Annotated in this window: 44 protein-coding genes and 1 tRNA gene (1 of these 45 cut by a window edge); 20 read left to right on the top strand and 25 right to left on the bottom strand. The window is 61.3% G+C overall.

Features of this window, described 5'->3' with window-relative positions; all coding sequences use genetic code 11:
* A partial coding sequence (locus GGD57_RS29025) for a hypothetical protein (RefSeq protein WP_210304036.1) occupies positions 1–216 on the top strand: 216 nt, incomplete at its 5' end.
* A gap of 232 nt (positions 217–448) precedes the next feature.
* A complete protein-coding gene (locus GGD57_RS25690) occupies positions 449–2389 on the top strand; it encodes a M23 family metallopeptidase (RefSeq protein WP_184473015.1) in 1941 nt (646 codons plus the stop codon).
* Between the two features lie 89 nt (positions 2390–2478).
* Here the strand turns inward: GGD57_RS25690 and clpB are convergent, their stop codons facing one another.
* The 6 genes from clpB to GGD57_RS25660 all read right to left on the bottom strand — a co-directional run bounded on the left by clpB (position 2479) and on the right by GGD57_RS25660 (position 12002).
* Complete coding sequence (clpB, locus tag GGD57_RS25685) at positions 2479–5079, bottom strand: ATP-dependent chaperone ClpB (RefSeq protein ID WP_184473014.1); 2601 nt, start codon at positions 5077–5079, stop codon at positions 2479–2481.
* A gap of 250 nt (positions 5080–5329) precedes the next feature.
* Positions 5330–6064, bottom strand: a complete 735-nt coding sequence (locus GGD57_RS25680) for a DUF4167 domain-containing protein (protein WP_184473013.1) — start codon at positions 6062–6064, stop codon at positions 5330–5332.
* Positions 6065–6405: 341 nt separating this feature from the next.
* Positions 6406–7266 carry a peptide chain release factor N(5)-glutamine methyltransferase gene (gene prmC, locus GGD57_RS25675; RefSeq protein ID WP_184473012.1) on the bottom strand — a complete coding sequence of 287 codons (861 nt, stop codon included), beginning with the start codon at positions 7264–7266 and terminating at the stop codon, positions 6406–6408.
* Positions 7263–8342, bottom strand: coding sequence for a peptide chain release factor 1 (gene prfA / locus GGD57_RS25670; RefSeq protein WP_184473011.1), 1080 nt, complete (start codon positions 8340–8342; stop codon positions 7263–7265). Before prfA ends, prmC begins: the two co-directional genes overlap by 4 nt.
* A gap of 28 nt (positions 8343–8370) precedes the next feature.
* On the bottom strand, positions 8371–10638 hold the full coding sequence (ptsP, locus tag GGD57_RS25665; RefSeq protein ID WP_184473010.1) for a phosphoenolpyruvate--protein phosphotransferase: 2268 nt from the start codon (positions 10636–10638) through the stop codon (positions 8371–8373).
* 89 nt (positions 10639–10727) lie between these two features.
* Positions 10728–12002, bottom strand: coding sequence for an aspartate kinase (locus GGD57_RS25660; protein ID WP_085738518.1), 1275 nt, complete (start codon positions 12000–12002; stop codon positions 10728–10730).
* 296 nt (positions 12003–12298) lie between these two features.
* Here GGD57_RS25660 and ubiG point away from each other — a divergent pair, with 296 nt between their 5' ends.
* A complete protein-coding gene (ubiG, locus tag GGD57_RS25655; RefSeq protein WP_184473009.1) occupies positions 12299–13045 on the top strand; it encodes a bifunctional 2-polyprenyl-6-hydroxyphenol methylase/3-demethylubiquinol 3-O-methyltransferase UbiG in 747 nt (248 codons plus the stop codon).
* A gap of 21 nt (positions 13046–13066) precedes the next feature.
* Here the strand turns inward: ubiG and GGD57_RS25650 are convergent, their stop codons facing one another.
* Genes GGD57_RS25650 through GGD57_RS25630 form a run of 5 tightly spaced genes read right to left on the bottom strand, consistent with a single transcriptional unit; the run spans position 13067 to position 16005 of the window.
* Positions 13067–13645 (bottom strand): DUF3291 domain-containing protein, encoded by a 579-nt coding sequence (locus tag GGD57_RS25650; RefSeq protein ID WP_184473008.1) that lies wholly within the window; start codon positions 13643–13645, stop codon positions 13067–13069.
* 1 nt (position 13646) lies between these two features.
* The gene (locus tag GGD57_RS25645) at positions 13647–14075 is read right to left on the bottom strand and encodes a DUF1178 family protein (protein ID WP_097610161.1); all 429 of its coding nucleotides are present in this window, start codon (positions 14073–14075) and stop codon (positions 13647–13649) included.
* Complete coding sequence (locus GGD57_RS25640; protein ID WP_184473007.1) at positions 14072–14929, bottom strand: carbon-nitrogen hydrolase family protein; 858 nt, start codon at positions 14927–14929, stop codon at positions 14072–14074. The genes GGD57_RS25645 and GGD57_RS25640 overlap by 4 nt, the downstream gene beginning before the upstream one ends.
* A gap of 10 nt (positions 14930–14939) precedes the next feature.
* Positions 14940–15197 carry a glutaredoxin 3 gene (gene grxC, locus GGD57_RS25635; protein ID WP_097610163.1) on the bottom strand — a complete coding sequence of 86 codons (258 nt, stop codon included), beginning with the start codon at positions 15195–15197 and terminating at the stop codon, positions 14940–14942.
* A gap of 31 nt (positions 15198–15228) precedes the next feature.
* On the bottom strand, positions 15229–16005 hold the full coding sequence (locus GGD57_RS25630) for a ComF family protein (RefSeq protein ID WP_184473006.1): 777 nt from the start codon (positions 16003–16005) through the stop codon (positions 15229–15231).
* 77 nt (positions 16006–16082) lie between these two features.
* Between GGD57_RS25630 and GGD57_RS25625 the strand changes: the two genes are divergently transcribed.
* The gene (locus GGD57_RS25625) at positions 16083–16964 is read left to right on the top strand and encodes a methyltransferase domain-containing protein (protein WP_184473005.1); all 882 of its coding nucleotides are present in this window, start codon (positions 16083–16085) and stop codon (positions 16962–16964) included.
* Between the two features lie 15 nt (positions 16965–16979).
* On the opposite strand, the gene GGD57_RS25620 is transcribed toward GGD57_RS25625, so the two are convergent.
* From GGD57_RS25620 to GGD57_RS25595, 6 genes are all read right to left on the bottom strand, one after another.
* Positions 16980–17147, bottom strand: a complete 168-nt coding sequence (locus tag GGD57_RS25620; RefSeq protein ID WP_085738526.1) for a Flp family type IVb pilin — start codon at positions 17145–17147, stop codon at positions 16980–16982.
* 173 nt (positions 17148–17320) lie between these two features.
* Positions 17321–17638 carry a hypothetical protein gene (locus GGD57_RS25615; RefSeq protein ID WP_184473004.1) on the bottom strand — a complete coding sequence of 106 codons (318 nt, stop codon included), beginning with the start codon at positions 17636–17638 and terminating at the stop codon, positions 17321–17323.
* A gap of 230 nt (positions 17639–17868) precedes the next feature.
* Complete coding sequence (mutT, locus tag GGD57_RS25610) at positions 17869–18282, bottom strand: 8-oxo-dGTP diphosphatase MutT (protein ID WP_348645999.1); 414 nt, start codon at positions 18280–18282, stop codon at positions 17869–17871.
* Between the two features lie 11 nt (positions 18283–18293).
* Positions 18294–19100 (bottom strand): GNAT family N-acetyltransferase, encoded by an 807-nt coding sequence (locus GGD57_RS25605; RefSeq protein WP_184473002.1) that lies wholly within the window; start codon positions 19098–19100, stop codon positions 18294–18296.
* Positions 19081–20322, bottom strand: a complete 1242-nt coding sequence (argJ, locus tag GGD57_RS25600) for a bifunctional glutamate N-acetyltransferase/amino-acid acetyltransferase ArgJ (protein ID WP_184473001.1) — start codon at positions 20320–20322, stop codon at positions 19081–19083. Before argJ ends, GGD57_RS25605 begins: the two co-directional genes overlap by 20 nt.
* A gap of 115 nt (positions 20323–20437) precedes the next feature.
* Complete coding sequence (locus tag GGD57_RS25595; protein WP_097610169.1) at positions 20438–21319, bottom strand: peptidylprolyl isomerase; 882 nt, start codon at positions 21317–21319, stop codon at positions 20438–20440.
* A gap of 246 nt (positions 21320–21565) precedes the next feature.
* Here GGD57_RS25595 and secA point away from each other — a divergent pair, with 246 nt between their 5' ends.
* The 3 genes from secA (at position 21566) to GGD57_RS25580 (ending at position 27156) form a co-directional block, all read left to right on the top strand.
* Positions 21566–24283, top strand: a complete 2718-nt coding sequence (gene secA, locus GGD57_RS25590) for a preprotein translocase subunit SecA (RefSeq protein ID WP_184473000.1) — start codon at positions 21566–21568, stop codon at positions 24281–24283.
* A 179-nt stretch (positions 24284–24462) separates the two neighbouring features.
* Positions 24463–25878, top strand: coding sequence for an oligosaccharide flippase family protein (locus GGD57_RS25585; RefSeq protein ID WP_184472999.1), 1416 nt, complete (start codon positions 24463–24465; stop codon positions 25876–25878).
* Entirely contained in the window at positions 25879–27156 is a 1278-nt protein-coding gene (locus tag GGD57_RS25580; RefSeq protein WP_184472998.1) for a GNAT family N-acetyltransferase, read from the top strand.
* Positions 27157–27218: 62 nt separating this feature from the next.
* On the opposite strand, the gene GGD57_RS25575 is transcribed toward GGD57_RS25580, so the two are convergent.
* The gene (locus GGD57_RS25575) at positions 27219–28850 is read right to left on the bottom strand and encodes an AMP-binding protein (RefSeq protein ID WP_184472997.1); all 1632 of its coding nucleotides are present in this window, start codon (positions 28848–28850) and stop codon (positions 27219–27221) included.
* 228 nt (positions 28851–29078) lie between these two features.
* On the opposite strand from GGD57_RS25575, the gene GGD57_RS25570 reads away from it, so the two are divergent.
* On the top strand, positions 29079–30059 hold the full coding sequence (locus GGD57_RS25570; protein ID WP_184472996.1) for an aldo/keto reductase: 981 nt from the start codon (positions 29079–29081) through the stop codon (positions 30057–30059).
* Between the two features lie 60 nt (positions 30060–30119).
* Here the strand turns inward: GGD57_RS25570 and GGD57_RS25565 are convergent, their stop codons facing one another.
* Positions 30120–30698, bottom strand: a complete 579-nt coding sequence (locus GGD57_RS25565; protein ID WP_184472995.1) for a TetR/AcrR family transcriptional regulator — start codon at positions 30696–30698, stop codon at positions 30120–30122.
* Positions 30699–30826: 128 nt separating this feature from the next.
* On the opposite strand from GGD57_RS25565, the gene GGD57_RS25560 reads away from it, so the two are divergent.
* Together GGD57_RS25560 and GGD57_RS25555 are read left to right on the top strand one after the other, a co-directional pair.
* Complete coding sequence (locus GGD57_RS25560) at positions 30827–32122, top strand: MFS transporter (protein ID WP_184472994.1); 1296 nt, start codon at positions 30827–30829, stop codon at positions 32120–32122.
* A gap of 121 nt (positions 32123–32243) precedes the next feature.
* Positions 32244–32328, top strand: a tRNA-Leu gene (locus GGD57_RS25555).
* Between the two features lie 172 nt (positions 32329–32500).
* Here the strand turns inward: GGD57_RS25555 and GGD57_RS25550 are convergent.
* The gene (locus tag GGD57_RS25550) at positions 32501–32788 is read right to left on the bottom strand and encodes a hypothetical protein (protein ID WP_085738536.1); all 288 of its coding nucleotides are present in this window, start codon (positions 32786–32788) and stop codon (positions 32501–32503) included.
* 782 nt (positions 32789–33570) lie between these two features.
* Between GGD57_RS25550 and GGD57_RS25540 the strand changes: the two genes are divergently transcribed.
* Entirely contained in the window at positions 33571–36525 is a 2955-nt protein-coding gene (locus GGD57_RS25540; RefSeq protein ID WP_184472993.1) for an SIR2 family protein, read from the top strand.
* Positions 36526–36634: 109 nt separating this feature from the next.
* On the opposite strand, the gene GGD57_RS25535 is transcribed toward GGD57_RS25540, so the two are convergent.
* Positions 36635–36919, bottom strand: coding sequence for a hypothetical protein (locus tag GGD57_RS25535; protein WP_085738537.1), 285 nt, complete (start codon positions 36917–36919; stop codon positions 36635–36637).
* Positions 36920–37132: 213 nt separating this feature from the next.
* Between GGD57_RS25535 and GGD57_RS25530 the strand changes: the two genes are divergently transcribed.
* Entirely contained in the window at positions 37133–38881 is a 1749-nt protein-coding gene (locus GGD57_RS25530) for a cation:proton antiporter (protein ID WP_184472992.1), read from the top strand.
* 55 nt (positions 38882–38936) lie between these two features.
* Here GGD57_RS25530 and GGD57_RS25525 read toward each other — a convergent pair whose 3' ends face one another.
* Positions 38937–39263, bottom strand: a complete 327-nt coding sequence (locus tag GGD57_RS25525) for a hypothetical protein (RefSeq protein ID WP_246713738.1) — start codon at positions 39261–39263, stop codon at positions 38937–38939.
* A 215-nt stretch (positions 39264–39478) separates the two neighbouring features.
* On the opposite strand from GGD57_RS25525, the gene GGD57_RS25520 reads away from it, so the two are divergent.
* Both GGD57_RS25520 and GGD57_RS25515 read left to right on the top strand, forming a co-directional pair.
* Entirely contained in the window at positions 39479–40069 is a 591-nt protein-coding gene (locus tag GGD57_RS25520) for a YqaA family protein (protein WP_184472991.1), read from the top strand.
* A 23-nt stretch (positions 40070–40092) separates the two neighbouring features.
* Positions 40093–40608, top strand: a complete 516-nt coding sequence (locus tag GGD57_RS25515; RefSeq protein WP_184472990.1) for a disulfide bond formation protein B — start codon at positions 40093–40095, stop codon at positions 40606–40608.
* 57 nt (positions 40609–40665) lie between these two features.
* Here GGD57_RS25515 and GGD57_RS25510 read toward each other — a convergent pair whose 3' ends face one another.
* Positions 40666–41223: an HNH endonuclease gene (locus tag GGD57_RS25510; RefSeq protein ID WP_097537242.1), complete on the bottom strand. Its 558-nt coding sequence runs from the start codon at positions 41221–41223 to the stop codon at positions 40666–40668.
* A 111-nt stretch (positions 41224–41334) separates the two neighbouring features.
* A complete protein-coding gene (locus GGD57_RS25505) occupies positions 41335–42027 on the bottom strand; it encodes a DNA-3-methyladenine glycosylase family protein (protein WP_184472989.1) in 693 nt (230 codons plus the stop codon).
* Between GGD57_RS25505 and gluQRS the strand changes: the two genes are divergently transcribed.
* On the top strand, positions 42026–42907 hold the full coding sequence (gluQRS, locus tag GGD57_RS25500) for a tRNA glutamyl-Q(34) synthetase GluQRS (protein WP_184472988.1): 882 nt from the start codon (positions 42026–42028) through the stop codon (positions 42905–42907). The two genes, GGD57_RS25505 and gluQRS, sit on opposite strands and share 2 nt — an antisense overlap.
* Here gluQRS and GGD57_RS25495 read toward each other — a convergent pair.
* Complete coding sequence (locus GGD57_RS25495) at positions 42872–43795, bottom strand: YihY/virulence factor BrkB family protein (RefSeq protein WP_184472987.1); 924 nt, start codon at positions 43793–43795, stop codon at positions 42872–42874. The genes gluQRS and GGD57_RS25495 overlap by 36 nt on opposite strands.
* Before the next feature lie 76 nt (positions 43796–43871).
* Between GGD57_RS25495 and GGD57_RS25490 the strand changes: the two genes are divergently transcribed.
* The 5 genes from GGD57_RS25490 to GGD57_RS25470 all read left to right on the top strand — a co-directional run.
* Positions 43872–44705 carry an SDR family oxidoreductase gene (locus tag GGD57_RS25490; RefSeq protein WP_184472986.1) on the top strand — a complete coding sequence of 278 codons (834 nt, stop codon included), beginning with the start codon at positions 43872–43874 and terminating at the stop codon, positions 44703–44705.
* A 14-nt stretch (positions 44706–44719) separates the two neighbouring features.
* On the top strand, positions 44720–44923 hold the full coding sequence (locus GGD57_RS25485) for a twin transmembrane helix small protein (RefSeq protein ID WP_010065544.1): 204 nt from the start codon (positions 44720–44722) through the stop codon (positions 44921–44923).
* A 372-nt stretch (positions 44924–45295) separates the two neighbouring features.
* Positions 45296–45874: a cob(I)yrinic acid a,c-diamide adenosyltransferase gene (locus GGD57_RS25480; protein ID WP_184472985.1), complete on the top strand. Its 579-nt coding sequence runs from the start codon at positions 45296–45298 to the stop codon at positions 45872–45874.
* A 33-nt stretch (positions 45875–45907) separates the two neighbouring features.
* Positions 45908–46696 (top strand): rhomboid family intramembrane serine protease, encoded by a 789-nt coding sequence (locus tag GGD57_RS25475; RefSeq protein WP_184472984.1) that lies wholly within the window; start codon positions 45908–45910, stop codon positions 46694–46696.
* 182 nt (positions 46697–46878) lie between these two features.
* Positions 46879–47454 carry the 5' portion of an electron transfer flavoprotein subunit beta/FixA family protein gene (locus GGD57_RS25470; protein WP_184472983.1) on the top strand. The gene runs 174 nt beyond the window's last position, so the window shows 576 of its 750 coding nt (coding positions 1–576); its start codon is at positions 46879–46881; its stop codon lies beyond the right edge, outside the window.

Below are 47454 nucleotides of genomic sequence, written 5' to 3'. Positions count from 1 at the left end.
GAGTTTCTTGAGAACGAAAGACTTCGTCGCCAGCAGCGCCGCCGCCCTCGTTCAGTGAGTGGGCTTATAGAACTAACCCCTTTTCCAAGTCAACAGCCCTTTTCGAAAAAAATGAGATTTCTTTTATCCAATTGTTTTCACAATGGAATTTTCCCGCAGCGCCGAAATGGGGTCGTTTCCCGGATTCCGACCGGCTTGAGACAGCCGGGAAAATGAACCTCTTTCGACTTTTCGTGGAAAGAACGCTCTTTCATGTCGCCGCGCCCCGACATCATCACAATCTGCTGGTCTTAAGAGACGCATGATTCACACAGGCAAAAGCAGGCAATCTGCCTATCCCTGAGCGATTTGACTTCCATGCCCAAAATATGCACATCTTTTGCCCCAGCCAGGATGGCCGAGAAATGCTTCCAGAGACGCCTGATGTAAGGACGCGGACCCGACTGCCATGATGACGGAGAAAATGATGATCCGCTCGTTGGGCAACGAGCCTCCGCTTCTGGCCGATGGCAGGCGCGCGCCCGATCGGCGCGAGGTTTCCCTGCGCTGGCTCTCGGGCACGTTCCTCACCGGCATTACCTCCTCCGTCCTGATGGGCGTCGCCCTTTTTGCCGCGCTTGACGGCCGCCAGCAGCTGGCGATCCCCGCCGAAGCCTATGCAAGTGCAGCGGCAGACGCACACGAGGATACGGCAGTGGTGCGCGGCGGAAGGCTGATTGCACCTGCCATCGCCGCAAAACCGTCTGACCGGGCCATCATGGAAGTTTCGACCGTCGTCCACGACGGCGAGAAGGAAGTCGTGCGCCGCCAGCCCTTCGCGCATGTGAAGATGACGCTGGCCGCCAATCATGTGGCGACCGAGGATTATCCCGACTTCGATCCCCTGGCGATCTTTTCCGCCGACGAGCCGCAGCCCGCCCCGCAAAGCCGCACCGGCGCGATTTACGGTTCCGATGTCGAATCCGAAGTCAGCCTGAAGACTATCCCCTTCCCCACAGGCAAGTCCAGCATGAAGATGGCGTCCGGCCTGTCGCTGGAGGAGGTCGAAGAGAATGTGCGTTCCAACGGCTCGGTGCTGACAGACGGCAACACGCAGCTTGCAGCCCTCTATTACGTCGATCCGCGCCGTTTTTCGGCTGAGGATGCCGATGTCGATCTCACCGCCGGCCTGTCGGCTCGGGTGCTCGAGCAGAACATGACGGTCTCCGCCTCGGAATCGATCACGCCGCAGACCGAGGAGTTCGCCGACGACATCCTGCCGGTGCGCGTCGACACGCCGATCGCCAAGGCGCTGACGGATTCGGGCTATCCGCAGCAATATGCCGATGGCATTGCCGGTTTTATCTCGCAGCAACTGGGTTCCACCGATCTCGATAAGGGCGACGTGCTGCGCATCGGCATCATTCAGAAGGGCGAACAGGCAAAGATCATCCGCGCCAGCGTCTATCGCGGCACGCGCCATCTCGTCACCGTGGCCGTCGACGACAAGGGCCGATATGTGCCCGGAAGCGAGCCGCCAATGCTGGACGCCATCGCCACCGCCTTCGATGACAATTCCTTCGCGCCGCCACCCGGCCAGAACCTGCCGCGCGTCTATGACGGCATTTACCGCGCAGCCCTTTCCTACGGCATGACCAAGGATATGACGGCGCTGATCATCAAGCTGCTTGCCAGCAATGTCGATTTCCAGGCGCAGCTGCGGCCGACCGACAGTCTCGAGGCCTTCTTCTCCGTCGCCGACAGCGCCGGCCAGGCGACCGAGGATTCCGAGCTGCTCTACGTCAACGCCCGTTTCGGCGATACGCAGACGCGTTTCTACCGCTTCCAGGATCCAGACGACGGCACGGTCGATTATTTCGACGAGAACGGCAAGAGCATCCGCCAGTTCCTGCTGCGCAATCCGGTTCCGAACGGCATCTTCAAATCGGGTTTCGGCATGCGCCGCCACCCGATACTCGGTTTTGCCCGCATGCACACCGGCGTCGATTGGGCGGCCCCCCGCGGCACCGCCATCATTGCCGCCGGCAACGGCACGGTCGAAAAAGCCGGCTGGGATTCCGGCGGCTACGGCAATCAGACGATCATCCGTCATGCCAACGGCTATGAATCCTCCTACAATCACCAGAGCGCCATCGCCAAGGGCGTCATCCCCGGCGCCAAGATCCGCCAGGGTCAGGTGATCGGCTGGGTCGGCACGACGGGCGAGTCCACCGGACCGCATTTGCACTACGAGCTGATCGTCAACGGCACCAAGGTCGATCCCCTGCGCATCCGCCTGCCGGGCGGCAAGTCGCTGCAGGGCGAAGCACTGGCGAAATTCGAGGATGAGCGCAAGCGCATCGATACGCTGCTGAACAACCAGGCGTCGGATCAGGTAGCGAGCAAGTAGTCTCGAGCCGATGTTCCTCGTCTTGATCTCGCCCGCCAACGAAAAATGGCGGCCGAAGCCGCCATTTCCCATGCATCCGGCAAACCGGTTTATGCCGCTTCACTCACCGTCTGTTTCGTCCTGAACTGCAGCCGGTCCGAACCGCTCGTCACCTTCACCGTCGAACCGTCCGGCACCTGGCCGGACAGAATCTGCTCGGCCAGCGGATCCTGCACGAACTTCTGGATCACCCGCTTCAGCGGCCTTGCGCCGTAGACCGGATCATAACCCTTGTTGGCCAGCCAGTGACGGGCTTCCTCGTCGAGGTCGATGACGATCTTGCGTTCGGACAGCAGCGCCACCAGCCGCTTCAGCTGGATATCGACGATCGCGCCCATCTCCTCACGCTTCAGGCGATGGAAAAGGATGATCTCATCGATGCGGTTCAGGAATTCCGGCCGGAAATGCCCACGCACGACCTCCATCACCTGCTCGCGAACCGTGTCGCTGTCGTCGCCGTCTCTCAACTGCGTCAGATATTCGGCGCCGAGGTTCGAGGTCATGATGATCATCGTGTTGCGGAAGTCGACAGTCCGGCCCTGGCCATCCGTCAGGCGGCCGTCATCCAGCACCTGCAGCAAGATGTTGAAGACGTCGGGATGCGCCTTTTCGATCTCGTCGAACAGCACGACCTGATAGGGCCGGCGGCGCACGGCTTCCGTCAACGCCCCGCCTTCGTCGTAACCGACATAGCCGGGAGGCGCACCGATCAGCCGGGCAACGGAGTGTTTTTCCATATATTCCGACATGTCCATGCGCACCATCGCCGTCTCGTCATCGAACAGGAAGCGGGCGAGCGCCTTGGTGAGCTCCGTCTTGCCGACGCCGGTCGGGCCGAGAAAGATGAACGAACCGATCGGCCGGTTCGGATCCTGCAGCCCGGCGCGGGCCCGGCGAACGGCGCGCGACACGGCCTGAACCGCATCGCCCTGGCCGATCACCGATTTCGCCAGCTCGTCTTCCATCCGAAGCAGCTTGTCGCGTTCGCCTTCCAGCATCTTGTCGACCGGAATGCCGGTCCAACGGGAAACGACATGAGCAATATTGTCGGGGGTCACCACCTCCTGCACCATCGCACCGCGTTCGCCATCCTGCTTCTCGGCGTCGACGAGCTGCTTTTCCAAATCCGGAATCACACCATAGGTCAGCTCGCCGGCGCGCTGGAATTCACCCTTGCGCTGGGCGATCGCCAGTTCGTTGCGGGCATCGTCGAGCTGCTTCTTGAGATCGGCGGCCAGGCCGAGCTTCTGCTTTTCCGCCTGCCAGCGGGCCGTCAGCGCATCGGCCTCCTCTTCGAGGTCGGTCAACTCGGTCTCCAGCCGCTTCAGCCGGTCGGCAGAGGCGACGTCGGTTTCCTTCTTCAGCGCCTCGCGCTCGATCTTCAGCTGGATGATGCGGCGGTCGAGCTCGTCGAGCTCTTCCGGCTTGGAATCCACCTGCATGCGCAACCGCGCCGCCGCCTCGTCCATCAGGTCGATCGCCTTGTCGGGCAGGAAACGGTCGGTGATATAGCGGTTGGAAAGCGTCGCAGCCGCCACCAGCGCAGCATCGGCGATGCGCACCTTGTGATGCTGCTCGTATTTTTCCTTCAGGCCGCGCAGGATCGAGATCGTGTCTTCGACCGTCGGTTCGTCGACCACGACGGGCTGGAAGCGACGGGCAAGGGCCGGATCCTTCTCGACATGTTTGCGATATTCGTCGAGCGTGGTCGCGCCAACGCAATGCAGCTCGCCGCGGGCAAGAGCGGGTTTCAGGAGGTTGGAAGCGTCCATCGCCCCATCGGCCTTGCCGGCGCCGACCAGCGTGTGCATCTCATCGATGAACAGGATGATCTCGCCGTTCTCGGCCTGCACTTCGTTGAGCACGGCCTTCAGCCGCTCCTCGAATTCGCCGCGGTATTTCGCACCGGCGATCAGCGCGCCCATATCGAGCGCCATCAGCTTCTTATCCTTGAGCGATTCCGGCACGTCGCCATTGACGATGCGCAGCGCCAGCCCCTCCACGATCGCCGTCTTGCCGACGCCGGGTTCGCCGATCAGCACCGGATTGTTCTTGGTGCGGCGGGAAAGCACCTGGATCGTACGGCGGATTTCGTCGTCGCGGCCGATCACCGGGTCGAGCTTGCCTTCGCGGGCTTCGGCGGTGAGATCGCGGGCGAATTTCTTCAGCGAATCGAAGCCCTGTTCGGCATTGGAGGAATCCGCCGTCCGCCCCTTGCGGATGTCGTTGATGACTTGATTGAGGCCCTGCGCCGTCACGCCTGCGTTCTTCAGCGTCGTGAACGTCGAAGCCGAGGATTCGATCGCCAGTGCCTGCAGCAGGCGTTCGACCGTGACGAAGCTGTCGCCGGCCTTCTTAGCCGCCTCTTCGGCGGTCGAAAGCACCTTGGCGAGCGGCTGGGCCAGATAGATGTTGCCATTGCCGCCGGAAATTTTCGGCAGTTTGGCAAGGGCCGCGTCATTGGCGAGACGAGCAGCCTTGGCATCGCCGCCGGCGCGCTCGATCAGCGACGCCGCCATGCCCTGATCGTCGTCGAGCAGGACTTTCAGCACATGTTCGGGCGTGAATTGCTGGTGACCCTGCGCCAGCGCATAGGTCTGCGCCGACTGGATGAAACCGCGCACCCGTTCGGAATATTTCTCGATATTCATATTCTACCTCCTGGATCGCTCTGCCCTTTTCTAGGCACAGACCGATGATTGAGATCGACCCCCTGAAAAGGCAGGCCGCGCTTGGCCCGTCTGGAATTTGGGCGAAGCAGTCGTGGAGAATATGGTAGCCTGTTCTGCGAGTTTAAAGAGCCGACAAAATGAAAATCCCCGGCGCGAGGCCGGGGATTTTCGTTGCAATTCTAACAGATGGCATGAACCTCGCGCCTCCGCGGAAGGAGACGCCGGATCCTCATTCCGACGCTGCGTCCGCCAGCACGGGCGCTTCAGCAGAAGCACCCTCGCCTTCGCCGGCGGCTTCCCCTTCCGCACCGCGACGCGGGCGACGGGGACGGCTGCCGGTGCTGCGGCGGCGAGGCTGGCGTTCGCGCGGCTGACCGCCGGAACCTTCCTCGTCCATGGCAACTTCGGCCGGAATGCCTTCGATCTCCGGCTGCGGGCCGGTTCCGTCGATAACCTCGGCCTGGGGCGCCACCGGCGCCGGGGCAGGAGCCGGCTGAGGCTGGGGCTGCGACTCAGGTCGCGGCCGCGGCTGATGCTGCCTGTTCTGCGGCGGCTGGACGACGACGACATCATCAGCGTCATTGTCGTTGTTATCGATCTCGTCGCCGTCGCGGTCTGCGGCGTCATTGTATTCGCCGCGATCGTCGCGCTGGAAACGTTCCTGCATCTGCGCCTGGGCGCTGGCAATGATGCGATTGTAGTGTTCGGCGTGCTGGAGATAATTCTCCGCAATCACGCGGTCGCCGGAGCTTTGAGCGTCGCGGGCGAGCTGCGCGTATTTTTCGGCGATATGCTGGGCAGTGCCGCGAATCTTCACATCGGGGCCGGAGCTGTCATAGGTTCGGGTCAGCGGGTTGCCGCCCTTGCGGTTGAAATTGTTGTTATTGTTATTTCCGCCGCCGCCGCCGTTGTTATTATTGTTGCCACGCCCTCGACCGCGCTTGTTCTGCTGTCCTGGCCTCATAGATCGTTCACCTGAATTCTCTGTTTGTGATGGATACATGGCACCAACCGCCATGACCGAAAAGCGGGTCAGGACCTTTGTGCCGCGAGCATACTGCGCCTTTGCGCCGACCTGCCGCTTGGTTTCAAGTCAGATTGACTGATTCACGCATTGGGTCGTGTTCAACCGTTGAAACTCTCGTTTAAAAGAGCGGACCCCCGAGGCAAACCAAGTACCGAACGAATCTCGTTCATTCCTATCTGCCCAACACGTGTCCGCAACCTATATTGCTTCCCTGGGAAATCCAAGCCTTTTCTTCGCAATAACAATAATGTCCTGTTCAATGCAGCAATTATCGCCTGTCACGCGAGCGCGAAAACGAGCACCCTGTCGTTCTGACCATAATCTTTTACGGATTTGAGGCACTTGAAGCCTTTCGCTTCGAAGATCGCCGTCACATCGTTTCGCTGATCGTAGCCGATTTCCAGTCCGACGACCCCGTCGGGCCGCATGAACCTTGCCGCATCCTTGGCTATGGCTTTGTAAGCGTCAAGCCCATCCGGGCCGCCATCCAGCGCTGCAACCGGATCAAATTTCGTCACTTCGGGAGCGAGATCGTGAATGACATTGGAAGCAATATAGGGCGGATTTGAGACAATCACGTGAAAGGAACCCTGGATGCTCTCGAACCATCTCGATTGTATGGCCTCAAAACGATCCTGTAGTCCGTTTCTTTCCGCGTTCGATCTTGCCGTCTGAAGTGCATCCGCCGATATGTCGCTGCCGACACCTGATGCCTCGGGACACTCGCTCAAAAGCGCAAGGCATATCGCCCCGGTCCCGGTTCCCATGTCAAGGATATGGAGATCGTCTTGCCCCTTTGCAAGGTCCCTGAGACAGGCAAGCACCGTATCGACCAGGATTTCCGTATCCGGCCGCGGCTCCAGCGTTTCCGTCGAGAGCCGTAACGGCAGCCCATAGAATTCCCGCTCGCCGAGAATGCGATGCACCGGCTCGTGGCCGAGGCGCCGTTCCACCGCCTTGAAAATCACCTCGGCCTGCTCGGGAGAAAGCCGCGCGCCCGATCGCGTCAACAGCTCGGTCGACGACAGCTTCAAAAGACCTGCGACAAGCAGCCGCGCATCGGTCGCCGGATCGACGATGCCTGCTTCGGTGAAGCGGCGGCGCGCCTCGGCAAGCGCGTCGGCGACCGTCGAGCTCATTGCTGCTCGCCGAGCTGTGCCAGCTGGCTGGCCTGGTAATCGGCCATCAGCGCATCGACGACCTCCTCGATTTCACCTTCCATCATCCGATCGAGCTTGTAGAGCGTCAGATTGATACGGTGGTCCGTCACCCGCCCCTGCGGGAAATTATAGGTGCGGATACGTTCCGAGCGGTCGCCGGAGCCGACCTGGCTCTTGCGGTCGGCAGAGCGCTCGCTGTCGGCCCGCTGCCGCTCGGCATCATAGAGCCTGGAGCGCAGCACCTGCATCGCCTTGGCACGGTTCTGATGCTGCGATTTTTCCGAACTGGTGACGACGATGCCGCTCGGCAGGTGGGTGATGCGCACCGCCGAATCCGTCGTATTGACGTGCTGGCCGCCCGCGCCCGAAGAGCGCATCGTGTCGATGCGGATATCCTCCGGCCGGATCTCGATGTCGATCTCCTCGGCCTCCGGCAGCACCGCCACCGTTGCGGCCGACGTATGGATGCGCCCGCCCGCCTCGGTTTCCGGCACACGCTGCACGCGGTGCACGCCGGATTCGAATTTCAGCTTGGCGAAAACGCCCCTGCCGGTGATCGTCGCGATGATTTCCTTGTAGCCGCCGGCTTCGCCCTCGCTCGCCGAGAGCACCTCCACCTTCCAGCTCTTTTCGGAGGCAAACCGCTCGTACATGCGAAAAAGATCGCCGGCAAAAAGCGCGGCTTCCGATCCGCCCGTGCCGGCGCGGATTTCGAGGATCGCGCTCTTTTCGTCTGCCGCGTCCTTCGGCAGAAGCAGGATCTGCATCTCCTGCTCCAGCGCCTCGATCTGCTCCTTCACCTCGGGAAGTTCGAGTTCGGCGAGATCGCGCATCTCGCGATCGACCGACTTGTCTTCGAGCAGCGTTTCAAGATCGCCAAGCTCGGCGACCGCCTTCTCATAGGCGCGGATCTTGGTGACGACAGGCTGCAGCTCGGAATATTCGGATGCCAGCTTCACATAGACGTCGGCGGCGGGGCCGGCCGACATGCGCGCTTCGATCTCGCCGAAACGGCGTTCCAGCTCGCGCATCTTTTCAACGGGAAGCTTCGCCACCCTTCACTCCGATTCTTCTTATATCTGTCTAAAGGGGAATATTGTGGCTTTCGGCGAAGCGGGCAAGCACCTCGCGCATCGGCATCATGGCGTGGACATCGTCCAGCACCTCGTCCATCGCCTTCGTCAGCGCCCCGACATCGAGCCCGAGCAGCATTGCCTTCACCGGTCCGATCGAGGCCGGCGACATGGAGATCGAGCGGAAGCCGAGGCCGAGCAGCGCCATAGCCGAGATCGGTTTGCTGGCGAGTTCGCCGCAGAGCGTCACCGGCGTCTTGTTCCGATCCGCGCCCCGCACGATATCGCGCAGGATACGCAAAAACGGTTTGCCGAGTGGATCGAAGCGGTCCGAGACCCGCGCATTGCCGCGATCGACCGCCATCGAGAACTGGAAGAGGTCGTTCGAACCGACCGAGACGAAATCGACCGCCTCCATCAGCTCGTCGAGCTGCCAGAGCAGTGCCGGCACCTCCAGCATCGCCCCGAACTGCAGCTTGCGCGGCAGCCCATGGCCGAAGCGCGAGAGATGCTGCACTTCCCTCTGCAGCAGCTCGCGCACCGTCTTCAGCTCGGAAACCTCCGTCACCATCGGCACCATCAGCTTCAGCTCGGTGCCGGCCGATGCCTTCAAGAGGGCGCGCAACTGGGTGCGCAACAATCCCGGCCGGTCGAGCGACAGCCGGATAGCGCGCCAGCCGAGTGCCGGATTTTCTTCTTCATGGCCGCGGAAATACGGCACGACCTTGTCGCCACCGATATCGAGCGTGCGGAAGGTGACGGGACGGCCGGCAGCCTGCTTTATCACATTGCGATAGAACTGCTCCTGCTCCTCCGCCTTCGGCATGGTGGAGGCAATCATGAACTGCAGTTCGGTGCGGAACAGGCCGATGCCCTCCGCGCCCGATTCCGAAAGCTGCGGCAGGTCGACCAGCAGTCCCGCATTCATCATCAGCGCGATCCGCTGACCATCCCTGGTCACCGGCTCGACGGCGCGCAGCGCCCTGAACTGTTCCTGCCGCCTGGCGCGGAAGCGCACCTTTTCCTCGTAGGAACGCCGGTGATCGGCCATCGGCCGCAAATGCACATGTCCCTCGTCGGCATCGATGATGACAGCATCGCCGTTCTCGGCGAGCGCCACCACACCGGCTGCCTGGCCGATGACCGGAATGCCCATGGCGCGGGCGACGATCACCACATGGCTCGTCACCGCGCCTTCTTCCAGCACCAGCCCGCGCACGTTGGCGCGGGGATAATCGAGCAGCTCGGCCGCCCCCATGGCGCGCGCCAGGATGATCGCGTCGCTGGGGAAACCTTCGGCGGTCGTCCGCCCGGTATAACCCGTCAGCTGCCGGAGCAGCCGGTTCGCCAGATCCTCGAAATCATGCATGCGTTCGCGCAGATAGGGATCGGTCAGCCGCATCATGCGGGCCTTGGTGTCGCTCTGCACCTTTTCGACCGCGGCTTCCGCCGTCAGGCCGTTGCGGATCGCCTCCTCGAGCTTGCGCACCCAGCCCTGGTCATGCGCGAACATGCGATAGGTTTCGAGCACCTCGCGATGTTCGCCTTCCATCGACACGTCGCGGCGCGACAGCATGTCGTCGATCGAGATCCGGAGCGAGCCCATGGCCTCCGCCAGCCGCCGGATTTCCTTCTCGGCATCCTCGTTCAGCAGGTTGGTGACGACGATGCGCGGTTCGTGCAGCACGACGTAACCGAGGCCGATGCCGTCATTATAGGTGTCGCCGTCGATCGTCACGGATCGTGTCAGGTCGAGTTCGAGGCCCGGCTTGGTGATCTTCTTGAGCTCGCCGGTGGCGATCATCTCGGCAAGCACCATCGCCGTCGTTTCGAGCGCTTCCACCTCCTCGTCGCGATAATTGCGGCTCGCCTTGTTCTGCACGACGAGAACGCCGAGCGAGCGCCCGGTTCTCAAGATCGGCACGCCAAGGAAGGAATGGTAGATTTCTTCGCCCGTTTCCGGCAGGTAGCGGAAGGCGGGATGCGACTGCGCGTCGGAGAGGTTCAGCGGCTGCGCTGAAGCGGCGATCGTGCCGACGAGGCCCTGCCCCATCTTCAGTTGAGCCAGGTGCACGGCCTCCCGGTTGAGGCCTTCGGTCGCGTAGAGTTCGAGCACGCCGTCGGCGCGCAGCACGTAGACGGAGCAAACCTCGGCCACCATGTTGCCGGCGATCTGGCGGACGATCCGGTCGAGCCGATCCTGCGGCTCCAGCGGCTCTGCCATCAACTCGCGCAGCCGCCTGAGCAGCACGCGCGGACCGCCGGAAAGGTCTCTCATGGCGTCTCAAGCTCCCGAAACAACGCACTCAGTCCCGGCAGGCCTGCCTTCGTCTCCTCAACCTGAAGGGGCAGGCCGCCCGCTGGGAATCAATTCTTATCCAGACCGTAGCAGGAATGCAAAGTCCTGACAGCGAGTTCTGCATAGGGACCGTCGATCAGGATGGAAATCTTGATCTCGGAGGTGGTGATCGCCTTGATGTTGATGCCTTTTTCAGCAAGTGCACGAAATGCGGTGGCAGCAACGCCCGCATGGCTGCGCATGCCGATGCCGATGACAGACACTTTCACCAGCCCCGATTCGTTCTGCACGACGTCGTAGCCGATCTTCTCCTTATGGTCGCCGAGCACCTTGATCGCCTTCTCGACGTCGCCCGACGGCACGGTGAAGGTCATGTCGGTCTTCGAGCCGTCCTCGGAAATGTTCTGGACGATCATGTCGACATTGATATGGGATTCGGCGAGCGGTCCGAAGATCGCCGCGGAAACGCCCGGCCGGTCGGCAAGACGGCGAAGCGAGATCTGAGCCTCATCCTTGGCATAGGCGATGCCGGTGACTACTTCCTGTTCCACGATTTCATCCTCGTCACAAATCAGCGTTCCGGGCGGGTTTAGCAGATCGCCCATGCCCGGAGCATCGGGATCTTCGAATGACGAGCGCACGAAAGTGCGCACCTTGTGTACCATGGCAAGCTCGACCGAGCGCACCTGCAGCACCTTGGCGCCGAGCGAGGCCATCTCGAGCATTTCCTCGAAGGCGATCTTCTTCAGCCTGCGCGCCTTCGGCACGATGCGCGGGTCGGTCGTATAAACGCCGTCGACATCGGTATAGATATCACAGCGATCCGCTTTGACAGCGGCCGCGATGGCAACGGCCGACGTATCCGATCCGCCGCGCCCGAGCGTGGCCAGGCGGTTGTCCGGCCCCAATCCCTGGAAGCCGGCGATGACGGCGACCTGCCCCTCGCCCATGCGCTTGATGATGTCGGAGCCGTCGATCTCCAGGATCCGCGCCGCGCCATGCGCATTGTCGGTGCGGATCGGAATCTGCCAACCCTGCCAGGAACGCGCATTGATATCCATCGCCTGCAAGGCGATCGCAAGCAGACCTGATGTCACCTGCTCACCGGAGGCGACCACCGCGTCATACTCGCGCGCATCGTAAAACGGAGAGTTGGCGCCGATCACCTTCGGCATGCCCTGCACCCAGCCGACCAGTTCATTGGTCTTGCCGGACATGGCCGAGACCACCACCGCCACCTCGTGACCGGCATCGACTTCGCGTTTCACATGGCGGGCAACGTTCTTGATGCGGTCCAGGTCAGCGACGGACGTGCCGCCGAATTTCATTACGATGCGTGCCATATGCCTCTACCACGACTGGCGCCGGAAATCGGAAAGCCGACCCGGCATCACGAAAGCTCTGGGGCGGACCGCTTGGCGAAAGAGCCGGACTCCCAATTTCTGGAACCGCTCTAAAAGCCCAGGCCCTGAAGGCCCCAAGTTGCGGGGTCTCTTAGCGAGTTTGGCGGGGGGAGGCAAGCACACGATATAAAGCAATTGCCGAGCGCCTCCACGCTCGTCGCTCCTTGATACCCACGCCCCTTGACTTATGCCCCCGATCGTCCGACTTCACATCTCACGAACGCAAGGAGTGGACGATGACGGAAACCGCCAGAAGCACGATCGACCAGGGCGAAGTGGACCGCTTCTCGGCGATGGCGGCGGAATGGTGGAGCCCGACCGGCAAGTTCAAGCCGCTGCACAAGTTCAATCCCGTCCGCCTCGCCTATATCAGAGACAAGGCCTGCGAGAATTTCGGCCGTGATCCGAAAGGCGCGCGCCCGCTCGAGGGACTGCGCGTGCTCGATATTGGCTGCGGCGGCGGTCTGTTGTCCGAACCGGTCGCCCGCATGGGAGCCGCCGTCACCGGCGCCGATCCGTCCGAGAAGAATATCGGCATCGCCTCGACGCATGCGAAGGCCTCAGGCGTTTCGGTCGACTACCGCGCCGTCACCGCCGAGGAACTCGCCGAGGCCGGCGAGACCTTCGATATCGTTTTGAACATGGAAGTGGTCGAACACGTTGCCGACGTCGAATTCTTCATGACGACCTGCGCAAAAATGGTCCGCCCCGGCGGCCTGATCTTCGTTGCCACCATCAATCGCACGATGAAGGCGGCAGCACTTGCCATCTTCGCCGCCGAGAACATTCTGCGCTGGCTGCCGCGCGGCACCCACCAGTATGAAAAGCTGGTGCGCCCGGAAGAACTGGAAAAGCCGCTCGCGGCAAGCGGCCTCGAGATCACCGACCGCACCGGCGTCTTCTTCAATCCGCTGTCGAACCAGTGGAATCTCTCCAAGGATATGGACGTGAATTATATGCTGCTGGCAAAGCGGCCTGCATGATTTCCGCCGGTAATAAGCCGGCTATACTTTCAGCGTTTGAACGCGAGCAAGCAGATCCTTTTGGGTTTCTGTATTGCGAACTGCAAGTTCCTTGACGCGATCGCGATCGATTGTCGTCTCCGCTCCGTCAGGCCCGTAAGGCTGCTTGAACGTAAAAGCGCCGGGGCTTGGCCCGTGATCGGCGAGATATTCGAGACGTTCGACACCCTCCTGCCAATCCGGCCTGCGATGGCCAGACACCCACCAGAGAACCAGCGGTGGCCATGTCTGTTTCACATTCCAATTGCGCGCATGTTTCAGCGCCTCGGCATGCACACCATTGTAGGTAAAGGCCATCAGGCTCTCGATGTCGGCCCAGAGCGAAAGGGAGGAGGGTGCGGAGGTGAAACCACTGCCCTCGATATAACGGGGAAAGACCTGAACGCCCCAGCTTCTGGCTCCGGGATAACCGGCATAGCCGGAGCGTCCGATAAAACCGCAGGCGCGGGCGGCCGCCTCAAAATTCAAGGGCTCGCGCAGAACGAAGCCTTCGACCGCTTCACTTTCGGCAGGCGCAACGTGCAGGCCGAAATTGTAGAAGGCCAGACGCGCGGACAGCATGTCAGTTCACATCCTCGGGCAGCACCGGAATGGCGGCAATCTCGATGCCCTCTTCCACGAGCGCCTGCGCCTCGTCGACCGTCGCCTGGCCGATGATGCCGCGGGCATCCGCCTCGCCGTAATGGATCTTGCGGGCTTCCTCGGGAAACTTGGCGCCGACATCCTCGGAATTGGCCTTGACGGCCGCGACCGCCTCTTTCAGTTTTTGCAGGGCTTCCTGACGCATGGCGTCCATCGCCAGCGTCTGCCTCTCATCCTTCTTGCGCGCCGTCGAGACCGAAGGCGCCATCAAGAGCTTGGAGACGGCAGCGGAATGGCACACCGGGCAGGTGAGGAATCCGGTCGCGACCTGACGGTCGAAATCGGCGCTTTCAGAAAACCAGCCTTCGAATTCATGGGCATTGTCACAGGTGAGGGAATAGCGGATCAAGCGGCCACGCCTCCGGCGACTGCCCCGGCAATCTTCTCGACCGAAAATTCCCGGCCATTCCTGAGATTCGGGACCTTGTCATGCGCAGCCTTGACCGCGGCAGGATCGATCTCGGCGATGATAACAGCCTCGCCGGTCGCCCCGGCCGATGCCAGCACCGTGCCCCAGGGGTCGATGATCATCGAATGGCCGAAGGTCTCCCGGCCGTCCTCGTGCCGGCCAGCCTGCGCGGCGGCGATGACGAAGACACCGTTCTCGATTGCGCGGGCTCTGAGCAGGATCTCCCAATGCGCCTCGCCGGTCTGCTTGGTGAAGGCGGCGGGAACCGTCATCACCTCGGCGCCGGCAATCGCCTGGGCGCGAAAGAGTGCGGGAAAGCGTACGTCGTAGCAGATCGCAAAGCCCATTTCGGCAAAGGGCAGCGACAGGACGCGCGCCTCCGAGCCTGCTGTATAGGCGGCACTTTCGCGCCAGCTCTCGCCATTGTCGAGGTCGACGTCGAACATATGGATCTTGTCGTAGCGATTGAGAATTCTGCCGTCGGGGCCGAACAGGAAACCGCGATTGGCGATCTTGCCATCGGCAAGCGCGATCGCCGTCGATCCGACATGCATGTGGATGCCGAATTCGGCGGCAAGCTCGGAGCCGGTCTTGACGATGATGTCATGCGCCTCGTCGGCGAGCACGGCACGCGCCGCCGCGCGGTCGCGCTGCAGCATGCCGGTCATCTCGGGAGTCTGCACATAGATCGCGCCCTTTGCGGCCGCCTCGCGCACCAGCCGCGCCATGGCGGCGGCGTTCTTCACCGGGTCGACCCCGGAACACATCTGGATGGCGGCGGCCTTGAAGCTCATAGGCTCGTCCTCAGATCGCCAGCATCGGATCGAGCTTGCCGGCTCGATCGAGCGCAAACAGATCGTCGCAACCGCCGACGTGATCGGCGCCGATAAAGATCTGCGGAAAAGTGGTGCGCCCGTTCGACTTGCCGATCATCTCCTGGCGCAGATCCGGCGAGTAGGTGGCGTCGTGCTCGACATAGTCGACGCCCTTTTCTTCGAGTAGGGACTTGGCGCGGCTGCAATAACCGCAAAACTGCCGTGTATAGATGGTGACGGGTACCATGATCTCTCCAGACCGATGCCGGGTATTTCTGTCATATAGGCTCGGACAGAGCCCTTGCAAAGGTTAAAACCGTGATCTCGGCCGCCCCCGCCTTGCGCAATGTCCGGCTTGCGGCGGCGACCGTCGCCCCTGTTGTATAGACGTCGTCGACGAGCACGATGCGCTTGCCGAAAATGTCGTTTTCGCGCCCCTTGGCAATCGCGAAAGCGCCCCTGACATTGTCCTCGCGCGCCTTCGCGCCAAGGCCGACCTGCTGGCTGGTGCGTTTGACGCGGACGAGCGTGGCGGCAAGCAGCGGCTTGTCCGAAAGCCTTGCCATATGGCGGGCAAGCTCGGCGGCCTGATTGAACTTGCGCGTCAGCATGCGGGTGCTGTGCAGCGGCACCGGGATCAGCGCATCGCAGTTTTCGACCGTGCCGTCGGAAGCGCGCAGCATCCAGGCGGCCATCATCGGCGCCAGATCGGTGCGATCGCGATACTTCAGCCCGTGAACGAGATCGCGGACCGCATGGTCGTGGGTCGCTGCCGACCGCAGCCGATCGAAGGGCGGCGGGTGCGCGATCGCCTCGGCGCTGAGAATGCCGGCGCCGAGATCGTGCGAGAAGGGGACGCCGAGCACCTCGCAATAAGGCCGCTCGATGAAGCGGATGCCGGACCAGCATTTCGCACAGAGCCCGCGATGGCCGCCGGTCGAAATGCCGCAGACCGAACAGGCCGGTGGATAAAAGAAATCGGCAAGTGCCGAAAACGGCCGCAAGAGATGCGCCCGCAAGACCTTTGACGGACTTTCGAAATCGATCGGCCCCATGCCGGCAAGGCTAACGCATAATCTCGAAAAGGAAAATCGTCTTGCCGCTTAAACCGCGCGGGACTAAGGACATCGCCATGGAAACGATTTTCGACAAGGCCCTGATCGCCGCGCATCGCCATCGCGCGCTTGTCAACAACGACCCGAAAGCCGCCTTCCTGCTCGATATCGCAGCTGAAGAAATGGCCGAGCGGCTTGCAGTCGTCGAGCGGACCTTCGAGACGGCCGTCGAACTGCATGGCGCGACGGGTGCTGCCGCCCGTGCCGCGCAGGCGACGGGCAAGATCGGCGCGATGATCCGCGTCGAGAGCGAGAGGGCCTATGCGATCCCGGGAGAGGCCCTGATCGAGGCGCCGCTCGAGGACGTACCGCTCGAACCGCAATCGGCCAATCTCATCCTTGCGCCCCTCAGCCTGCATCTGACCAACGACACGCCAGGCGTCTTTATCCAGATCCGCCGCGCTCTGAAGCCGGACGGCCTGTTCCTGGCTGCGATCCCCGGCGCCGGCACGCTGCAGGAATTGCGCGACGTGCTGCTGGCCGCCGAGGCCGAACTGACCGGCGGCGCAAGCCCGCGCGTCATCCCCTTTGCCGATGTGCGCGATGTCGGCAGCCTCATGCAGCGCGCCGGCTTCGCGCTGCCGGTGATCGATGCGGAAAACTATACGGTGCGATATGATTCGCTCTTTCCGCTGATGCGGGATCTGAGAGCCATGGGCATGAGCAATCCGCTTGCAGCCCGCGGCCGTGCGCTCACGCGCGCCTTCTTCCTGCGCGCAGCCGAAATTTACGCCGAGCGCTACGCCGATCCCGACGGGCGCATCCGCGCGACCTTCTCGATCATCTATGTCTCGGGATGGGCGCCGCACGAGAGTCAGCAAAAGCCGCTCAAGCCCGGTTCGGCCAAGGCGCGCCTTGCCGATGCGCTGAAGGTGGACGAGCACAAGCTCAGACAGTAACGGCCGGCTGCTTGTTCAATTCGCCGGCAGATTATTGCCTATCGAGTTGAAAATCCCCTGCAGGCTGCCGGAGAAAATTCCAAGAGCGGAGACGATTGCACCACCAACGAGTGCGGCGATGAGACCGTATTCGATCGCCGTCGCACCTCTGTTATCTGCAAGACATGCTTTTAAAAGACGCATTACCCCAACCCCTAGAGCATGTCGCGCAAAAGTGTGCCGCGGTTTTGCGATAACGACATGCGTAAAAACAAAGACCTAAAGCGCGAGGAGCGAATCTGAAAGATCGCGACGCGCTTTAGCGCGAACTGACAGCAAACGACCATTCCACGACCATCGGGCGATGGCCGGCATTTTCAGCAACCGGCGCCGACACCGTAGCCTTGGACGACGCAGACCGAACCGGGCGGATCCTGGAGGACGCTGCGGCGGATCGTATAACGCTTGCCGCTTTCGGTCTTCGGGATTGATCCTGTTGTCATCGTGTCGAATTCAGCCGGCGCGCTGGCAAAGACGCTTTTCTTCGACGAATCCGCAAGCATCGGCGTCAGGATGAGTGTCAGCGCCACCACCGCCGTGCCGAACAGAAGGGCGATATTGAGCGCACCCGTCCTGCGCGAGGCAGACGAAACCCGTTCCTTTTCCCGGACAGCTTTCCAGAAATCATCGTCCATGACGTCAAGCCTTTTAATACACGCACGCCAGATGCTTGATTGAGGCCGATCTTTGGCAGAAGGTGTTAAACGATCCATTAATATCCACAGCCGAAAACGGCATGGCGCGACAATAATCAGGTAACGCTAATGCATGTCGCCTGGAAATGTGCCGCAGTTCCAGGATAACGACATGCAATAAAATAAAGAATTAAAGCGCGTCGCACGAATCAAGGTCAACGAGACGCGCTTTAAAGTAAATCCTGCAGCATCGGGATCAGCGGCTCGTCGGCCGGCGGCATCGGGTAATCGCGCAGCGCCTGCGGACGCACCCATTTCAGCGCCTGGCCCTCCTGGCCCTGGGGAATGCCCTCGTAGCGCCGGCAGATATAGAGTGGCATCAAAAGATGGAAGGTCTCGTAAGAGTGGCTGGCGAAGGTCAGCGGCGCGAGGCAGGCAATCTTTGTGTTGATGCCGAGCTCCTCCTCGAGTTCACGCACCAGCGTTTCCTCCGGCGTTTCGCCGGGCTCGACCTTGCCGCCGGGAAACTCCCACAATCCGGCCAGTGACTTTCCCTCGGGACGCTGTGCCAAGAGGATACGCCCGTCGGCATCGATCAACGCGCAGGCGGCGACCAGCAATATCTTCCGGCCATTGCGCTGTATGAGAGGCTCGCTCATCGCGGTTCCTGCTGCCAATAGCAATAATGATAGGCGTCGCGAAAACCGAGCCGTTCGTAAAGTGCGATGGCCGGACGGTTGGACAGCTTCACCTGCAGCCAGGCCGAGCGGGCGCTGCGCATGCGCGCCCAGCGCAGCGCCGAGGTCAGGATCTCGGTGCCTAGCCCTTCGCGCCGCCGCGTCTCGGAAACCGAAAGCGACATGATGCCGGCAAGGTCGTTGTCCTGGACGCAGAGCACGGTCGCCAGCGGACCATCCGCCGCATTCTCGATCATGAACAGGCCCGACGGCGGCTTGATCGCCGAAATGATCTCGGCAAGCGCCGGCTTCAAGCTCAGCGGCGCCCGCTCGACGGCGAGGTTGGCGTCGACGAAACGGCCGACATCATGGGTCGGCAGGTGATCGAGCGTATCCGGCAGCTCGGCCTCGGCGAGGTCGCAGGTCATCACGACAGTCTCGTCGAACCGCGTCCAGTTCTGGGCGCGGAGAAGCTCGATCAGCACCGGCGAAGCAAGCGGCGTCTGGCGCACCACGGCGGGGCGACCATAGGCCTCGAACTTGCGGCTCGCCTTTTCCAGGCGGATTTCGACGTCGCGGTGATCCGACGGATCGAGCGGCACGATCGAATTCAGCCGGTTGGACGGGTGGCCGGCCGTCAACCGCACCTGCCAGCTGCCGTCATATTGCACGGATGCCGCCGGCCAGGCACGGAAGCCGACGGCCTCCAGCCTGCGCACCAGCGGCAGATTATGTTGGGAAATGGATGCCTGCGCCAATGACCGATCAGCTCCGATAGTCGCCATTGATCGCAACATATTCCTTGGTGAGGTCGCAGGTCCAGACGGTTGCCGTGCCGGCGCCGAGGCCGATATCGACTTTGACGGGGATATCCTGCGCCTTCATGACGTCAGAGGCGGCCTGCTCGGAATAATCCGGGTCGCGCTCGCCGTTGACGGCGACCCTGACGTCGCCGAACCAGATGGCGAGCCGGTCGCGGTCGGCCATCTCGCCCGATTTGCCGACGGCCATGACGATGCGGCCCCAATTGGCGTCTTCGCCGGCGGCGGCCGTCTTGACCAGCGGCGAATTGGCGATCGACAGCCCAATGCGCTTGGCGGCGGCATCGCTTTCGGCACCCGTCACGGTGATTTCGAGCATCTTGGTGGCGCCCTCGCCGTCACGTACCACCTGCAGCGACAGATCCTTCAACACGTCGTTGAGGGCCGCGCGGAAGGCGGCAAGGCGCGGGTCGTCGGCGCGTTCGATGCGGGCCTGGCCGTCCTCGGCCGCCGCCCCCGTCGCAAACAGCATCAGCGTATCGGAGGTGGAAGTGTCGCTGTCGACGGTCATGGAATTGAAGGTCGGGCCGACGCCGTCGGACAGCAGCGCCTGCAGCGCAGCCGGCGCGATATCGGCATCGGTGACGACGAAGGAGAGCATCGTCGCCATGTCGGGCGCGATCATGCCGGCGCCCTTGGCGATGCCGTTGATCGTGACGGCGACGCCGCCGATCTCGGCGCTGCGGGTCGAAACCTTCGGATAGGTGTCGGTCGTCATGATGGCCTTTGCGGCCTCGAACCAGAAATCGCCGGTGGCTTCAGCCTGCATCTTGTCCAGGACGCCTGAGAACTTGGTGGCATCGAGCGGCTCGCCGATGACGCCGGTCGAAGCAAGGTAGACTTCGTTTTCACCGCAGCCGACGGCAGCCGCAGCCGACTTCGCCGTCAGCGCGGTCGCCTGGCGGCCCTTCAGGCCGGTGAAGGCATTGGCATTGCCTGAGTTGACGACGACGGCGCGGGCGCTGCCATGGGGAAGGTTCGCCCGGCAGAAATCGACCGGCGCCGACGGGCACTTGGAGCGGGTGAAAACGCCGGCGACGGCGGCCGGTCTGTCGAAGACCATCATCAGCACGTCGGTACGGTTCTTATACTTGATGCCGGCAGAGGCCGTCGCCATACGCACGCCGCGCAGCGACGGCATCGAGACGAAGGATTTCGGAGCGAGCGGAGAGACGGAACCGGACATGATGCGACACCTGCCAAAGAGCATTTCCAGGCGAAAGGGAAACCGGCTCGCCTCCGGAAATGCGACACAACGATGATAGTGAAGGGCCCGGAAGAACCGGGCCCAGATACGATTATTACTGCTTCGGTGCCGGCGCGGCGGGCTCGCTGCCCGGCTCCGGCTGCTTGTTGGCCTGGTCGTAGCCCTTGCGCAGCGTCTCGTCGGTGATCTCGATCTTCGCCGAGGCCTTCGCCTTGTTCAGAAGCTCAAGATACTTGTCGCGCATGACGAGCTGACGAACCTGATCCTGCACCTGCTCGAAGGGCGGCGGCGGGGCGTCGCGCTTATCCTCGACCTTGATGACGTGATAGCCGAAATCGGTCTTGACCGGCGTCTTGGAGTAGGTGCCCTTCTCGAGCGCGAAGGCTGCGTCTTCGAATTCCTTGACCATGCGGCCACGCGAGAAATAGCCGAGATCACCGCCTTCCGACTTGTTCGGATCGGTGGACTTTTCCTTGGCGAGTTCAGCGAAATCCTTGCCGGCGTCGAGCTGCTTGATGATGTCCTTGGCTTCGTCCTCGGTCTTGACGAGGATATGACGAGCGTGGACTTCTTCCTGTTTCGGCAGGGCGGCGACTTCCTTGTCGTAGCGGGCCTTGACTTCTTCAGGCGTCACGATGTCGACCACATGCTTCTTGAAGTAGGCGTTGTGCAGCTCGCGGTCGGTGAGATACTGCATGCGCTTCTTGAATTCGTCGGTCTGGTCGAGCTTCTCGGCCGCAGCGTCGGCAGCCAGCAGCTTCACGTCGATGGCGGCGGAAAGGGCTGCGACCTTCTTCTGGTCATCGGGAAGCTGTGCCAGCTGCGGGTCGAGATTGGCGACCGCGAGGTCGAGTTCCGACTGGTGAATTTCCAGATTGCCGACCTTGGCGATGACGGCGTCATCGGCATGGGCCGGGGCCTGGAGCGCAACAAAAGTTGCAAACGCCAGAACGGCAAGCTTGTTGGTGCTCAACATGAAATACCCTTCAAAGTTACATCGCCGGCTTCAGCATCCTCTGAATCCAGCCCAAAATAGCCATCAGCACCGGATTGTGGCCTTTCTGTATCCGCCAAATCCGTTGACATCATTCGACCCCCCTCTTATCTGTCACGCAACCTCGCGTCCAGAACAGTTTCCGGGCGTTTTAAGGCGCGCGCCTGATTTTCGGCTGGGCCGCGAACAAGAAACGCCGGGGATGAATATTGAGAAAGGGCCAGTCATATGGTCAGCTTTGGCGGTATAGCCCGCAAGTTATTTGGGTCTTCCAACGACCGCCGCGTGCGGTCCTTCCAGCCGAACGTCGCTGCCATCAACTCTATCGAAGAGAAGACCAAGGCCCTGACGGACGAGCAGCTCGCGGCAAAGACCGCGGAGTTTCGTGCCCTGCTCGCCGAGGGCAAGACCCTCGACGACATTCTGGTGCCGGCTTTTGCCGTCGTTCGCGAAGCATCGCGCCGCGTTCTCGGCCTGCGACCTTTTGACGTACAGCTGGTCGGCGGCATGATCCTGCATTCGAATGCGATCGCCGAGATGAAGACCGGCGAAGGCAAGACCCTCGTCGCCACCCTGCCGGTCTATCTGAACGCGCTTTCCGGCAAGGGCGTGCACGTCGTCACCGTCAACGATTACCTCGCCCAGCGCGATGCCGCGACCATGGGCCGCGTCTACGGCTTCCTCGGCATGACCACCGGCGTCATCGTCCATGGCCTCTCCGACGAGGAGCGCCACGCGGCCTATGCCTGCGACATCACTTACGCCACCAACAACGAACTCGGCTTCGATTATCTGCGCGATAACATGAAGTACGAGAAGAGCCAGATGGTCCAGCGCGGCCACAACTTCGCGATCGTCGACGAAGTGGACTCGATCCTCGTCGACGAGGCGCGCACGCCGCTGATCATCTCTGGCCCGCTCGACGACCGCTCCGAACTCTATAATACGATCGACGCCTACATTCCGTTGCTGGTCCCCAGCGATTACGAGATCGACGAGAAGCAGCGCTCGGCCAACTTCTCCGAAGAGGGCACCGAGAAGCTGGAAAACCTGCTCCGCCAGGCCGGTCTGTTGAAAGGCAACGCACTCTACGACATTGAGAACGTCGCGATCGTCCACCATGTCAACAACGCGCTGAAGGCCCACAAGCTCTTCCAGCGCGACAAGGACTATATCGTCCGCAACGACGAAGTCGTCATCATCGACGAGTTCACCGGCCGCATGATGCCGGGCCGCCGCTATTCGGAAGGCCAGCACCAGGCGCTCGAAGCCAAGGAAAGAGTGCGGATCCAGCCGGAAAACCAGACGCTGGCCTCGATCACCTTCCAGAACTACTTCCGCATGTACGACAAGCTCGCCGGCATGACCGGCACGGCGCAGACGGAAGCGGAAGAATTCGGCAACATCTACAATCTCGACGTCGTCGAGGTCCCGACCAACCTGCCGGTCAAGCGTATCGACGAGGACGACGAGGTCTACCGGACCTTCGACGAAAAGTTCAAGGCGATCATCGAGGAAATCCTCGACGCGCATAAGCGCGGCCAGCCGGTGCTTGTCGGCACCACCTCGATCGAAAAGTCGGAACTGCTCGCCGATCGCCTGCGCAAGCAGGGCTTCGACGACTTCCAGGTACTGAATGCCCGCTACCACGAGCAGGAAGCCTATATCGTTGCCCAGGCCGGCGTGCCGGGCGCCGTGACGATCGCCACCAACATGGCCGGTCGCGGTACCGACATCCAGCTCGGCGGTAACCTCGACATGCGTATCGAGCGCGAACTCGGCGAAGTCGAAGCCGGTCCCGAGCGCGACGCCCAGATCCAGGCGATCGTCGAGGAGATCAAGGAACTCAAACAGAAGGCGCTCGCCGCCGGCGGTCTCTACGTCATCGCCACCGAACGCCATGAAAGCCGGCGCATCGACAACCAGCTGCGCGGCCGCTCCGGCCGTCAGGGCGACCCCGGCCGCTCGAAATTCTACCTTTCGCTTCAGGACGACCTGATGCGCATCTTCGGTTCCGACCGCATGGACAGCATGCTGACCAAGCTCGGTCTCAAGGAAGGCGAGGCGATCGTCCATCCCTGGATCAACAAGGCCCTGGAGCGCGCTCAGAAGAAGGTCGAAGCCCGCAACTTCGATATCCGCAAGAACCTCCTGAAGTATGACGACGTTCTCAACGATCAGCGCAAGGTGATCTTCGAGCAGCGCCTCGAACTGATGGAATCGACCAATATTTCCGAAACCGTTTCCGACATGCGCCGTGAGGTGATCGAGGACATGGTCGAAAAGCATATCCCCGAGCGCGCCTATGCCGAACAATGGGATGCTGTCGGCCTGAAGACCGGCGTTACCAATATTCTGAACCTCGATCTGCCGATCGAGGACTGGTTCAAGGAAGAAGGTATCGGCGAGGACGATATTCGCGAGCGCCTGACGGAAGCGACCAACGCCGCCTTCACGGAAAAGGCCGAGCGTTTCGGCGACGATATCATGCATTATGTCGAACGCTCGATCGTCATGCAGACGCTCGATCATCTCTGGCGCGAGCACATCGTCAATCTCGACCATCTGCGCTCCGTCATCGGCTTCCGCGGTTACGCCCAGCGCGATCCGCTGCAGGAATACAAATCGGAAGCCTTCGAACTGTTCACGGCGCTGCTCAACAATCTGCGCGAGGCCGTCACCGCCCAGCTGATGCGCGTCGAGCTGGTGCAGCAGGCCCCTGCCGAGCCAGAACCGCCGCTGATGCAGGCCCATCACCTGGATCCGACAACCGGCGAGGACGATTTCACCCCGGCGGTCTACCAGGCGTCGGAAGTCATCGTTTCTCCGGAGAACCGCAACCCCGATGACCCGGCCACCTGGGGCAAGGTCGGCCGCAACGAGACCTGCCCTTGCGGTTCCGGCAAGAAATACAAGCATTGCCACGGCGCCTTCGAGCAGGCCTGAGGCAAGCCGCAAAGACTGCGAAAATGCCGCCTTCGGGCGGCATTTTCTTTTTGCGGCACCATCGGAAAACCGGGATGTCGGCGTCGGGCAGCAGGCTCGATCCGGAACCGTTTCTTAACCCTGTTCTGTCAAGACTTCAGCGACGATTTGCCTGACCTTTAGAGTTTTGCGTGTTCATCATGGCAGTCATAGAAACAGCGGAGAAAATGCTGCCCGCGGGTCTGCGCCCGATCGGCAGCCGTACGCTGCGCATGCTTGCGGCCGTGCTCACCGAACGCGGTGAGAAGGCGGCCGCCCAGCGCATGGCGCTGACCGCTTTTGCGATCCGCATCCTCAGCGCGGCACTCGCCTTCGTCTCCCAGATCGTGCTTGCCCGGCTGATGGGCGAATATGAATACGGCATCTTCGTTTTCGTCTGGGTGCTGGTCGTCGTCTTCGGCGATCTCTCGTGCCTTGGGTTCCACACGGCAATCGTCCGTTTCCTGCCGCAATACCGGGCAGCGGGCGCCTTCGAGGAAATCCGCGGCCTGACCGGCACGGCGCGCATCTTCGCGCTGCTTTCCGGCACGGCGGTGCTCGCCGCCGGCATGCTCGGACTGCATTTCTTCGGCCATATGATCCAGGTCTATTATCTCGTCCCGATCTTCCTCGGCCTGCTCGCCATGCCGATGATCGCGCTCGGCGACATTCTGGAAGGCACGTCGCGGGCCAACCATTGGCCGGTCATGGCGCTGAGCCCCGTTTATATCGTCCGACCGATCCTCATCATCGCCTTCATGCTGATCGCCATTGCCGCCGGCGCCGAGCATACGGCCGTCACCGCCATGCAGGCAGCGCTCGCCGCGACCTTCGTCACCGCCCTTGGCCAGTATGCCGCAACGCTCTATCGCCTTCGACGGCATTATGACGAAGGCCCGCGCAAGGTCGATTTCCTCGCCTGGTTCAGCGTCGCCTTTCCGATTTTCCTGATCGAGGGCGTGAGCTTCCTGCTCACCAATTCCGATGTCGTCGTGGTCGGCATTTTCCTCGAGCCGCACGACGTCGCCATCTACTTCGCCGCCGCCAAGACGATGGCACTGGTGCATTTCATCAATTTCTCGGTCAAGGCAGCCTCCGGCCCGCGCTTTTCCTCGATCATCGCCGAAGGCGACCATGGCCAGCTCGCGACCGCCGCCATCGATGCCGCCCGCTGGACCTTCTGGCCGGCGCTCGCCGTCGGTCTTGCGGTGCTTGCCGCCGGACATCTTCTGCTGTCGCTGTTCGGCGGCGCCTTCACCTCGGGTTATCTGGTCATGGCGATCCTGCTTGCCGGCATCCTTGCCAAGGCGTTGGTCGGCCCGGCCGAAACGCTGCTGATGATGGCGGGCAAGCAGAACCTCTGCGTTGCGCTCTATGCCGGCGCCTTGGCCGCCAATGTCGGCCTCAACCTTGCTTTGATCCCGCATTACGGCATCGAAGGCACCGCGATTGCCACGGCCTCGGCCATGGCGGTCGAGGCAATCCTGCTGCATCTGGCCGTCCGCCGCACGCTCGACATCGTCCTTTTCGCCTTCGCCAGCCCCGCCGCCGCAACGCCAGAAATGAGAGTTCGATAGATGGTGCGTATTCCCCCCGTGACCGAAAGCACCGACAGCACCGCCAACCGCATGGTGCATGATCTGGCCGCGCTGAATTTCGAGGCGCCGCAGGCGGAAGCACGCGCCGAGATCGGCCGGCCGGGGCGCGAACTCTGCCTTTATCCCGGCAAGCTCGGCTATGAGCTTCAGGAAGAGCTCGACTTTCTCTCCAACCGGGCAATGGAGCCGAACGTCTTCTTTTCCGGCCGTTTCCTGGCACCCGCCATGCCCCGGCTCGAAGACCGGCAGGTGAACTTCGCCCTGATCCGCGACCACAATGCCGGCCGCAGCCGCATGCGCTTTCTGTTGCCGTTTTCGATCGACAAGCCGGGCTTTGCCGTCGGCCCGTCGATCATCCGCGGCTGGTCGAACAGCTTCGGCCCGCTCGGCACGCCGCTCGTCGATAGCGAAGATGCCGCCGAGACCCTCGACAATCTCTTCGAGGGACTGACGGCGCGCGATCTCAATCTGCCCGGCATCATGGTTCTGCCGGATCTCAGGCTGAACGGCATCTTCGTGCGCATGGTCAAGGCCGTGGCGCTCAGCCGCAATCTCCCCGTCACTGTCACCAATCCCTATTTGCGCCCGATGCTGCAGAGCGACGAAGAGGCGCCGGCCTATCTCAGCCGCACCATCTCCTCCTCGCATATGCGCGAGATGCGCCGCCAGTGGCGTCTGCTGGAGGAACAGGGAACGGCGGTCTATGCCGTCGCCCGCCAGCCGCGCGAAATCCATGTCCGCTTCGAGGAATTCCTGGCGATGGAAGCCGGCGGCTGGAAGGGCAAGCGGCGAAGCGCTCTCGTCACCGATCGCTATCATACGGCCTTCGCCCGCGAGGCGGTGTCGAACCTTGCCGCCGTCGATGCCGTGCGCGTTCACACGATCGATCTCAACGGCAAGGCGATCGCCGCCATCGTCGTGCTGATGATGGGCGGTGAGGCCTATACCTGGAAGACCGCCTATGACGAGAACTATGCCCGCTATTCGCCGGGCAAGCTGTTGATGAGCGAACTCACCGAATGGCATCTCGACGACGCCAATATCGTCCGCTCCGATTCCTGCGCCGTCTCCGACCACCCGATCATGAGCCGCTTCTGGCAGGAGCGCGAGGAAATGGGAACACTGGTGATCGGCCTGACGCAGAACAGCGACCGCGACATGCGCCAGGTCACAGCCCAGCTCCATATGTACCGCAGCACCCGCAACATGGCGAAGATGCTGCGCGAAAAGATCATGTCGCTGGCCGGCCGGAGCTGACACCTTTTGTTTTTATGCATATCGTTCTCCCGGAACCGCTGCACACTTCCGGGCGATGTGCATTAACCTTCGGCGGCCGCTTTCTCACGCAGCAGCCGGCGGATCACCTTGCCGGTGGTGGTCAGCGGCAGGGCCTCGATGAATTCCACCTCGCGCGGATATTCGTGCATCGAAAGCCGCGTCTTCACCCATTCCCTGATGTCGGCCGCCAGCGCCTCGCTTGGATGATGGCCGGGCGACAGCACGATATAGGCTTTGACGATTTCGGTGCGCACCGCATCCGGCTTGCCGACGGCGGCGGCAAGCTGCACGGCGGGATGGCCGATCAGGCAATCCTCGATCTCGGCAGGGCCGATACGATACCCGGATGAGGTGATCACGTCGTCGTCGCGGCCTTCGAAGGTGACATAGCCCTCGTCATCCTGCCGGCCGATATCGCCGGTGAGCATCCAGCCCTTGACGAATTTTTTCTCGGTCGCCGCCGCATCGTTCCAATAGCCGAGGAACATGACGGGATCGGGACTGGCGATGGCGATCTGGCCCGGCTCACCGGCCGGCAACTCGTCACCCGCATCATTGACGATCGCAACACAATGCCCAGGCACCGCCCGCCCTATCGCGCCCGCCTTGGTCACAGCATAGGCGGCGCTCGAAGCGAGCACGAAATTGCACTCCGTCTGACCGTAGAATTCATTGACGGTGATGCCGAGCGCGCGCCGCGCCCATTCATAGGTCTCCCGGCCGAGCGCCTCGCCGGCCGATCCGATGGTACGCAGCACCAGGTCATATTTCGAGCGCGGATCGGAAACGGCGCGCATCAGCCGCAATGCCGTCGGCGGAATGAAGGCGTTGCGCACCCTCATCTCCGCCATGATGCGGTAGGCCATGTCGGCATCGAATTTCTGTGCCGGCGACGAGACGACGGGAACGCCGAGCAGCAGGCTCGGCAGCAGCGCGTTGAGCAGCCCTCCCGCCCAGGCCCAGTCGGACGGCGTCCAGACCTTGTCGCCGGCCCGCGGAAAACCCTCATGGGCGAACTGCATGCCGGGGATATGCCCGGGCAGGACGCGGTGGCCATGCAGGGCACCCTTGGGCGGCCCCGTCGTTCCCGACGTGAAGATCATCAGCGCCGGATCGTCCGGGCCGGTCCTGGCAACCTCGAACACAGGGGAATGGCCGTCGACCAGCTCGCCGAAGGCGGCCGCATCGGCACTCACCCCGTCGATGCTGACGATATGTTTCAGCATCGGCAGCCGATCACGGATCTGCCGGATGCGCTCGAGACCGAAGCCATTGGTGACGATCGCCGCCACGCCTGCCGCCTTCAGCCGGTATTCCAACGCCTCGACGCCGAAGAGCAGCGCCAGCGGCAGCGCGATCGCGCCGGTCTTGTAGATCGCCACATGCGCGATCACCGTCTCGAAGGATTGCGGCAGGAGCAGCGCGACGCGATCGCCGCGTTTGATATCAAGCGAGACGAGCGCATTGGCGAAGGCCGAGGAACGGTCGGCGAGCACGCGATAGGTCATTGCCCGGTGATCGCCGTCCGGGCTGAAATGTTCGAGGCAGACGCGTTCGGGCGCCCGGGCCGCCCAGTCGTCGCTGACGGCACGGCCGATATTGAAATCTTCGGGAATCCGCCACGAGAAATCGCGATAGAGATCGTCGTAGCGATCATGAGGCGGCAGTATCATAGGCGAAATCCGGTGAATGTTGCACCAGCTAACACCTTATGCTGCAAATGCGCAAGCGGACGGACCGGCGGTGGCAGGCGCGGCTGAAAAGCCATCACGCATTCTTGTGCGCGGGCCGGAACGAATTCTTCGACGGACGCCCTGCGACTTTGCCGGTTTCCGCACTAGATCATGAAAAGCCGCCGGGGGCATCGAATTGGATCGTCGAATTCATCACGGAGTCGTTTCATGGAATATGCGAAATTTGGAAAGACCGGGCTGGAAGTCTCGAAAATCTGCCTGGGCTGCATGACCTTCGGCGATCCCGGCCGCGGCAATCACGCCTGGAGCCTGCGGGAGGAAGAAAGCCGGGCGATGATCCGGCAGGCGATCGACCTCGGCATCAATTTCCTCGACACCGCCAACACCTATTCCAACGGCTCTTCGGAAGAGATCGTCGGCCGCGCCATAAAGGACTTCGCCAAGCGCGAGGACATCGTGCTCGCGACCAAGGTGTTCAACCGCATGCGGCCTGGCCCGAACGGCGCCGGCCTGTCGCGCAAGGCGATCTTCGATGAGATCGACAACAGCCTGCGCCGCCTCGGCACCGATTACGTCGACCTCTACCAGATCCACCGTTTCGATTACACGACGCCGATCGAGGAAACGCTGGAAGCACTGCACGACGTCGTCAAATCGGGCAAGGCGCGGTATATCGGCGCTTCCTCCATGTATGCTTGGCAGTTCGCCAAGGCGCTCTACATCTCCAGGCTGAACGGCTGGACCGAATTCGTCAGCATGCAGGACCACCTGAACCTGCTCTACCGCGAGGAAGAGCGCGAAATGCTGCCGCTCTGCGAGGACCAGAAAATCGCCGTCATCCCCTGGAGCCCGCTGGCCCGTGGCCGCCTGACCCGCGACTGGGACGAGGCGACGGCACGCAGCGAGACCGACGAATTCGGCAAGACGCTCTATAACAAGTCCATCGATGCCGACCGCAGGATCGTCGAAACTGTGGCGGAGATCGCCAAAGCCCGCGGCATCTCCCGCGCCCAGATCGCCACCGCCTGGATCCTGCAGAAAAGCGCCGTGACCGCCCCGATCATCGGCGCTTCCAAGCCGAACCACCTTGGCGACGCCGTTGCCGCACTCTCCGTCAAGCTCACCGCCGAGGAAATCGCCGCGCTGGAAGCGCCCTACGTCCCGCACGCCATTGCCGGCTTCAAGTAGGCACGTTCCCATCTTCACCGACAGGCGGAGAGGGGATCGAATGTCCTTGCGAGCCTGAGATTATGCCCGGCTGCCGGGATCGAGCTGCCGGCGCATTGTCACCAGAAACTGCTCGGCAAGCGCCCTGTCTTCGACCGCGCGGGCGAGAATGACGGCGCCCATCATCGATGACAGCGTCGTCGCGGCATTGGCGCGGCGCTCCTCTTCGCTCTCGCCGGGAACGATATCGGCGAGTGTGTCGACCAGCACCGACAGCCCATCGCTGAACACGGCCCGAACGGCGCCGCGGCTGCGGCTCACCTCCTGGATCAGCGTGGCGAAAACGCAGCTGCCGCCCGGATCGTCGACCGTGCGCCAGTGGATATAATGATCGAGAAGTGCCGCCAGCGGCCGCTCCGGCTCCTCCGCAATATGCTCCTTCCAGCGCGTCTCGACCTTCTCAATGAGATTACGGCTGACCTCGAGCGCCAGATCGTCCTTCGAGCCGAAATGGCCGTAGAAGCCGCCATGCGTCAGCCCCGCCGCCTTCATGATGTCGGCGACGCCGACCCCGTCGAAGCCGTTCTCACGGAAGAGCACGCCGGCAACGCTCAGGATTTTCTCTCGGTTTTCGGCAAATTTTTCGCGGCTGACCCGCATTTTCATCTCCAGAAATAGTCGCTTGACAAAATATATGACGTCCATCATGAATAAGCAACAAATATGATGACCATCATGTAAATCAGGCCTCTATTCTCCCGAACCCGAATCCAACGGAATTTCGCCCCATGGTCTCCACAGCCCTTGCTTCTACCCTTGCCCGGCGCAACATCCACTACGGCTGGGTCGTCGTTGCCGCGACCTTCCTCACCATGCTGGTGACAGCAGGCGCCATGGGCGCACCCGGCGTGCTCATCAAGCCGCTGCAGGACGAGTTCGGCTGGGAGACCTCGCAGATCTCCTCGGCGCTGGCGATCCGCCTGATTCTGTTCGGCTTCATGGGTCCCTTCGCAGCCGCCTTCATGAATTATTTCGGCGTGCGCAAGGTCATCGTCTTCGCGCTCGCCCTGATCGGCGCCGGCTTCGTCGGCTCGCTGTTCATGACCAAGCTTTGGCATCTGCTGGCGCTCTGGGGCATCGTCGTCGGTTTCGGCACCGGCCTGACGGCCATGGTGCTGGCGGCGACGGTCTCCACCCGCTGGTTCACCAAGCATCGGGGCCTCGTCGTCGGCATGCTTTCGGCAAGCTCCGCCACCGGCCAGCTGGTCTTTCTGCCGCTGATGGCCGAGTTGACGGAGCGCTACGGCTGGCGATCGACGGTGTTTTTCGTCTGCGCCATGATCATGGTCGCAGCTTTTGCCGTCCTTGCCTTCATGCGGGATCGCCCGGCCGACCTCAACCTGCCCTCGCTCGGCGAAACCGATGTAACGCCGCCGCCGGCAAGCACCTCTCTCGGCACCGCGCTGATGACGCCGATCACCGTGCTCAGGGAAATCTCGAAGACTTCGACCTTCTGGATCCTGTTTGCCACGTTCTTCATCTGCGGCCTCAGCACCAACGGCCTGATCCAGACCCATTTCGTCACCCTCTGCGGCGATTTCGGCATCGTGCCGGTGGCCGCCGCCAGCGTGCTGGCCGTCATGGGCATCTTCGATTTCTTCGGCACCATCGGCTCCGGCTGGCTGTCCGACCGCTTCGACAATCGCTGGCTGCTGTTCTTCTATTACGGCTTTCGCGGCCTCTCGCTGCTCTACCTGCCCTTCAGCGATTTCAGCTTTTACGGCCTTTCCATCTTCGCCATCTTCTACGGCCTCGACTGGATCGCCACCGTGCCGCCGACCGTCAAGATCGCCGCCGACCGCTTCGGCCGTGAAAAGGCCGGCCTCGTCTTCGGCTGGGTCTTTGCCGGCCATCAGCTGGGCGCCGCCACCGCCGCCTATGGCGCCGGCCTCTCGCGCACCGAGCTTTCGAGCTACCTGCCTGCCTTCTTCGTCGCCGGCGCCTTCTGCCTGCTGGCCTCGATCCTGGCGATCACCCTGAAGAAATCCGGCCTGAGCGCCCCGGCGCCTGCCGGCGCCCATTGATATCGGACAGCCTCCGGCCTCGAAACGAGGCCGGATCTCTCTACCGGATCAGTCCGATAACTTCGCTTGCCCGTCTTGCATCTGCGGCCGCCCGCATGTTAGACAGCCGCCCGTATCCGTTGCCCCATTGGCGGAATTGGTAGACGCGCTCGACTCAAAATCGAGTTTCGAAAGAAGTGCTGGTTCGACCCCGGCATGGGGCACCAGCCTACGCTCTATGAGCTTCGGCTTGTCGCGCCGCAGTTCCGTCAGGAACGAAGGCGGACTGGTTCGATCATGCTCCCGATAGCAGCACCATCATCCCGAATACAATCGCGTCGCGCCTCCGCATCATCAAGCTGACGCGGAAGCACGCAACGAATTCGCATTCAGCCGAAACTACTTGTTCTTCAACAGCCACATCTTGCCGGCCATGGTGATGCCGTAGACGTCTTTCGCGCCGTCGTCATCCAGGTGCCGCCGCTCGAGGAAACCCGGCTCCTTCAGCTCGCCCAGCGTCTTGGCAGTGACCGATTTGATTTTCTGCGGCCGTTCTTTCCAACGGTCGTTCTTTGCATAAGTCACTGTCGCGTTCTGATGCGTCCATTTATTGGCTGGCTGAGGGTAAAGGTCTCCATCCCTGGCGAGTTTCAGTGCGGCGATCTGGGACGGCGTAAGTTCAATCATCGTGGAAAATCCTGTGCAGGCGGTATTTGCGCTGGGAGTGCGCTTCTACCAAAGGCGTGCTCATAACACCGACGGACGACTTTCACCACTGTATTGAGAGATTGGCGCAGGAAAGGCGAAACCCGGCTCTTGGGAACCGGGCTTCGTCTTTCGTGCATGTCCGGTTAATCGCAACGGCGAACCGTCCTGGTGACTTCGCCTTCGTCGGTCTGGCGGGTGACGCTTCTGGTTTCGCAGCCGCTGTCGCGATAGCGCCGGTGCTCACGTTCGCGCACCGCACCGACAGTGACGCCACGCTCGCTGACGGTGATGCCGGGCCGGACCCGCTCATGACGATTATCGTGATGAGCGCCGACTTATATGCTGGTCGGGAAGCGCCAGCGCTACAAACGTTGATTATCGGATCCGGGCTGGCAACGCAAAGTCTACAGTTGACTTCGTCTGCAACCCCACAATAGTGCGACAGGCAGGGGATGAATCAGTATGAATGACGATAAAAAAATAAGTATTCTTCAGGGTGCCCTGAAATCCCGCCGACTCGTGGTTGTTCTCGGAACAGGTGTTAGCCTAGCTCTGACGGATGCAACCGAGAAGGCGTTGTCCTGGAAAGGATTGATCCGAATGCATACGAGTATTCCGTAAAAAAAGGCATTCTGACGAGCGAGCAGCAAGCTCGATGGTTTGGACAAATTCATTCCGACGATATCGACGAATTAGTTGGAGCCGCCGAATTTGTTGGAAGAAAGCTGGACGCACCTTACAGTAACACCTACGCGAGGTGGATGCAGGATACGTTCTCGCATATCGCACCAATTAAGAATCGGATGTTTGAAGCACTGAGCATCATCGGAGGGAGTGGAGCGAAAATTTGCACGCTGAATTACGATACATTGGCGGAGCAAGTCACAGGCAAGCGCAGTTTCTTATTGGAACGGAAGAATGATCTCGCCTCATTTGTTACGGAATCATCTCCTGCCATAATGCACCTGCATGGGTGTTGGGAGGAGCCTTCGTCGTGCATCCTAGGGATAAGAGATTATCAAAAAGCAATTGGGAGCGATGTCCGCGACCTTTTTCAACGGCATATGGGGGCATTCAACAACCTGCTCTTCATAGGGTGCGGGGACACTTTCGAAGATCCGAATTTCTCGAATCTAATTGGGTGGCTGCGCACCAATCTTTCAGATGTAGGCGCTAGACATTTTGCTCTCGTTTCCTCAACTGAAGCACTCATGCGCGACACCGATCCTAGGTGGCGCGACTTCGTTGATCCGCTATCTTATGGCGACCACTATTCCGACCTTCCAGACTTTCTAATCAAGTTGTTCGGCGTTGGCTTAGAAAGCCAAGCGGTTATGGCACCGCTGATTAATCACGACACTCAAGCACAGCTTGTAATAAGCGAGTATCTATCTAGCCTCATTAAAGATTGTGGGCAGATGACGCTGGAAGGCATCAGAGCCGACAACGAAACCGCACAGCGCAAATTTGACTTAGAGCGGCTTTTTGTACCACTCGATGTGGATCCGATTCCGCCTGATATCTCACCAAACGATCCTGATCGTGAGGCCAAACTAAACAAATGGCATCGAGAACACGAAACCACAGCCTTCGGCGAAGCTTTTGACATCTCGCCGAAGATGGCAATTCTTGCATTGCCTGGAGGAGGTAAGACTTTCCTCCTAAAGAGGTTAGCGGTGGCCTATGCCGACGCTAAAAGACGAGGTAGCAGCGACGACCATCTTCCTGAACTTGATTTACTTCCTGTTTTGATTAGATGCCGAGAATGGCGCCATTTCATCGATAAACCAATTTTAAGTTTACTTCAGCATATCGACGAGATTACAGGAAATTTGAAGCTTCGCGGCTTGAGAGACGCGTTGCTACCGCATTTCGAGAAGGGAAATGTTCTTCTATTGGTGGATGGCCTCGATGAAATTCACGATGACGGCCTCAGATTAACATTCACAGAGAACCTTGAGAAGTTTGTCGAGACTTACCCAAACGTGAGACTCGTCGTAACTAGCAGAGAAGCGAGCTTCAGCTTGGTGGCACCGTCCATCTCGCGGTTTTGTACGAAATGGCGAATAGCCCCTCTTCAGCCAGATACCATAAAATTACTATCGAGTTACTGGCATGTAATAATGGTAGCAAATCGCGCAGATGCTGAAACAGAAGCTGCTCAGATTTCCCAACAAATCTTGCACACGGATGCGCTACGTCGCCTTGCCGAAAATCCCTTACTGCTCACAATGCTGCTGGTTGTAAAACATAGCAACGGCCGACTTCCGCCTGATAAAGTTAGTCTTTACGATAGAGCGGTCGATGTCCTCCTGGACACCTGGAACATTAAAGGCCATCAAGCGCTAAATGTAAAAGAATCTGTACCGCAACTGGCTGCGATCGCCTTTGATTTAATGCTTGAAGGACGTCAGACTGCTACATTTCGCGAGTTGGCGACAATTCTTGATGCTGCGAGGGAGGAGTTCCCACATCTCAAGCGAATAGCGAAGGATGACGCTACCACTTTCTTGGAGAGGGTAGAATTACGGTCGAGCCTTCTAGTCGAAGCTGGGCACCAGCTTCAAGGCAGCAAACCTGTTCCCTTCTATCAGTTCCGACATTTGACGTTTCAGGAATACCTCGCTGCAATTGCCGCAGTTGATGGACACTACCTTGGATACAAGACCGGAGACAATTTACTTACGCCCCTTCGGAAGCGCCTATTCACCAAGGAATGGAAAGAGGTAATTCCGATGGCGGCTGTGCTTGCCGGCAAGAGCGCTGAGCCACTGATGGAAGCAATTGTAGCAGGTGCCAACACGATAAAGAAGCGATTGCTTGAATCTAGGTCATTTCCCGAATTTCAAAAGTGGAAGGACGGGGAGAAGCTACCGGACACCATCTCGCTGCTATGCGAATGCCTCGCTGAAGGAGCTCAAGCATCCAATGGTGTGCTTGCAGAGGCGGTTGATATCCTCGCCCATTTCGCTCGCGGCTGCAGAACAAATAACGGCTGGAGCGCTCTCGCAAGAGGACCTTATGGTGATGAGTTGAGAGACAGAGCATGGGAGCTATATGTAGGTAGGAAAGTTTGGAAAGAATGCTGGATACGGAACACTTACGGCTTCCTCTCCTATCTCGCTCATGATCGGGAATACTGGTCTAAGGGCCGAGGGCACGAAGTTCTAACTCAGTTGCTTTCGAGCGAGAATGAGCGGGAGGTAGTCACCGGGCTCCTGATAATCTGCTGTTCTCATTGGGCCGATCAGCACATTGAATATCGAATCACCGATTTCATTGATGTTATAGAAGCACGTTTATTCAGCGAGCACCCACAGGTCATAGAAGCAGCGTGCTGGGCTTGGGGATGGGTGATCGCAAGGCTTCCCGAAGTAAAGTATGACACCCGTATACTTCAGCGGCTTTTGGACTTATGGACTCAAGAAAATCACCAAGAAATGGCCAGTTTTGCCCTGTCACGCATTAACGCAAACAGGAATAGTTGGCGACCAACACTAAGCAAGGAACTTGTTTCTCTAATAACTGCCGGCCTAGATAGGCGTCGCCCGTCGCTAGACAATCGAGATCGATTGAATGAATATGAAGCAGCTTTAGCAGTTGCCTTTTATTCTCGGCATTTTTCAGACAAAAAAATCGTGTCCGCTTTGAAAAAGTCGCCACAACGCCAGTACAACCTGCCCTGGAAGACCCAGTTTGGATTTGACGCAGACTGATTGTGAATGATTAACGGTGGATTTGTCGACTTAACCGTCAACAAAGCACCATATTGACAGACGAAACCCGGCTCTTGGGAACCGGGCTTCGTCTTTCGTGCATGTCCGGTTAATCGCAACGGCGAACCGTCCTGGTGACTTCGCCTTCGTCGGTCTGCCGGGTGACGCTTCTGGTTTCGCAGCCGCTGTCGCGATAGCGGCGGTGCTCACGTTCGCGCACCGCACCGAAAGTGACGCCACGCTCGCTGATGGTAATGCCGGGCCGAACCCGCTCGTGACGATAACCATCGTCATAGGAACGTTCCCTGACATAGACGCTGTCGGCCAGAGCAGGCGCTGCAAACGAGCAGGCGGCAAGGGCCGCCACAGTACAGTTGAGGATGATCTTCCGCATGTCGTTTCTCCTTTCTTGATGAAAGGGCAACGACAAAAGACCCAACTGGTTCCAACAGCGCCGAGCGCCCGGTCACTTGGCAGGCGACGGCAGACTATAGCTGCGTCTCACCGGCAGGACGCGGAACGACTAAGCGCTCGCCATCCAAATCACCTGTTTAATTTTGCGCGCGCTTCGTCCAAAGTGACCGCCGCTAAAGAAGAGAGGCCGGACGTGCATCAGGAAGTAGGACTCATCGCGACGGTTGCCGTCAGTTTCGTTTTCGCGGCGATTCTCGGCTATGGCGCCGATCGGCTCCGGCTGCCCCCGCTCGTCGGCTATCTCTTGGCCGGCATCCTGATGGGGCCGTTCACGCCGGGCTTCGTCGCCGATACCGCTCTTGCCGGCCAGCTCGCCGAAATGGGCGTCATCCTTCTGATGTTCGGCGTCGGCCTGCATTTTTCCGCTTCCGATCTGCTTGCCGTGCGCGGCATCGCCGTGCCGGGCGCGATCGGACGGATCATTCTCGCCACCCTGTTGGGCATCGGCCTTTGCAAACTCTCGGGTTGGAGCCTCGGCGCCGGCATCGTCCTCGGCCTCAGCCTGTCGGTCGCCAGCACCGTGGTTCTCCTGAAGGCGCTGGAGGAGCGCAATCTCGTCAACGCTCCGAGCGGACGTGTTGCAGTCGGCTGGCTGATCGTCGAGGATCTGGTGATGGTGTTGGCGCTGGTGCTGCTGCCGGCGCTCGCCGAGCTTCTGGGCGGCAACGCTGCCGCGACAACCAACCACGGCCTCGGCGAGCTGCCGCTGGTGCTGACGATCGGCCTGACGCTGTTGAAGGTGGCGGCTTTCGCCGCCATGGCGATCTTCCTCGGTCCCCGCATCGTGCCCTGGCTGCTGACGATGATCGCCCGCACCGGCTCGCGGGAGTTGTTCACGTTGACGGTCCTGGCAATCGCGCTCGGCATCGCCTTCGGCTCGGCGGCGATCTTCGGCGTTTCCTTTGCGCTCGGCGCTTTTTTTGCCGGCGTCGTCATGAGCGAATCCCAGCTCAGCCACCGGGCGGCGGCCGATTCGCTGCCGCTGCAGAACGCCTTCTCTGTGCTGTTCTTCGTCTCCGTCGGCATGCTCTTCGACCCGTCGATCCTGGTGCGCCAGCCGCTGGCGGTGATCGGCGCGCTGGCGCTCGTCATCCTCGGCAAGGGCATCATCACCTTCGCGCTCGTCATATTGCTGCGATATCCGATCGGCCTGGGGCTGACATTGGCCGGCGGCCTTGCCCAGATCGGCGAATTTTCCTTCATCCTCGCCGGCCTCGGCGTGTCGCTCGGGCTGCTGCCGCATGAGGGCCAGGATCTGATCCTGGCCGCCGCCATCCTGTCGATCACGCTGAACCCGATCGTCATTCTCGCGACCGACGGATTGAAAAAATACGCCCATTCGACATGGCCCTCGCTCTTCGAAAACTACGGCAGAAAGAGGCAGAAGACGCTCGGCAAGGAACTGGAAAAGATCAGGGCGCTCGGCGAGGAACGCGAGCGCCAGCATCAGTTGAAGATGCAGCAGCTGATCGAAACCTTCCCGCTGTTCTCTCAGGTCAGCGAGGACGCGCAGGAGGAGCTGCTGCTGCTCTTCAAGGCAAATTCCGCCCCTCCTGGCGAACGCGTCATTCGCCGCGGCGACCGCGGCGACAGCATGTACTTCATCTCGTCGGGAGCGGTGGAGGTGCGGCTTGCGAGCGGCGCGATCCGCCTGGAGCCGGGCGCCTTCTTCGGCGAAATGGCGCTTCTCACCGGCGGACGGCGCACCGCCGACGTCATCGCCGTCGATTTCTGCCAGTTCGAGGTGCTCGAGCGGCGCGACTTCAACATGTTCATGTCACACCATCCCAATCTGCGCGCCGCCGTCAGCGAGATGGCCCAGAAGCGCACGGAGATGAACGTCCTGCGTCAGCAGTGGGAAAAGTCGATGGATCTGTCCTGAATCGCAAATCGCAGGTGGAATAATCCCCTGCGGCAAAACCGGCTGGCTGAAAATCTCAGCGCGCCGGCCAATAGCCGTCGGAGCGGAAATCCTCGGGGATCGGGTCGAGCCGCGACAAGGCTTCCGCGGCGAAATCGATCTGCAGCGACAAGTGCTTGAGAGCCGCCAGCATCGGCATGCCGGTCGCAAACTCCCGGATACGCTGCAGATGACAGCCGCTTTCGCTGAGCCGCCGCGCCGCTTCTCGGCGCACGTCGTCGGGGCTCGGCCTGCCGCCCGCTTCGGCCTGGACATTCATTGGCACGGCCCGCCCCAGCCCGCCTTCGATCACTTTGAACATTCTTTTGCCACCCTGCACGTCGACCCAATTCAGCTGGAGCATGGCCTCGTCCGAAAACCGCCCACACTTTTCGGCATCATGCTCTGCAGCCTGCCGCAGAATGACCGATTCGCCATCCCGTGAAATCTTGGGAGAGGCGTCGCCCCCTCGCATCACGAAAATTTTTGGATGGCGGTGGCACGAAGGACACGGGCGAGCATTTACAGCGCCGCCCACGGCCCCTAAAGCTTTTTGCACCGCAACAGGAAGGAAACGGAATGCTCCGCAGACTTTACGACTGGACCATGTCTCTGGCCGCGCGCAAATCGGCCGAAGTCTGGCTCGCCGTCATCGCCTTCGTCGAAAGCTCCGTCTTTCTCGTCCCCGCCGATGTGCTCTTCCTGCCGATGGCGCTTGCCAAGCCGGAACGCTCCTATCGCTACGCGCTGATTGCGACCGTCGCCTCCGTGCTCGGCGGCATCGCCGGCTGGGCGCTCGGCTTTTACGCCTATGAGACGGTGGCGCGGCCGGTTCTCGAATTCTACGGCAAGCTCGAAGCCTTCGAGCAGATGAAGGCCTACGTCACCTACGAATGGATCCTGCTGCTGCTGGTCACCTCGGGTCTCGCACATCTGCCGCCGATCAAGATCGTCACCATCCTGTCCGGCGTCATCCACGTCAATCTCGGGCTTTTCATCGTCTCGGCGATCGTCGCGCGCGGTGCGCGTTTCCTGTTTCTCGCCTGGCTGCTGCGCCGCTACGGTGAGCCGATCCGGGATTTCGTCGAGAAGCGCCTCGGCCAGCTCGTCGGCATCGGCGCCGGCGCCGCGATCCTGCTATACGTCGGCTACCGCTCTTTCGCTCATTAGGCCCACCTTCGCGGAGTTCCGCCATGACTGCCACTTCTTCGCCGTTTGCCCGCCCCGGCTTTGTCTATTCCATACTGCTCGCCATCGGCATGGCGGCGGCGGTCGGCACGGCGCTCGGTTTCCAATATATCGGCGGCTATATTCCCTGCGCGCTCTGCCTGCTGCAGCGCCAGCCTTATTATTACGCCATCCCGATCGCCATCCTCGCCGCCATCTCCGAGCTCGTCGGCCTGCCGAACTGGATCACCCGCGCGCTCATTCTCGCCGCCGGCATCCTGATGCTGGTCACGGCGGGCATGGGCGTCTATCACGCCGGCGTCGAATGGCATTTCTGGCCGGGGCCTGCCACCTGCTCGACGACGGCAAACAGCATGACGAGCAATGCCGGCGATCTGCTCACCGAGCTCAATACGATCAAGGGCCCGTCCTGCACCGATGCGGCGCTCCGGGTGCTCGGCCTGTCTTTTGCAGGCTGGAACGTGATCGCGGGAATTCTGCTTGCAGCCTTCGCCTTCGTCGGCGTCCGCAAATCGGCTTAAGCCTGTCGCGCAAACTGTGCGGCGAGCGAGAAGACCGCGACGCGCTTCAGGCTGCGATCAGGGCTGCAGTTCGGTATCCCAGTAGAGATAGTCGAGCCAGCTGTCGTGCAGATAGTTCGGCGGGAACAGCCGGCCGTTATTGTGCAGATCCTGCACCGTCGGCTGATAGGGCTTCTGCGATGGGAACATGCTTGCCTGCTTGGGAAGCTTGCTGCCCTTGCGCAGATTGCAGGGCGAACAGGCTGCCACGACATTCTCCCAGGTCGTCTCGCCGCCATGGGCGCGCGGGATGACGTGGTCGAAGGTCAGGTCGTCATGGGCGCCGCAATACTGGCATTCGAACCGGTCGCGCAGGAAGACGTTGAACCGGGTGAAAGCCGGATTGCGGGACGGCTGAACGTAAGTCTTCAGGCACACGACGCTCGGAAGCCGCATCGAGAAGCTCGGTGAGGAAACCGAATGCTCATATTCTGCGATGATGTTCACACGGTCGAGAAATACCGCCTTGATCGCGTCCTGCCAGGACCACAGCGACAAGGGGTAATAACTCAGCGGCCGGTAGTCAGCGTTCAGAACGAGCGCTGGCAGGGCCTGGGGGGAGACTGCAATCGTCAAGGGACTCTCCTGATCGATTCGGCATCTGCACCTGTATATTAGGCCGGTTGTTACAGGATTGTGAAGTCCAATAAATTCAGAGGATAAAGGCAATTTGAAGAGTGATGCCGATCAGGCCGTCGGCACCATGTCGCGGCGCGTTTTCGCGGCGTAATAGGCCCAGAAAAGCCGTGCGGCCACGGAGCGCCACGGCGACCAGGCTTGCGCAAGCGCGGCAAGCGCCTTTGCCTGCGGCCGTGCCGCGAGACCGAATGCCGCACCGACGGCATTCTGCAGCGCGACATCGCCGGCCGGAAAGACATCGGCATGGCCGCCGCAAAACATCAGATAGACCTCCGCCGTCCACGGACCGACGCCCTTGAGCGCCGTCAGCTCGCCAAGCGCTTCTTCAGGCGGCTTCAGGCAGAGCCCGGAAAGATCGAGGCGGCCGGAGGCAACGGCCTCGGCGATCCGCGCGAGCGTCTCGGCCTTGGCCCGCGACAGCCCGAATTCCCGCCAGGCCTCCGAATGAAGCAGCACGTAGCCTTCGGCGGTCAGAAGGCCGTCCGCCGGCAGCATCCGCCGCCAGATCGCCTCGGCGCTGGCGCGCGATACCATCTGCGAGACGATGATATGGGCAAGGCCGGCAAAACCGGGTTCGCGCAGCCGCAACGGAAGCGGCCCGATATCCCTGGCGATCGGCGCAAGGCTCGGATCGATGCCAAGCAGCGCCTCCAGCCCCCGACTGACATCGTCGTCGTTGCGGATGATCTGCACATTGCCTCCCAGTGGTTCGAAACTCAAATCCGTGGCAGAAGAAAGCATGATCACGAGTGAGCGTCAAAAACCTGTATTTCGTTTTGCGCCGAGCCCGAACGGACAGTTGCATCTCGGCCATGCCCTCTCGGCCCTCCTGAACCATGACATGGCGGAAGCCGCGCATGGCCGCCTGCTGCTGCGCATCGAGGATATCGACCAGACGCGCTGCACACCCGAATTCGAAGCCGGCATCCTCAGGGATCTCGACTGGCTGGGGATTGATTGGGAAAGTCCGGTACGGCGCCAGTCGGAACATTTTCCCGAATATCAGGCGGCGCTGCATGCGCTGATCGAGCGCGGCCTGGTCTATCCGGCCTTCCTGACCCGCGGCGAGGTGAAGGCGCGCGTCGCCGCCTATGAGGCGGCCGGTGCCTCCTGGCCGCGCGATCCCGACGGCACGCCGCATTATCCCGCCAACGATCGCGAGCGCCCGGAAGAGGAATGGCGGGAGATGCTGGCCTCGGGGAAGAAACATGCCTGGCGGCTCGATATGCGCAAGGCGCTGGACCTGATCGGTGAACTGCTGTTCTGGACGGAAACCGGCGACGGCAGATCGGGCGAGATCGCCGCCGAGCCCGAAGTCTGGGGCGATGTCATCCTGTCGCGCTCGGACGCCCCGTCGAGCTATCATCTGTCGGTGGTCGTCGACGATGCGCTGCAGGGTGTCAGCCATGTCGTGCGCGGCTTCGATCTCTTCCCGGCGACATCGGTGCACCGGCTGCTGCAGGTGCTGCTCGACCTGCCGCAGCCCCTCTATCACCATCACCGTCTCATTCTCGATGCGAGCGGCCGCAAGCTTTCGAAGAGCGAAGGCGACAGCGGGCTTGGGGAACTGCGCGCCCGCGGCCTGTCAGGGGCCGATATTCGCCGTCTTGTCGGGCTTTGACCGCCGTTCGACACGCTGCCTGCCGACGATCGACAGCGTGTGGGAGAACATCCTGAAGACGCGGAATTTGATCAGCGCCGCATTGATCTCCGCGCCGATGATGAAGATGACGCCGACCATGTAGAGGAAGATCAGCACGATCATGACGGAGGCGAGACCGGCATAGGTGGCGGTATAATTGGCGAAGGTCGCCAGATAATAGGCAAAGATCAGCGCCCCGGCCAGCCAGAGAAGCAGCGTCAGCAGCACGCCCGGAATGACATCGAAGACCCGCCGCTTGCCGGCCGGCAGCCACAGATGCACGACCAGCAGCCCGACGGTCAGAACGACCAGCGTGCCGTAGATGCGCCAGCTGAAGACGACGTCGAGCGTATCGGCAAACAGCGGAAGCCACTTCCTGGCATAATCGAGCGCCAGCGGCACGGCCACCAGCAGGATGCTGATCGCCGCAAAGATGATGACCGCGATCAGCACGTAGCCGAGGCTGGCGAGGCGGGTGAAATACCACGGCCGCGTCTCCTGCACCCGGTAGGCGCGATTGAGCGAGATGCGCAGCGCCTCGACGCCGTTCGAGGCGAAATAGGCGGCCGCCAGCACCGAGATCGTCAGCAGCCCGCCGCGCTGAATGGTCAGCACCTGCAGCACCTGGTCGGCGAGCGGCTTGGCGATCGCCTCCGGCCAGGTGTCGAAGATCAGGTGGATGGCGGTCGAGGAGAATTGATCGGCGCCGAGAAAGCTGGCGAGTGCCGTGCCGAAGATCAGGAAGGGGAAAACTGCAAGCAGGCTCGACAGCGCCACGTGGCTCGCCATGGCGAAACCGTCATCCTCGATCATATGACAGATCGCGTCGTAGACCACGTCGTAGATCGTGCGCAGCACCTTCGGCATTCCGTCTCCGGCTTTCCAGATTGTATCCTCTGGCCGAATATGGGAAACGAGTCCCAGTTTGTACAGGAATCATTCCATGGCGGGAGAGCGCACCATCGTCGTCACCGGATGCTCGTCCGGGATCGGCGCTCATTGCGCCCGGGCACTGAAAGCCGATGGCTGGCGCGTCTTCGCGACGGTGCGCAAAACCGAGGATCTGGCGAGCCTGGAAGCTGACGGCATCGAAGCCTTCCTGATGGACTATGCCAGGACCGAGACGATTTCCGAACTGGTCGACAGCGTCATGAAACGCAGCGGCGGCCGCATCGACGCGCTCTTCAACAACGGCGCCTACGGCCAGCCGGGCGCCGTCGAGGATCTTTCGACATCGGCGCTGCGCGCCCAGTTCGAGGCGAATTTCTTCGGCTGGCACGAACTGACGCGGCAGGTGATTCCGGCGATGCGCAAACGCGGACAGGGACGGATCGTGCAATGCTCGTCGATCCTCGGCGTCGTGCCCTATCGCTACCGCGGCGCCTATACCGCTTCCAAATTCGCGCTCGAAGGCCTCAGCATCACTCTGCGCATGGAGCTGCAGGGCAGCGGCATCCATGTGAGCCTGATCGAGCCGGGGCCGATCGCCACGCGTTTCACCGCCAATGCGCTCGCCAAGATCAGGGAGCATATCGATGTCGACAATTCACCGCACGCCGCCGACTATGTCAGGCAACTGGCAAGGCTCGACGGATCGGGGCCGGTCAACCGCCACAAGCTTGGCCCGGAGGCGGTCTATTCCGTCTTGAAACACGCATTGAACTCTAAAAATCCAAAACCACATTATCCTGTAACGACGCCGGCTAAACAGGGCATGGTCCTGAAGCGGCTGCTTCCGGCAGACCTCTTCTACCGCCTGATGCGCTGGACGGACTGAGAAAGCTGAATGCCATGTCCACGGTCACCTATATCCTTGCGATCATCGTCATGGGCGCCGTCGCCCTCGTCCTGATCCGCGGCCTCTTCAACATGATGAAGGGCGGCGACGCCAACCGTTCCAACAAGCTGATGCAGCTTCGCGTCCTGCTGCAGGCCATCGCCGTCATCCTGATCATGGTGACGCTCTGGCTGACCGGCGGCGGCCGGCCGACCTGAGATGACCAATGGAGTGGGGATTTCGATGATGGGCGCAGACAGGAATGATGGCGGAGAGGTGAGCGCCGGCTTGAGGAACCATCTCGACGCGGTGTGCGTCAGTATACCGGAGAGAGCTTGGCAAGACGGCCAACCCCGCTCTCCGTCATCCTCGGGCTTGACCCGAGGATCCATGCCCGCTGCGGGTGGATGCGGTGCGGATGCTCGGGTCAAGCCCGAGCATGACGGAGGTTGGGGCGGGTCGAAGGAGCCACTCATCGCGCAGACAGTGTCAGCGGCACCATCCGCGAGCGCAGCAAACCCCGGGCTGAACCGACTTGATGAGGGGAAACCGTGTGATGCAAACGCCCTCCCCTCAACAGGCGGTGCAACATGGTGAAACTCAACAAAATCTACACCAAAACCGGCGATGACGGCACGACCGGGTTGGTGTCCGGCCCGCGCCGGACAAAGGACGATCTGCGCGTCGAAGCCTATGGCACGATCGACGAGGCCAATTCCGCGATCGGCCTGGCGCGGCTGCACACATCAGCCTTGCCCGAACTCGACGCCATGCTGATGTCGATCCAGAACGACCTTTTCGATCTCGGCGCCGATCTCGCCACACCGGATACCGGCGAGACGCCGGCCTATGAACCGCTGCGGATCGTCGAGACCCAGGTCGACCGCGTCGAGCGCGATATCGATCAGTTGAACGCCGGTCTCGATCCGCTGAAATCCTTCATCCTCCCGGGCGGCAGCCCCGCTGCCGCACATCTGCATCTTGCCCGCACGATTGCCCGGCGCGCCGAACGTCTGATGGTGGCGCTTGCCCGCACAGATGGCGAAATCGTCAGCGAGCCGGCCAGGAAATACGTCAACCGGCTCTCGGATTTCCTCTTCGTCGCGGCGCGCCATGCAAATGACCGGGGCCAAGCAGATGTGCTTTGGGTTCCCGGAAAAAACAGATAGGTTCGCCGCGACGACGATCGCCGGGGGGCCTTTATGTTCATACCACTTCACGACGCCAATACGCTGAAACATATCAAGGTTCAGTGGGTGACGCTCTCGCTGATCGCGCTGAATGTCGCAATCTGGCTATTCACCAGCCTGGAGAGCGAGCAGGCAGCCCAGGCGACAACAGTCGGGCTCGGTTACATCCCGGCCATCGTCTTCGGCGATGCGGTGCTGGCGCCGGGGCTCGAAATCGTGCCGGAACCGCTGACTTATCTCACCTATGCCTTCGTTCACGCCGGCTTCTGGCATCTCGCCGGCAACATGATCTTCCTCTGGGTCTTCGGCGACAATGTCGAGGATGCGATGGGGCATCTGCGCTTCCTGATGTTCTATCTCGCCTGCGCAGCCGCCGGCGCGCTCTGCCACGGCCTGCTCGGCATGACGTCGCAAGCGCCGCTGGTCGGCGCATCGGGAGCGGTCTCCGGCGTGGTTGCCGCCTATGTCATGCTGCATCCGCGCGTCAGGGTTTGGGTGCTGGTGTTCTTCCGTGTGCCGCTGCCCCTGCCGGCTTTCGTACCGCTGCTTCTGTGGATCGGGCAGCAGTTCTTCATGCTGGCGATCACACCCGAAAGCGACGTTTCCTGGGGCGCGCATGTCGGCGGCATCATTGCCGGGGCTCTTTTAATCCTCGTCTTGCGCCGGCCCGGCGTGCCGCTCTTCGACCGGGAGATCGTCACACCGCGGGCCGTGAGAAACAGTCCCGGCGCCGTTCCGACCATCGCCGCCGGAACCGGCGGACGGATAGCGCAGCGCTTTCCCTGGGGCCGGCGCTCATAGCGACATTGACGTGAACGTAAACGTTAATATATTGCGGGTCAAATCGCCTGCCTGCGTCATGCAAGCGTTGAAATTGGAGGAAAAACGCGTATCCATGTCGCCATTCGACAATCGGAGCAGCGCCTGAGCGCGCATTTTCTAGAAAAGCCTCTGAAGCCAGTTTTCCCTGAAGGAAGGACCCCATGAAGATTCTCGTCCCAGTCAAACGGGTTGTCGACTACAACGTGAAAATCCGGGTTCGTCCGGACGGCACGGGTGTCGAGCTAGCCAATGTGAAGATGTCGATGAACCCGTTCGACGAGATCTCGGTGGAAGAAGCGCTACGGCTGAAGGAGGCCGGCAAGGCCGAGGAAGTCGTGGTGGTGTCGATCGGCCCTGCCAAGGCCGAGGAGACGCTGAGGACCGCACTTGCCATGGGCGCCGACCGGGCGATCCTGGTCGAAACCGAGGATCAGGTCGAGCCGCTCGCCGTTGCCAAGATCCTCAAGGGCGTGGCCGATGCCGAACAGCCTGGCCTTGTCATCGTCGGCAAGCAGGCGATCGACGACGATTCGAACCAGACCGGCCAGATGCTGGCGGCCCTCCTGGGTTCGGCCCAGGCGACCTTCGCTTCGAAGATCGAAATCGGTGACGGCAAAGCAACTGTGACCCGCGAAGTCGATGGCGGTCTGCAGACCATCGAAATCAAGCTGCCGGCGGTAATCACCTCGGATCTCAGATTGAACGAACCGCGTTATGCCTCGCTGCCGAACATCATG

Origin of the sequence: Rhizobium esperanzae (genome assembly GCF_014197615.1) — a bacterium.
Lineage (GTDB): Bacteria > Pseudomonadota > Alphaproteobacteria > Rhizobiales > Rhizobiaceae > Rhizobium > Rhizobium esperanzae_A.
This window is presented reverse-complemented; position numbering and strand designations above follow the sequence as displayed.

Excerpts from the sequence above, each read along its gene's own strand:
- GGD57_RS25595 (WP_097610169.1), bottom strand. The coding sequence starts at position 21,319 with ATGTTGAGCACCAACAAGCTTGCCGTTCTGGCGTTTGCAACTTTTGTT.
- GGD57_RS25475 (WP_184472984.1), top strand. The coding sequence starts at position 45,908 with ATGTTCATACCACTTCACGACGCCAATACGCTGAAACATATCAAGGTT.
- GGD57_RS25660 (WP_085738518.1), bottom strand. The coding sequence starts at position 12,002 with ATGGCACGCATCGTAATGAAATTCGGCGGCACGTCCGTCGCTGACCTG.
- grxC (WP_097610163.1), bottom strand. The coding sequence starts at position 15,197 with ATGGTACCCGTCACCATCTATACACGGCAGTTTTGCGGTTATTGCAGC.
- GGD57_RS25570 (WP_184472996.1), top strand. The coding sequence starts at position 29,079 with ATGGAATATGCGAAATTTGGAAAGACCGGGCTGGAAGTCTCGAAAATC.
- GGD57_RS25560 (WP_184472994.1), top strand. The coding sequence starts at position 30,827 with ATGGTCTCCACAGCCCTTGCTTCTACCCTTGCCCGGCGCAACATCCAC.
- GGD57_RS25575 (WP_184472997.1), bottom strand. The coding sequence starts at position 28,850 with ATGATACTGCCGCCTCATGATCGCTACGACGATCTCTATCGCGATTTC.
- GGD57_RS25480 (WP_184472985.1), top strand. The coding sequence starts at position 45,296 with ATGGTGAAACTCAACAAAATCTACACCAAAACCGGCGATGACGGCACG.
- GGD57_RS25630 (WP_184473006.1), bottom strand. The coding sequence starts at position 16,005 with ATGGGGCCGATCGATTTCGAAAGTCCGTCAAAGGTCTTGCGGGCGCAT.
- GGD57_RS25485 (WP_010065544.1), top strand. The coding sequence starts at position 44,720 with ATGTCCACGGTCACCTATATCCTTGCGATCATCGTCATGGGCGCCGTC.
- argJ (WP_184473001.1), bottom strand. The coding sequence starts at position 20,322 with ATGTCCGGTTCCGTCTCTCCGCTCGCTCCGAAATCCTTCGTCTCGATG.
- GGD57_RS25515 (WP_184472990.1), top strand. The coding sequence starts at position 40,093 with ATGACTGCCACTTCTTCGCCGTTTGCCCGCCCCGGCTTTGTCTATTCC.
- GGD57_RS25625 (WP_184473005.1), top strand. The coding sequence starts at position 16,083 with ATGGAAACGATTTTCGACAAGGCCCTGATCGCCGCGCATCGCCATCGC.
- GGD57_RS25495 (WP_184472987.1), bottom strand. The coding sequence starts at position 43,795 with ATGCCGAAGGTGCTGCGCACGATCTACGACGTGGTCTACGACGCGATC.
- GGD57_RS25620 (WP_085738526.1), bottom strand. The coding sequence starts at position 17,147 with ATGCGTCTTTTAAAAGCATGTCTTGCAGATAACAGAGGTGCGACGGCG.
- GGD57_RS25585 (WP_184472999.1), top strand. The coding sequence starts at position 24,463 with ATGGCAGTCATAGAAACAGCGGAGAAAATGCTGCCCGCGGGTCTGCGC.
- secA (WP_184473000.1), top strand. The coding sequence starts at position 21,566 with ATGGTCAGCTTTGGCGGTATAGCCCGCAAGTTATTTGGGTCTTCCAAC.
- GGD57_RS25520 (WP_184472991.1), top strand. The coding sequence starts at position 39,479 with ATGCTCCGCAGACTTTACGACTGGACCATGTCTCTGGCCGCGCGCAAA.
- GGD57_RS25605 (WP_184473002.1), bottom strand. The coding sequence starts at position 19,100 with ATGGCGACTATCGGAGCTGATCGGTCATTGGCGCAGGCATCCATTTCC.
- GGD57_RS25650 (WP_184473008.1), bottom strand. The coding sequence starts at position 13,645 with ATGCTGTCCGCGCGTCTGGCCTTCTACAATTTCGGCCTGCACGTTGCG.
- GGD57_RS25690 (WP_184473015.1), top strand. The coding sequence starts at position 449 with ATGATGACGGAGAAAATGATGATCCGCTCGTTGGGCAACGAGCCTCCG.
- GGD57_RS25565 (WP_184472995.1), bottom strand. The coding sequence starts at position 30,698 with ATGCGGGTCAGCCGCGAAAAATTTGCCGAAAACCGAGAGAAAATCCTG.
- GGD57_RS25550 (WP_085738536.1), bottom strand. The coding sequence starts at position 32,788 with ATGATTGAACTTACGCCGTCCCAGATCGCCGCACTGAAACTCGCCAGG.
- ptsP (WP_184473010.1), bottom strand. The coding sequence starts at position 10,638 with ATGAGAGACCTTTCCGGCGGTCCGCGCGTGCTGCTCAGGCGGCTGCGC.
- GGD57_RS25680 (WP_184473013.1), bottom strand. The coding sequence starts at position 6,064 with ATGAGGCCAGGACAGCAGAACAAGCGCGGTCGAGGGCGTGGCAACAAT.
- GGD57_RS25525 (WP_246713738.1), bottom strand. The coding sequence starts at position 39,263 with ATGCTCCAGCTGAATTGGGTCGACGTGCAGGGTGGCAAAAGAATGTTC.
- GGD57_RS25540 (WP_184472993.1), top strand. The coding sequence starts at position 33,571 with ATGCAGGATACGTTCTCGCATATCGCACCAATTAAGAATCGGATGTTT.
- gluQRS (WP_184472988.1), top strand. The coding sequence starts at position 42,026 with ATGATCACGAGTGAGCGTCAAAAACCTGTATTTCGTTTTGCGCCGAGC.
- ubiG (WP_184473009.1), top strand. The coding sequence starts at position 12,299 with ATGACGGAAACCGCCAGAAGCACGATCGACCAGGGCGAAGTGGACCGC.
- GGD57_RS25640 (WP_184473007.1), bottom strand. The coding sequence starts at position 14,929 with ATGAGCTTCAAGGCCGCCGCCATCCAGATGTGTTCCGGGGTCGACCCG.
- GGD57_RS25505 (WP_184472989.1), bottom strand. The coding sequence starts at position 42,027 with ATGCTTTCTTCTGCCACGGATTTGAGTTTCGAACCACTGGGAGGCAAT.
- clpB (WP_184473014.1), bottom strand. The coding sequence starts at position 5,079 with ATGAATATCGAGAAATATTCCGAACGGGTGCGCGGTTTCATCCAGTCG.
- GGD57_RS25490 (WP_184472986.1), top strand. The coding sequence starts at position 43,872 with ATGGCGGGAGAGCGCACCATCGTCGTCACCGGATGCTCGTCCGGGATC.
- GGD57_RS25535 (WP_085738537.1), bottom strand. The coding sequence starts at position 36,919 with ATGCGGAAGATCATCCTCAACTGTACTGTGGCGGCCCTTGCCGCCTGC.
- prmC (WP_184473012.1), bottom strand. The coding sequence starts at position 7,266 with ATGAGCTCGACGGTCGCCGACGCGCTTGCCGAGGCGCGCCGCCGCTTC.
- GGD57_RS25580 (WP_184472998.1), top strand. The coding sequence starts at position 25,879 with ATGGTGCGTATTCCCCCCGTGACCGAAAGCACCGACAGCACCGCCAAC.
- GGD57_RS25615 (WP_184473004.1), bottom strand. The coding sequence starts at position 17,638 with ATGGACGATGATTTCTGGAAAGCTGTCCGGGAAAAGGAACGGGTTTCG.